The organism is Streptomyces sp. NPDC041713, from assembly GCF_055591085.1.
Genome location: NZ_JBVIZY010000011.1, coordinates 1 through 56,550, shown reverse-complemented (window position 1 = coordinate 56,550; position 56,550 = coordinate 1). Strand labels below are relative to the sequence as shown.

At 70.0% G+C, this 56,550-nt stretch carries 53 protein-coding genes and 3 pseudogenes (1 of these 56 only partly in view); 21 read left to right on the top strand and 35 right to left on the bottom strand.

Annotated elements, in window-relative coordinates; translation table 11 throughout:
* A protein-coding gene (locus ACZ6CV_RS28740; protein WP_469253638.1) for a hypothetical protein crosses the window boundary here: on the top strand, positions 1–138 show its final stretch. The gene continues 243 nt to the left of window position 1, outside the view; 138 of the gene's 381 nt are visible here — the last part of the coding sequence; its start codon lies beyond the left edge, outside the window; it ends in the stop codon at positions 136–138.
* A gap of 57 nt (positions 139–195) precedes the next feature.
* Here the strand turns inward: ACZ6CV_RS28740 and amaB are convergent, their stop codons facing one another.
* The 4 genes from amaB to ACZ6CV_RS28720 all read right to left on the bottom strand — a co-directional run bounded on the left by amaB (position 196) and on the right by ACZ6CV_RS28720 (position 6,097).
* Positions 196–1,722 carry an L-piperidine-6-carboxylate dehydrogenase gene (gene amaB, locus ACZ6CV_RS28735; protein WP_469253637.1) on the bottom strand — a complete coding sequence of 509 codons (1,527 nt, stop codon included), beginning with the start codon at positions 1,720–1,722 and terminating at the stop codon, positions 196–198.
* A 19-nt stretch (positions 1,723–1,741) separates the two neighbouring features.
* On the bottom strand, positions 1,742–3,151 hold the full coding sequence (hglS, locus tag ACZ6CV_RS28730; protein ID WP_469253943.1) for a 2-oxoadipate dioxygenase/decarboxylase: 1,410 nt from the start codon (positions 3,149–3,151) through the stop codon (positions 1,742–1,744).
* A 78-nt stretch (positions 3,152–3,229) separates the two neighbouring features.
* Positions 3,230–4,390: an NAD(P)/FAD-dependent oxidoreductase gene (locus ACZ6CV_RS28725; RefSeq protein ID WP_469253635.1), complete on the bottom strand. Its 1,161-nt coding sequence runs from the start codon at positions 4,388–4,390 to the stop codon at positions 3,230–3,232.
* A 246-nt stretch (positions 4,391–4,636) separates the two neighbouring features.
* On the bottom strand, positions 4,637–6,097 hold the full coding sequence (locus ACZ6CV_RS28720; RefSeq protein ID WP_469253633.1) for a helix-turn-helix domain-containing protein: 1,461 nt from the start codon (positions 6,095–6,097) through the stop codon (positions 4,637–4,639).
* Positions 6,098–6,522: 425 nt separating this feature from the next.
* Between ACZ6CV_RS28720 and ACZ6CV_RS28715 the strand changes: the two genes are divergently transcribed.
* Positions 6,523–7,647 carry a M64 family metallopeptidase gene (locus ACZ6CV_RS28715; protein ID WP_469253631.1) on the top strand — a complete coding sequence of 375 codons (1,125 nt, stop codon included), beginning with the start codon at positions 6,523–6,525 and terminating at the stop codon, positions 7,645–7,647.
* Positions 7,648–7,712: 65 nt separating this feature from the next.
* Here the strand turns inward: ACZ6CV_RS28715 and ACZ6CV_RS28710 are convergent, their stop codons facing one another.
* Complete coding sequence (locus ACZ6CV_RS28710; RefSeq protein ID WP_469253629.1) at positions 7,713–8,246, bottom strand: DinB family protein; 534 nt, start codon at positions 8,244–8,246, stop codon at positions 7,713–7,715.
* A 104-nt stretch (positions 8,247–8,350) separates the two neighbouring features.
* Positions 8,351–9,439 carry a LacI family DNA-binding transcriptional regulator gene (locus ACZ6CV_RS28705; protein ID WP_469253628.1) on the bottom strand — a complete coding sequence of 363 codons (1,089 nt, stop codon included), beginning with the start codon at positions 9,437–9,439 and terminating at the stop codon, positions 8,351–8,353.
* Positions 9,440–9,731: 292 nt separating this feature from the next.
* Here ACZ6CV_RS28705 and uriH point away from each other — a divergent pair, with 292 nt between their 5' ends.
* Positions 9,732–10,679, top strand: a complete 948-nt coding sequence (uriH, locus tag ACZ6CV_RS28700; protein WP_362362567.1) for a uridine-preferring nucleoside hydrolase UriH — start codon at positions 9,732–9,734, stop codon at positions 10,677–10,679.
* Positions 10,676–12,127 (top strand): uridine transporter UriT, encoded by a 1,452-nt coding sequence (uriT, locus tag ACZ6CV_RS28695; protein WP_469253625.1) that lies wholly within the window; start codon positions 10,676–10,678, stop codon positions 12,125–12,127. Before uriH ends, uriT begins: the two co-directional genes overlap by 4 nt.
* A 28-nt stretch (positions 12,128–12,155) precedes the next feature.
* Here uriT and ACZ6CV_RS28690 read toward each other — a convergent pair whose 3' ends face one another.
* Entirely contained in the window at positions 12,156–13,082 is a 927-nt protein-coding gene (locus ACZ6CV_RS28690; protein WP_469253624.1) for an SMP-30/gluconolactonase/LRE family protein, read from the bottom strand.
* A gap of 85 nt (positions 13,083–13,167) precedes the next feature.
* Here ACZ6CV_RS28690 and ACZ6CV_RS28685 point away from each other — a divergent pair, with 85 nt between their 5' ends.
* Positions 13,168–13,611 carry an Lrp/AsnC family transcriptional regulator gene (locus ACZ6CV_RS28685; RefSeq protein ID WP_362362938.1) on the top strand — a complete coding sequence of 148 codons (444 nt, stop codon included), beginning with the start codon at positions 13,168–13,170 and terminating at the stop codon, positions 13,609–13,611.
* Positions 13,612–13,639: 28 nt separating this feature from the next.
* Here the strand turns inward: ACZ6CV_RS28685 and ACZ6CV_RS28680 are convergent, their stop codons facing one another.
* Positions 13,640–14,224: a dihydrofolate reductase family protein gene (locus tag ACZ6CV_RS28680; protein ID WP_469253622.1), complete on the bottom strand. Its 585-nt coding sequence runs from the start codon at positions 14,222–14,224 to the stop codon at positions 13,640–13,642.
* A 287-nt stretch (positions 14,225–14,511) separates the two neighbouring features.
* Between ACZ6CV_RS28680 and ACZ6CV_RS28675 the strand changes: the two genes are divergently transcribed.
* Positions 14,512–15,546: a hypothetical protein gene (locus ACZ6CV_RS28675; protein WP_469253620.1), complete on the top strand. Its 1,035-nt coding sequence runs from the start codon at positions 14,512–14,514 to the stop codon at positions 15,544–15,546.
* Positions 15,547–15,572: 26 nt separating this feature from the next.
* Here ACZ6CV_RS28675 and ACZ6CV_RS28670 read toward each other — a convergent pair whose 3' ends face one another.
* The 3 genes from ACZ6CV_RS28670 to ACZ6CV_RS28660 all read right to left on the bottom strand — a co-directional run bounded on the left by ACZ6CV_RS28670 (position 15,573) and on the right by ACZ6CV_RS28660 (position 17,113).
* On the bottom strand, positions 15,573–16,070 hold the full coding sequence (locus ACZ6CV_RS28670; RefSeq protein WP_469253618.1) for a cupin domain-containing protein: 498 nt from the start codon (positions 16,068–16,070) through the stop codon (positions 15,573–15,575).
* Between the two features lie 117 nt (positions 16,071–16,187).
* The gene (locus ACZ6CV_RS28665; protein WP_469253616.1) at positions 16,188–16,559 is read right to left on the bottom strand and encodes a peptidase inhibitor family I36 protein; all 372 of its coding nucleotides are present in this window, start codon (positions 16,557–16,559) and stop codon (positions 16,188–16,190) included.
* Positions 16,560–16,579: 20 nt separating this feature from the next.
* Positions 16,580–17,113: a hypothetical protein gene (locus tag ACZ6CV_RS28660; protein ID WP_469253614.1), complete on the bottom strand. Its 534-nt coding sequence runs from the start codon at positions 17,111–17,113 to the stop codon at positions 16,580–16,582.
* 398 nt (positions 17,114–17,511) lie between these two features.
* On the opposite strand from ACZ6CV_RS28660, the gene ACZ6CV_RS28655 reads away from it, so the two are divergent.
* The 4 genes from ACZ6CV_RS28655 (at position 17,512) to ACZ6CV_RS28640 (ending at position 21,014) form a co-directional block, all read left to right on the top strand.
* The gene (locus tag ACZ6CV_RS28655) at positions 17,512–18,333 is read left to right on the top strand and encodes a class I SAM-dependent methyltransferase (RefSeq protein ID WP_469253613.1); all 822 of its coding nucleotides are present in this window, start codon (positions 17,512–17,514) and stop codon (positions 18,331–18,333) included.
* Positions 18,334–18,425: 92 nt separating this feature from the next.
* The gene (locus ACZ6CV_RS28650) at positions 18,426–18,992 is read left to right on the top strand and encodes a putative immunity protein (RefSeq protein ID WP_469253611.1); all 567 of its coding nucleotides are present in this window, start codon (positions 18,426–18,428) and stop codon (positions 18,990–18,992) included.
* A 104-nt stretch (positions 18,993–19,096) separates the two neighbouring features.
* A complete protein-coding gene (locus ACZ6CV_RS28645; RefSeq protein WP_469253609.1) occupies positions 19,097–20,251 on the top strand; it encodes a serine hydrolase domain-containing protein in 1,155 nt (384 codons plus the stop codon).
* Between the two features lie 136 nt (positions 20,252–20,387).
* On the top strand, positions 20,388–21,014 hold the full coding sequence (locus ACZ6CV_RS28640; RefSeq protein WP_469253607.1) for a TOPRIM nucleotidyl transferase/hydrolase domain-containing protein: 627 nt from the start codon (positions 20,388–20,390) through the stop codon (positions 21,012–21,014).
* 37 nt (positions 21,015–21,051) lie between these two features.
* Here ACZ6CV_RS28640 and ACZ6CV_RS28635 read toward each other — a convergent pair whose 3' ends face one another.
* The 3 genes from ACZ6CV_RS28635 to ACZ6CV_RS28625 all read right to left on the bottom strand — a co-directional run bounded on the left by ACZ6CV_RS28635 (position 21,052) and on the right by ACZ6CV_RS28625 (position 24,068).
* The gene (locus tag ACZ6CV_RS28635; RefSeq protein ID WP_469253605.1) at positions 21,052–21,720 is read right to left on the bottom strand and encodes a hypothetical protein; all 669 of its coding nucleotides are present in this window, start codon (positions 21,718–21,720) and stop codon (positions 21,052–21,054) included.
* A 196-nt stretch (positions 21,721–21,916) separates the two neighbouring features.
* Positions 21,917–22,462 (bottom strand): EF-hand domain-containing protein, encoded by a 546-nt coding sequence (locus tag ACZ6CV_RS28630; protein WP_469253604.1) that lies wholly within the window; start codon positions 22,460–22,462, stop codon positions 21,917–21,919.
* 115 nt (positions 22,463–22,577) lie between these two features.
* A complete protein-coding gene (locus tag ACZ6CV_RS28625) occupies positions 22,578–24,068 on the bottom strand; it encodes an MFS transporter (protein WP_469253602.1) in 1,491 nt (496 codons plus the stop codon).
* Between the two features lie 379 nt (positions 24,069–24,447).
* On the opposite strand from ACZ6CV_RS28625, the gene ACZ6CV_RS28620 reads away from it, so the two are divergent.
* A complete protein-coding gene (locus ACZ6CV_RS28620; RefSeq protein WP_469253942.1) occupies positions 24,448–25,131 on the top strand; it encodes an SMI1/KNR4 family protein in 684 nt (227 codons plus the stop codon).
* 4 nt (positions 25,132–25,135) lie between these two features.
* Here ACZ6CV_RS28620 and ACZ6CV_RS28615 read toward each other — a convergent pair whose 3' ends face one another.
* From ACZ6CV_RS28615 to ACZ6CV_RS28605, 3 genes are all read right to left on the bottom strand, one after another.
* Positions 25,136–25,552: a hypothetical protein gene (locus tag ACZ6CV_RS28615; protein WP_469253600.1), complete on the bottom strand. Its 417-nt coding sequence runs from the start codon at positions 25,550–25,552 to the stop codon at positions 25,136–25,138.
* A gap of 65 nt (positions 25,553–25,617) precedes the next feature.
* Entirely contained in the window at positions 25,618–26,376 is a 759-nt protein-coding gene (locus tag ACZ6CV_RS28610; RefSeq protein WP_469253598.1) for an amidase domain-containing protein, read from the bottom strand.
* 47 nt (positions 26,377–26,423) lie between these two features.
* Positions 26,424–29,750: a DNRLRE domain-containing protein gene (locus ACZ6CV_RS28605; protein ID WP_469253597.1), complete on the bottom strand. Its 3,327-nt coding sequence runs from the start codon at positions 29,748–29,750 to the stop codon at positions 26,424–26,426.
* Between the two features lie 350 nt (positions 29,751–30,100).
* On the opposite strand from ACZ6CV_RS28605, the gene ACZ6CV_RS28600 reads away from it, so the two are divergent.
* Positions 30,101–30,526 (top strand): hypothetical protein, encoded by a 426-nt coding sequence (locus ACZ6CV_RS28600; protein ID WP_469253595.1) that lies wholly within the window; start codon positions 30,101–30,103, stop codon positions 30,524–30,526.
* 188 nt (positions 30,527–30,714) lie between these two features.
* On the opposite strand, the gene ACZ6CV_RS28595 is transcribed toward ACZ6CV_RS28600, so the two are convergent.
* Positions 30,715–31,644, bottom strand: a complete 930-nt coding sequence (locus ACZ6CV_RS28595; RefSeq protein WP_469253940.1) for an NADP-dependent oxidoreductase — start codon at positions 31,642–31,644, stop codon at positions 30,715–30,717.
* A 98-nt stretch (positions 31,645–31,742) separates the two neighbouring features.
* On the opposite strand from ACZ6CV_RS28595, the gene ACZ6CV_RS28590 reads away from it, so the two are divergent.
* Positions 31,743–32,123, top strand: coding sequence for a winged helix-turn-helix transcriptional regulator (locus tag ACZ6CV_RS28590; RefSeq protein WP_469253594.1), 381 nt, complete (start codon positions 31,743–31,745; stop codon positions 32,121–32,123).
* Positions 32,124–32,221: 98 nt separating this feature from the next.
* On the opposite strand, the gene ACZ6CV_RS28585 is transcribed toward ACZ6CV_RS28590, so the two are convergent.
* The 6 genes from ACZ6CV_RS28585 to ACZ6CV_RS28560 form a co-directional block, all read right to left on the bottom strand.
* Positions 32,222–32,746, bottom strand: coding sequence for a DinB family protein (locus ACZ6CV_RS28585; protein ID WP_469253592.1), 525 nt, complete (start codon positions 32,744–32,746; stop codon positions 32,222–32,224).
* Positions 32,747–32,913: 167 nt separating this feature from the next.
* A complete protein-coding gene (locus tag ACZ6CV_RS28580; RefSeq protein ID WP_469253590.1) occupies positions 32,914–33,819 on the bottom strand; it encodes an IS5 family transposase in 906 nt (301 codons plus the stop codon).
* A 12-nt stretch (positions 33,820–33,831) separates the two neighbouring features.
* Entirely contained in the window at positions 33,832–34,152 is a 321-nt protein-coding gene (locus tag ACZ6CV_RS28575; protein WP_469253588.1) for a hypothetical protein, read from the bottom strand.
* A gap of 92 nt (positions 34,153–34,244) precedes the next feature.
* On the bottom strand, positions 34,245–34,616 hold the full coding sequence (locus ACZ6CV_RS28570) for a DUF6192 family protein (RefSeq protein ID WP_469253586.1): 372 nt from the start codon (positions 34,614–34,616) through the stop codon (positions 34,245–34,247).
* 10 nt (positions 34,617–34,626) lie between these two features.
* Positions 34,627–35,139 (bottom strand): DUF6192 family protein, encoded by a 513-nt coding sequence (locus tag ACZ6CV_RS28565; RefSeq protein WP_469253584.1) that lies wholly within the window; start codon positions 35,137–35,139, stop codon positions 34,627–34,629.
* A gap of 940 nt (positions 35,140–36,079) precedes the next feature.
* A complete protein-coding gene (locus ACZ6CV_RS28560) occupies positions 36,080–36,508 on the bottom strand; it encodes a MarR family transcriptional regulator (protein ID WP_469253938.1) in 429 nt (142 codons plus the stop codon).
* A gap of 92 nt (positions 36,509–36,600) precedes the next feature.
* Here ACZ6CV_RS28560 and ACZ6CV_RS28555 point away from each other — a divergent pair, with 92 nt between their 5' ends.
* On the top strand, positions 36,601–37,428 hold the full coding sequence (locus tag ACZ6CV_RS28555; protein WP_469253582.1) for an alpha/beta fold hydrolase: 828 nt from the start codon (positions 36,601–36,603) through the stop codon (positions 37,426–37,428).
* A gap of 1,336 nt (positions 37,429–38,764) precedes the next feature.
* Here the strand turns inward: ACZ6CV_RS28555 and ACZ6CV_RS28550 are convergent.
* Both ACZ6CV_RS28550 and ACZ6CV_RS28545 read right to left on the bottom strand, forming a co-directional pair.
* Positions 38,765–39,403, bottom strand: a complete 639-nt coding sequence (locus tag ACZ6CV_RS28550) for a response regulator (RefSeq protein WP_469253580.1) — start codon at positions 39,401–39,403, stop codon at positions 38,765–38,767.
* Positions 39,400–40,635 carry a sensor histidine kinase gene (locus ACZ6CV_RS28545; protein WP_469253937.1) on the bottom strand — a complete coding sequence of 412 codons (1,236 nt, stop codon included), beginning with the start codon at positions 40,633–40,635 and terminating at the stop codon, positions 39,400–39,402. The genes ACZ6CV_RS28550 and ACZ6CV_RS28545 overlap by 4 nt, the downstream gene beginning before the upstream one ends.
* A gap of 201 nt (positions 40,636–40,836) precedes the next feature.
* Between ACZ6CV_RS28545 and ACZ6CV_RS28540 the strand changes: the two genes are divergently transcribed.
* Positions 40,837–41,943 carry an ABC transporter permease gene (locus ACZ6CV_RS28540; protein WP_469253579.1) on the top strand — a complete coding sequence of 369 codons (1,107 nt, stop codon included), beginning with the start codon at positions 40,837–40,839 and terminating at the stop codon, positions 41,941–41,943.
* Positions 41,940–42,623 (top strand): ABC transporter ATP-binding protein, encoded by a 684-nt coding sequence (locus ACZ6CV_RS28535; RefSeq protein WP_469253578.1) that lies wholly within the window; start codon positions 41,940–41,942, stop codon positions 42,621–42,623. Before ACZ6CV_RS28540 ends, ACZ6CV_RS28535 begins: the two co-directional genes overlap by 4 nt.
* A gap of 69 nt (positions 42,624–42,692) precedes the next feature.
* On the opposite strand, the pseudogene ACZ6CV_RS28530 reads toward ACZ6CV_RS28535, so the two are convergent.
* Positions 42,693–43,130 (bottom strand): annotated as a pseudogene (locus tag ACZ6CV_RS28530) (RDD family protein); the annotation flags it as partial.
* A gap of 528 nt (positions 43,131–43,658) precedes the next feature.
* On the opposite strand from ACZ6CV_RS28530, the gene ACZ6CV_RS28525 reads away from it, so the two are divergent.
* On the top strand, positions 43,659–44,543 hold the full coding sequence (locus tag ACZ6CV_RS28525) for an immunity 49 family protein (RefSeq protein ID WP_469253577.1): 885 nt from the start codon (positions 43,659–43,661) through the stop codon (positions 44,541–44,543).
* Between the two features lie 345 nt (positions 44,544–44,888).
* On the opposite strand, the pseudogene ACZ6CV_RS28520 reads toward ACZ6CV_RS28525, so the two are convergent.
* The 6 genes and pseudogenes from ACZ6CV_RS28520 to ACZ6CV_RS28495 all read right to left on the bottom strand — a co-directional run.
* Positions 44,889–45,296, bottom strand: a pseudogene (locus ACZ6CV_RS28520) (glutamine amidotransferase-related protein); the annotation flags it as partial.
* Positions 45,297–45,308: 12 nt separating this feature from the next.
* A pseudogene (locus ACZ6CV_RS28515) lies at positions 45,309–46,004 on the bottom strand (amino acid kinase family protein); the annotation flags it as partial.
* Positions 46,005–46,059: 55 nt separating this feature from the next.
* Positions 46,060–47,274 carry an alanine--tRNA ligase-related protein gene (locus ACZ6CV_RS28510; protein WP_469253575.1) on the bottom strand — a complete coding sequence of 405 codons (1,215 nt, stop codon included), beginning with the start codon at positions 47,272–47,274 and terminating at the stop codon, positions 46,060–46,062.
* Between the two features lie 366 nt (positions 47,275–47,640).
* A complete protein-coding gene (locus ACZ6CV_RS28505; protein WP_469253573.1) occupies positions 47,641–47,913 on the bottom strand; it encodes a hypothetical protein in 273 nt (90 codons plus the stop codon).
* Between the two features lie 329 nt (positions 47,914–48,242).
* A complete protein-coding gene (locus tag ACZ6CV_RS28500) occupies positions 48,243–48,851 on the bottom strand; it encodes an HPP family protein (RefSeq protein WP_469253572.1) in 609 nt (202 codons plus the stop codon).
* A gap of 270 nt (positions 48,852–49,121) precedes the next feature.
* Positions 49,122–49,673: an NUDIX hydrolase gene (locus ACZ6CV_RS28495; protein WP_469253570.1), complete on the bottom strand. Its 552-nt coding sequence runs from the start codon at positions 49,671–49,673 to the stop codon at positions 49,122–49,124.
* Between the two features lie 114 nt (positions 49,674–49,787).
* Here ACZ6CV_RS28495 and ACZ6CV_RS28490 point away from each other — a divergent pair, with 114 nt between their 5' ends.
* From ACZ6CV_RS28490 to ACZ6CV_RS28480, 3 genes are all read left to right on the top strand, one after another.
* Entirely contained in the window at positions 49,788–50,747 is a 960-nt protein-coding gene (locus tag ACZ6CV_RS28490; RefSeq protein WP_469253935.1) for a BtrH N-terminal domain-containing protein, read from the top strand.
* Between the two features lie 311 nt (positions 50,748–51,058).
* The gene (locus ACZ6CV_RS28485) at positions 51,059–52,627 is read left to right on the top strand and encodes an acyl-CoA carboxylase subunit beta (protein WP_469253569.1); all 1,569 of its coding nucleotides are present in this window, start codon (positions 51,059–51,061) and stop codon (positions 52,625–52,627) included.
* A 118-nt stretch (positions 52,628–52,745) separates the two neighbouring features.
* On the top strand, positions 52,746–53,354 hold the full coding sequence (locus tag ACZ6CV_RS28480) for a ScbR family autoregulator-binding transcription factor (protein ID WP_469253567.1): 609 nt from the start codon (positions 52,746–52,748) through the stop codon (positions 53,352–53,354).
* Between the two features lie 58 nt (positions 53,355–53,412).
* On the opposite strand, the gene ACZ6CV_RS28475 is transcribed toward ACZ6CV_RS28480, so the two are convergent.
* Both ACZ6CV_RS28475 and ACZ6CV_RS28470 read right to left on the bottom strand, forming a co-directional pair.
* Entirely contained in the window at positions 53,413–53,721 is a 309-nt protein-coding gene (locus ACZ6CV_RS28475; RefSeq protein ID WP_469253566.1) for a hypothetical protein, read from the bottom strand.
* A gap of 177 nt (positions 53,722–53,898) precedes the next feature.
* Positions 53,899–54,711, bottom strand: coding sequence for a class I SAM-dependent methyltransferase (locus tag ACZ6CV_RS28470; RefSeq protein ID WP_469253934.1), 813 nt, complete (start codon positions 54,709–54,711; stop codon positions 53,899–53,901).
* A gap of 404 nt (positions 54,712–55,115) precedes the next feature.
* Here ACZ6CV_RS28470 and ACZ6CV_RS28465 point away from each other — a divergent pair, with 404 nt between their 5' ends.
* Entirely contained in the window at positions 55,116–56,024 is a 909-nt protein-coding gene (locus ACZ6CV_RS28465; RefSeq protein WP_469253564.1) for an AfsR/SARP family transcriptional regulator, read from the top strand.
* The last annotated feature ends 526 nt before the right edge of the window (positions 56,025–56,550 follow it).

Genomic DNA, 56,550 nt, shown 5'->3' with positions numbered 1-56,550 from the left:
GAGGGCACCGCGGAGTGGGGCGAGGACCTGACGGGCCGGGTCATCGGCCACCTCGCAGCCCGGATGAACGCACTCGCCGCCGCCGAGCCGACCACCGACGAACACCTCACCATCACCGTGCCCGTCGTCCTGACGTAGCGCGGTCGAGCGGGTGGTCCGGGTAGCTGGCCCAACTGCCGCCAGAGGCGCGGTCGTTCAGAGAAAGCTGACGTTCTGGGCGAGGGAGAGGTGGCTCGAATAGTTGACCGTGTTCGTCGCCGAGCGCATGTACGCCCGCCACGCGTCGGACCCCGACTCGCGGCCGCCGCCGGTCTCCTTCTCGCCGCCGAACGCGCCCCCGATCTCCGCCCCCGACGTCCCGATGTTCACGTTGGCGATGCCGCAGTCGGAGCCCTCAGACGACAGGAACCGCTCGGCCTCCTGCTGGTCGCGCGTGAAGATGCTCGACGACAGACCCTGGGGCACGTCGTTGTGCAGGGCTATCGCCTCCTCGAACGTGTCGTACGTCAGGACGTACAGGAGCGGCGCGAAGGTCTCCTCGCGGACGGTGTCGCTCTGCCGGGGGACGCGCACCACGGCCGGCTCGACGTACGCGGCGTGCGGGGCGGCCGGGACCGATCGGCGGGCGCCGCCCGCGAGGAGTTCGCCGCCCTCGCCGCGCACCCGGTCGAGCGCAGCCTGCATGGCGTCCAGCGCCCGCGTGGAGATCAGCGGCCCGACCAGCGTGCCGTCGTCGAAGGGATCGCCGACGGGCAGCTTGCGGTACGCGGCCGTGAGGCGCTCGGTGAGGGTGTCGGCGATGTCGCGGTGCACGATGAGCCGCCGCAGTGTCGTGCAGCGCTGCCCCGCGGTGCCGACCGCGGCGAACACGATGCCTTGCACGGCGAGTTCGAGGTCGGCGGACGGCGCGACGACCGCCGCGTTGTTGCCGCCGAGTTCCAGCAGACAGCGGCCGAACCGGGCGGCCACGCGCGGCCCGACCTCGCGCCCCATGCGGGTCGAACCGGTGGCGCTGACCAGCGCGACGCGCGGATCGTCCACCAGCCGTTCGCCGACGGCCCGGTCGCCTAGCAGCAGCCGGTGCACGTCGCGGGGCGCCCCGACGTCCTCGGCGGCCCGGGCGAGCAGGCGGTCGCAGGCCAGGGAGATGAGCGGGGTCAGTTCCGAGGGCTTCCACACCACGGTGTCGCCGCAGACCAGAGCGACCGCGGTGTTCCACGACCAGACGGCGGCCGGGAAGTTGAACGCGGAGATGACACCGACGACGCCGAGCGGATGCCAGCTCTCCGCCAGCCGGTGCCCCGGACGTTCCGAGGCGATGGTGCGGCCGTAGAGCTGCCGGGACAGGCCCACGGCGAAGTCACAGATGTCGATCATCTCCTGCACCTCGCCGAGCGCCTCGGAGCGGATCTTGCCCGCTTCGACGCCGATCAGATCGGCCAGGTCCTCCTGGTGCTCGCGCAACAACTCACCGAGCCGCCGCACCAGTTCGCCCCGGCGCGGGGCAGGCGTGGTCCGCCAGGTGAGGAACGCGTCGCGGGCGGTGGCGAGCGCCGCCTCGGTCCCGGCCGCGTCCGGCACGGCAAGACCGAAGAGCTCCTCGCCGGTGATCGGGGTACGGGCCCGGAGCGCGTCGCCCTCGGGGAGAGCGACGCCGACACGGTCGAGTGCGGCGCGGGCACGGGTGCGCAGCGCGTCGGTGGCGGGCACGACGATGGTCATGAGACTCCCTGGACTGTGGTCATGAGACGGCCTGGGGGCGCAGGGCGCGCGGTAGTTGGGCAAGGGAGCGGTCGCGTTGCCGCTCGTACAGCGTGTAGGGGTCGAGGACGTCCCGGCCCATCGCCTCGGAGAGCCGGCAGGCGTCGTACGCACTGCCTTCCTGTCCGCTGTGCCGGGACCCCGCATCGCCAAGGTTGGACCGGAAGATGCCGGCGGCCGACCGGGGCAGGAAGTCCTCGTACACGATCGGCTCGGCCCGCAGCCAGCCCTGGTCCAGGAGCCCGCCGAGATCGGCCGGCGGGAGGCTGCCGGCCGCAGGGCGGTCGGGCACGGCGGTGTGGTCGGGCACGGCGGGGTGGTAGGTGAAGAACCCCAACCCCTGTGTCGCCAGGCCGTGTTCCGTCGCGGGCAGGTGCTCGGTCCATACGGCGCGGGCGACCTCGGAGCGTTCGGCCGCGGTCCGGCCTGCGGCCCGCTCGTCGACGAGGGCGAGCAATCGGTCGTACAGCGCGCGTCCCTCGCGGGTCAGGGCGATGCCGCGGGCCTCGACCTCGCCGAACCGCACCCGCAGCGCGCCCTGGGTCACGCTGCCGTCCGCGGCGCGCAGGGCCCGTGGCTCGGCGAGCGCCCGGAAGGACGTCTGCCGCAACAGGACGTCCGGCCCGTCCCAGCGCGGCGGCCCCTGGATGGTGTCGATCATCTCGACGCCCAGCCCGGTCATGCGCCGGTAGAGCTCGTCGATGTCCAGGACGCGCGGGGTGAGGTGGTTGATGTGGGTGCTGCGCACGCCGCCGATGTCCGCGGCCACGGCGGAGACCCGATCCAGTGCCGCGTACCAGTCCGCGTCGATGGGCTCGGTGGACAACTCGAAGGCTGACACGGCCAGTTCGAGGAAACGCTCGGCATCCGGGGCGGGCAGCTCCTGTTCCGCCTCCGCCCGGTCGGCCAGGGCAAGGAGTTCCGCCCCGAACAGCTCACGTCCGGCGAGGAACGCGGTCAGCCGCGAACGCAGCTCCGGGTCGAAGAAGCGGGCGTCCGACACGGTGAGCATGGAGGTGAAGACGCGGAACGGATTACGGGCCAACTCGTCGTCGGCGACGGGCCGGAACGCCGTCGACACCACGGGCAGCGTACTGCCGGGGGTGTCGCGCAGGTCGTAGAAGCCCACCGGGCGCATGCCGAGGGCGCCGAACACGCGCGCCACCTGCCCCAGTTCCTGCGGGGTGCCGACCCGGATGGCGCCGTGCCGCTCGGCGGTGACACGGGCGATGGCCCCGAGACGCTCGGCGTCCGCTCCCCGCGTGCGCAGCACGTCCTCGTTGACCTCGCGCGAGACGTCCACCAGCGTGGTGTACGCGGGGACTTCGCGCCCGTACATGTGCGAGAGCCGCGCGGCGAACGCGGCGCGCAGCTGCCACTGCTCGACCATCGGCACGGAGACCGTCCTTTCGGTTTGGGGCCCAACCCGCATCGCACGCCACACACCGCACGCTTTACGCCGCTCGTCTCACACCACGTGGGCCTCCGGGCGGCTCAGGGTCCCGGTGCGGAACCGGTCGGCGCCCAGTGGTGTGACGTCGACGCAGGGCGGCCTGCCCAGATACAGATCGCGCACAATCTCGCCCACCGCGGGCGCCTGGAGGAACCCGTGGCCGGAGAACCCGGTCGCGTAGAGGAAGTTGACCGGTGAGGTGCTGCGGCCGATCAGGGCGTTGTGGTCCGGAGTCACCTCGTAGAGGCCCGCCCAGCCCCCGGCGGTCGCCAGCTCCGCGAGGGCGGGCGCCCGGCGCCGCGCCACCGCCCGGAACAGGTCGAGCCACTCCGGGGTCCACGTGGTGTCGAAGCCCTCGCTCTGCGCGGGGTCGGCGAGTCCGAACAGCAGCCCGTCGTCGCTGTTGTGGAAGTACGCCGATGACGTGAAGTCGATCGTGAAGGGGATGCGCGGTGCGGTGGGCAACAGCGGCACCGTGAAGGCGAGTTGGCGGCGCAGCGGCCGCACCGGCAGCTCGACGCCGACCATGGAGCCGATCCGCGCGGACCAGGCGCCGGCCGCACAGACCACCGCCGAGCAGGCCACCGAGCCGCGGTCGGTATGGACGACGGTGACGCGGTCCCCGACGGTGTCCATGCCCACGACGGACGTGTGCGTGGCGATCACGGCACCGGCCCGCGCCGCGGCACGCGCGTACCCGCGGACGACATGTGCGGGCCGCGCGTGCCCGTCGTCGGGCGAGTACGCGGCGGCCACCAGGCCCTCGGTGCTGAGATAGGGGCAGAGGCTCCGGGCCTCGGCAGGGCCGATCATGCAGCTCGGGACGCCGAGGCTGTTCTGCGTCCGCACGCTGTCCGCGAACTCCGCGGCCTGGCCGGCGGTGGTCAGCAGGAAGAGATAGCCGACGGTCCGCAGCCCGATGTCCGCGCCGGGACGAGCAGGGAAGTCGCGGAACGCCTGCAGACTCCGCCGGCCCAACTCGATGTTGAGGGGATCGGAGAACTGCGCCCGCACACCGCCGATCGGCTTCCCCGAGCTGCCGCCGGCCAGTTCGCCGCGCTCGACGACGACGATGCGGCGTACGCCCGCCTCGGCGAGGTGAAAGGCGATGCTCGCGCCCATCACACCACCACCGATGATCACGACGTCGGCGGTGGCGGGGAGGGCGCGGTACACGCCGGTAGCGGGGGAGGGGGGCAGTGAATGCGACGAGGACGGTGACGGCGTGGGCTGCGGTGCGGGGGCCGGCGAGGCCAAGAGGCCGCTCCCTTCCAGGCGTTGGCCTGGGCTGTCAGGGCGTGACGCGGGACGCTGAACAGCTGCTGCCCGCCATGGTGCAGCACATCGCCCGTCGGCGTCCATGAGCGGTCACCGCATCCGGCCCCACCGCGTCCGGTTTCCGACCGGGCTTCTGCGGGCGACTCACATCGGGGGAGCGGCGGGCGCGGGCCCCAGCGTCGTGGTACCCGGCGCGGCCCGGTGACCGAGCCCCGTGCGGTACGCGTCCATCGCGGCCTCCACCCGCCCGGTGCGCCGCAGCAAGTCGCCGAGGAGGCGACAGAGGTCGGCCAGGTCGCCCACCGCACTGGAGCGTTCGAGGAGGGAGAGCGCGGCGCAGTAGTGCTCCTCGGCGCGTTCCGTGTCGCCGCGTTCCTCGGCGATCAGCCCGAGCAGCCGGTGCGCACCACCCGCGTGCACCGCCCCGCGCCGGGCACCGAGCGTTCCCGCACCGGTCTCATTCCCGTCGGCCTCAACCGCGCCGGCCTCTCCCGTTCCCGCCCCCTCCGTGTCGTCGGCACCCGAGGTGAGCAGCGGTCGCAGGAGGGTCTCCGCCTCGTCTATCTTGCCGCGGCGCCGCAGCACGTCGGCCAGCTCGACCTCCACCTGTTCGGTGAAGAGCGCGGCCCGCTTGGAGGCGAGAATCTCGCGGGCCGTGCGCAGTTCGTTCTCGGCGTGCTCCAAGTCGCCGTCCTGCGCGTGGACGTAGCCGCGCATCCAGTGGCAGTGCGCGAGCTCGGTACGGATGTGCAGATGGCGGTAGAGCTCCTGCGCCTTGGTGAGCGAGGCGTCAGCCTCGGCGATGCGGCCCTCGGCGATGAGCGTGCGAGCCACCCCGCGGTGCATGCCCGCGACCAGCGCCGGGTCGTCGACGCGGGGCGCCAGCGCGAGGGCCAGCTCGGCGGCGTGCGCGGCCCGGGCGTGGGCGCCCATGTCCATGTAGGGGGCGATGGACGCCGTGTAGAGGAGGAGCAGCGCCTCAGGGTCGTGCAGCCCGGCGGCGTTCAGCTCGTCGAGGGTGCTCTCCAAGAGGTAGCAGGCGTACCGGAGTTCGCCGGTGAGGAGATGGGCGGTGGCGCGGCCCCGGATGGCGGCCACGCGGCGCGGCAGCGGCTCATCGGCGAGGAGGTGTTCCGCGGCGGCGAAACGGTCGCGGGCGTCGGCGAGTTCACCGGCTTCCAGGAGGCAGTCACCGAGGCCCAGGAGCGCGGCGGCCTGCTCTTGGGGGAGCGCGTGGGTGACGGCCTCCTCGTACAGGACGCGGTAGAGCTCGGCGGCGTCCTCAGGTGCGCCGGTGGCCAGGGCGCGCCGGGCGTCGGTGAGCCGTAGGCGCAGCCCGGCGGCCAGATGCGCGGGGCGGCCGGTGGCCAGCTCCTCGTAGCCGACGCCGAGGCGCTCGGCGAGATGGCGCAGCGCGGCCTCGGAGGGCCGCACCTTGCCCGCCTCCAGGGTGGAGACGTACGCGGGCGTGTAGGCGGGCTCGGCCAACTGCCGCTGGGTGAGGCCGCGTTCACCGCGCAGCCGCAGGACGCGCCGCCCGATCTCGGCCGGGTCGTCGGGTCGTACGCCCTCGGGGGGTCCCTCCTGGGGAACGTTCTGAGCCACCGCTGCCTCTCCGTACGTACGTCACTTCGTTGACCCCACGGGCAACTTGACGCACATCCATTGCCTGGCGCCTCGGAAGCCTCTACGTTGATCCGCGCCTTAACCCCGCTTAACCCGCCATTTATATCGCGGACTTCGGAAGGACGCCCATGCCCCCCACACACCGAATACCCGGAGCGCCAGGAGCGCCAGGAGCGCCAGGAGCGCCCGGAGGACCCGGCATGCCGGGCACACCTGGCCGTGCCAGACGCAATCCGCTGCGCATCGCCCTGGCCACGAGCATCGCGCTCGCGGCGGCGGCCGTCGCCATGGGCCCCGCGGGCACCGCCACCGCCGCGGATCCGGAACCGAACGCATCGCAGCAGACCCAGCGTGTCGAGTACTTCACCGGCCCCGACACCCACCCCCGGCACACCCAAGTCGCCGTGCCCCGGGCGCTGTCCGCGAAGCAGCGCGCGAAGATCAAGGGCGACGGAGACGTCGTCCCGATCGTGCAGGCCGGGCCGACCGCCGACAAGCTCGACGTCGTCTTCATCGGCGACGGCTACACCGCCTCCCAGCAGGAGGACTTCCACGCCGACGTGCGCGCCAAGTGGGCGAAGATCTCCGCCGTCGAGCCGTACGCCTCGTACAAGAGCCTGTTCAACGTGTGGGCGGTCGACGCGGTCTCCCGGCAGTCCGGCGTATCCGGCGACCCGACGAGCGACGTCGTCAGGGACACCGCCCTAGGGTCGGCCTTCTTCTGCGACGGCATCGAACGCCTGCTGTGCGTGGACACCAACAAGGTCGAGTCGTACGCGAAGAAGGCCGCGGACCCCGACCTGGTCATCGTCCTCGGCAACTCCACCAAGTACGGCGGCGCCGGCTACAACGACATCACCTCGCCGTCCGGCTACGACGGCATCGCCACGGCCTCCTCGGACAACGCACAGTCCGACCAGGTCGCCGTCCACGAGACCGGCCACTCGCTGGGCAAGCTGGCCGACGAGTACTGGTACGACGAGTACGGCACGTACACGGGCGCCGAGCCCTGGGAGGCCAACACCAGCAAGCTGACGGCCGATGAACTCACCGCGCAGCAGAAGAAGTGGTACCGGTGGATCGGCCAGACCTCGCCGGACGGCGGCACGGTCGGCGCGTACCAGGGCGGCGGCTACTACCCGCGCGGTCTCTACCGCCCGACGGAGGACTCGATCATGCGGACGCTCGGCCGCGAGTTCAACCTGCCCGGCCGTGAGGCCATGATCGCGGGCTTCCACCGGCACGCGTCCGTGGTCACCGCGCAGACCCGCACGGACCGTGCGGTGCGGCGTGCCGACAAGGTCCGGGTGCGGGCGGCGGACGGCATCCAGCTGCGCTGGAGCGTGGACGGCCGCGAGGCCAGGAAGGCGAGAGGTGACACCACGGTGACGCCCCGCTCCCTGGGCACACCGGCCGACGGCCGCCCCCATACCCTGTCGCTCCGCGCCACGGACCCGACCAAGGCGGTCCGCGACCCGGCACTGCGCACCCTGCTGACGAACACACTGACGTGGAAGGTGCGCCGCTGACGGACTGAAGCGCGGGGCGACCCACCGGGCCGTCCCGCGCTGGGCCGCGCGGTGCTGCTGACGACTCACTCGCCGGTCTGGCCGTCGACGAGTTCGCGCGCGATGTCGAGGTGCCCGACGTGCCGGGCGTATTCCTGGAGCAGGTGGAAGAGGATCCTGCCGAGGGAGGGCGCTTGGTCGGGCGTCTTGAAGCGGCCTCCCAGGCGAGCCTTGTCGGTCAACACGGCGCCGGCGATCAGGGAGTTCGCCATGGTCACCTCTGCTTCGTAGGCGGCGATGACCTGTGCGGCGGACGTGTCAGGCGCGATCGTCCACTCCTCGGCGTCTTCGCTGCCGGGGTAGGCAACGACGTCCTGGGCGTCGAACCCCCACCGCATCCACCGGCGTTCGACCCAGCCGAGATGCTGGACCAGGCCGAGCGGCGACCAGCCCAGCGGTTCCACCGGCGCACGGAGCTGGTCGTCGGACAGGCCGGCGAGCTTTCGCATCAGGGCCTCGCGGTACCAGTCCAGATAGCCGAGGAGGAGTTCGCGGGCGTCGGAGACGTCCACGGCCGGTCCTTCGAGAGGAGTGGGAACCTTTTCCGGGGGCTGCTGCATCCCGTGAACGTAGCGCGGCCACGAAGCCGAGCGCACGCACCTCCGACGCCGAGAGGCAGACTCCAGGCAGCACTACCTCCGCAGTCCTCCCTACGCCGCGCCACCTAGGGGGCAGACACTCGCTGCCGACCCACACCCCCGCGTACGAGAGCCGCACCGCCGCACTCGCTCGACTCCCGCACGACGAGCTCGGGCGCCAGCCGAATCGCATGCCGCGCCCCGGCACCGACGCCGGCCCCCGCACCGATACCCACACCGGCCGCACCGACGCCGGCCCCCGCCCCCGAGCCCCCGCCGAGACGCCGCCCCAGCAGCCGTGCCGCCTCCGCTGCCAGCTCGGCCACCGGCTGGCGGACCGTCGTGATGCCCGGCGCGGAGAGCGCCGCCATCGGGATGTCGTCGAAACCGGTGACCGCGACCTCGCCCGGCACATCGGCGCCGAGCTGCTGCAGGCGCTGCAGCGCTCCGATCGCGATCAGGTCGTTGGCGCAGACCAGCGCGTCGGGCCGCGCGGGCCACACCTCGTCGACCGCGGCCCTGCCCCACTCCACGGAGAAGTCACCGAGGGCCACCTGCTCCGGGGCGCCGGGATCGAGCGCGCCCGCCCCCGCCGCATAGGCCGCGCGCCGCTCCGCCGCGGCCGAAGCCGTCCCGGTGGCACCGAGGAAACAGACCCGGCGGCGGCCCGTCGCCGCCAGGTGGTCGAGGACCAGAGCCATGCCCGCGGCGTTGTCGACCGCCACGGAGTCGGCGACCGCCGGCCCGCAGCCCCGGTCCATGAGGACGAGCGGGACCCGTTCCGCCGCCGCCGTCACGGCCTCCCTGCTGCGCTCCTCGTGCGCCGGAATCACCAGGAGCGCGTCGACCCGCCGACCCAGGAGGTCGGCGATGTACTCCGCCTCCGCCGCCGGGTCGTCGTCGCAGTCGGCCAGCAGCACGGCCCGCCCCTCGGCGTGCAGGGCGTGCGTCAACTCCCGTACCAGCGTGGGGTAGAAGGGGTTCGTGATCTGCGGCAGGACCAGGCCGACCGTGCCGGTCGAGCGGCTGCGCAGCGCGCGGGCGGCGTGGTTGGGACGGTATCCGAGCGCTTCGGCGGCCTCGCGCACGCGGCGGGCGGTCTCGGCGCCGACGGGGCGCGTGCCGGCCAGGACCCGGGAGACCGTGGCGACGGAGCAGCCTGAGGCCCGGGCCACATCTCTCAGCGTTACATCGGCCACGCCGCGCCCACTCTCCGATAGGTTTCGGCAAACGTTATCAGCGGCCCACCGCCGTCACCAGACCCGATTTTCCGGGCGTATTCTCCCGGTTGACCCATTTCCATGTGTGTCGGCGTACCCCGGACCGCTGTCCGTTCCGGGCGAGTTTGCCAGGGTGTGTCGTTGACCATTGACAGAATTCGCGCCGGTGCACAAAGTCTTGGGAGAACGTTTTCCCGAGCGTCGCCGCACGTGCGGCGACCGCTCAGCCGAACAAAGAGGTTCCGCGATGCCCCGAAAGATCATCCTGGACTGCGACCCCGGACATGACGACGCGATCGCCATGCTCCTGGCGCACGGCAACCCGGATGTCGAGCTGGTCGCCGTCACCACCGTGGTGGGCAACCAGACCCTGGAGAAGGTCACCCGCAACGCCCTCTCGGTGGCCCGCATCGCGAACATCACCGGCGTCCCCTTCGCCGCGGGCTGCCCCCGTCCCCTCGTACGCGACGTCGAGACCGCCCCGGACATCCACGGCGAGAGCGGCATCGACGGCCCCGTGATGCCCGAGCCGACCCTGGCCCTCGACGAGCGGCACGCCGTGGACCTCATCATCGACACGGTCATGGCGCACGAGCCCGGCGAGATCACCATCGTGCCCACCGCAGGCCTGACCAACATCGCCCTGGCCGCCCGCAAGGAGCCCCGCATCGTCGAGCGGGTCCGCGAGGTCGTGCTGATGGGCGGCGGCTACCACACGGGCAACTGGAGCCCGGTCGCCGAGTTCAACATCAAGATCGACCCCGAGGCCGCGCACATCGTCTTCAACGAGAGCTGGCCGGTCACCATGGTCGGCCTGGACCTCACTCACCAGGCCCTCGCCACCCCCGAGGTCGTCGAGCGCATCGGCAAGGTCGGCACCGCCCCCGCCCTCTTCGTCAACGAGCTCCTCGACTTCTTCGGCGCCATGTACCTGGAGGCCCAGGGCTTCGACGCCCCGCCCGTCCACGACCCGTGCGCCGTCGCCTACGTCATCGACCCCGGCGTCATGACGGTCCGCAAGGCCCCCGTGGACATCGAGCTCACCGGTACCCTCACGCTCGGCATGACCGTGACGGACCTGCGCGCCATCGCCCCCGAGGACTGCCACACCCAGGTCGCCGTCGACCTGGACCACCAGCGCTTCTGGGACCTCGTCGTGGACGCGCTCGAGCGGATCGGCGACGTGCGCGCATGAACGCCTCCCTCACCGAACCCGCCGCCGCGCCCGGCGGCCCCCGCGCCTCCCGACCGGTGCGCATCGGGGTCCTGGTCGCCGCGCTCCTCGCGGCCTGCTTCGCCTTCCAGCTCAACGCGAGCATGCTCAGCCCCGCCCTGAAGAACATCGAGGACTCCCTCGGGGCGACCTCCGCCGAGGTCGGCCTGACCCAGACCGCGTTCTTCACCTCGGCCGCGCTCTTCTCGCTCTTCCTGCCGCGCCTCGGCGACCTCGTCGGCCGCCGCAAGGTGCTCGCCGGGATGCTGGCGCTCATGGTGGTCGGCTGCGTGGTCGCCGCCCTCGCCGAGAGCGTGCCGATGCTCTTCGCGGGCCGCGTCATCCAGGGCGTCTCGGGACCCACCGTGCCGCTCTGCCTCATCATGCTCCGCAACGAGGTCCACGAGCCGAAGAAGTACGGCACCCTGCTCGGCGTCATCACCGCCGTCAACGGCGGCATCGCCGGTCTCGACTCCCTCGCGGGCGGCTTCCTGTCCGACCACTACGGCTTCGGGGCGGTGTTCTGGGCGATGGCCGGCGTGGCCGCGATCGCCGCGCTCCTCGTCGCCACCCTCACCCCCGAGTCCAAGGCCGCCGGCGCCACCGACACCCGCATGGACTGGCCCGGAGTCACCCTCCTGGTCATCTCCGTCGGCGCGGCCCTGATCGCCCTCAATGAGGCGGGCAAGCTCGGCGCCGCGAACTGGATCCTCGTCGTCGCCCTGTTCGTCGTCACGGCCATCGCCTTCGCCCTGTTCTGGCGAACCGAGGACCGCAGCAGCCACCCCCTGGTCGCCACCCGGCACCTGCGCCGGCGCTCCACCTGGGCGCTGCTGCTCACCACGGTCCTCACCATGACCGGCGTCTTCGCCGTGATGAACGGCATGATCCCCGCCTTCGCCCAGGACGCCCAGGCAGGCTTCGGCATGGGCGCCGAGCAGTCCGCCTGGTGGACCCTGACGCCGTACGCCCTCGCGGGCCTGGCCATGGGACCGCTCGCCGGACGCCTCGCCGCCACGTACGGCTACGGCCGCATCCTGCGCCTCGGGCTCATCGGCTCGGCGGTGACGGTCGCCCTGATGCTGTTCACGCTGCACGCCGACTCGCGGCTGCTGCTCCTGCTCGCCTCGGTCCTCATCGGCGTCACCTACGCGGGCGTGGGCAACATCGTCCTCAACGGCCTCGGCATCGTGCTCTCCCCGAAGGAGAACCCGGGCTTCCTGCCGGGGCTGAACGCGGGCGCCTTCAACCTGGGCGCCGGGCTCAGCTTCGCCGTCCTGTACGCCGTGCAGACCGCGGCGGAACCTGCGGACAAGACCTCGCCCGCCGGATACACGGCAGGCATGATCGCCGGAGTCGTCCTCATCGCGGCGGCCTTCGCGACGTCCTTCCTCATCCCCAAGCCGGTGGAGGCGGAAGCCACGGAGTGAGCGTGCGCGCCGGCCGCCGGGCGGCCGGTCAGGCGTGCACCCTCGGCAGCCCGGTCACGGCCATCACCAGCGAGTAGAGCGAGGTGGTGGCCGTGATGAAGAGCCGGTTGTTCTTCGGCCCGCCGAAGGCGATGTTGGACACCGGCTCGGGCACCCGCAGCCGCCCGATGAGGGTGCCGTCGGGGTCGTAGCAGTGCACGCCTCCCTCGATGGCGGCGGCCCACAACCGGTCGCCGTCGTCGAAGCGGATGTTGTCGAACCGGCTGACGCCGTCCTTCGCCTCGGCGAAGACCTTCCCGTCGGACAGCGTGCCGTCCTCGCGCACGTCGAAGACCCGGATGCAGCCGCCCCGCGTGTCGGACACGTACAACTGCCGTTCGTCCGGCGAGAAGACGAGGCCGTTCGGCGCCCCGAAGCCGTCCGCGACCAGCCGCACCTCGCCGGTGGACGGATCGATCCGGTACACGTTGAGGCCGTCGATCTCGGGCTCGGCGCGGAAACCCTCGTAGTCGCTGGTGATCCCGAAGTCCGGGTCCGAGAACCACACCGAGCCGTCGGAGCGGACGACCGCGTCGTTCGGGCTGTTCAGCCGCTTGCCGTCGTACCGGTCGGCGAGCACGGTGATCCGGCCGTCGGGTTCGGTGCGGGTGACCCGGCGATTGCCCTGCTCACAGCTGATCAGCCGGCCCTCGCGGTCGATCGTGTTGCCGTTGACGTGCCCGGCGGGGGAGCGGAAGACCGTGACGCCGCCGGTCGTCTCGTCCCAGCGCAGCAGCCGGTCGTTCGGGATGTCGCTCCAGATCAGCTGACGCCAGGCGGGCAGGTACAGCGGCCCCTCGGCCCACCGGCAGTCCCCGTACAGCTTCTCGAGCCGGTCGTCCCCGTTCGCGCACCGCCCGGTTCGGAACCGCTCGTCCAGGATCTCGTACGGAGAGGTGCTGTCGTTGCCGGACATGGCTGCCCCTTGTGGGTGTTCGTGTGAATGTCGTTCGGTCGATCATGACTATGCCAGAACGCTGTATGGTTGCGCCATGGTGAATGTGGATGACGTGGACCGCCGGCTGATCGCCCTCCTCCAGGAGGACGCGACCATCTCGTACGCCGCACTCGGCAAGGGCGCCGGTCTCTCCGCGGGCGCCGCCCACGAGCGGGTGCGCAAGCTCCGCGAGCGGGGGGTCATCCGGCGCACCACCGTCGAGGTGGACCCCGCGGCGCTCGACCGAGGGGTGCTGGCCTTCGTGATGGTCGACTCGACGGCGTGGATGGGGGAGTCCGCGGACGCGTTCGCGGCCATCCCCGAGATACAGGAGGCGCACGTCATCGCCGGCAGCGCCTCGATCCTGGTCAAGGTCCGCACCGGGACGACCGCCCAACTCCAGGACGTGCTGCGGCGGTTGTACGCGATCGAGGGGGTCAGCGGCACGCACGCCACGGTCTCCCTCGAGACGTTCTTCGAGCGCCCGGTGTCACCTCTTCCCGGGTGATCCGCGTTCCACGGCACGAAAAGCGTCTTCACGCGGCCTTATCGGGCCGACGCACCCGATAGCGGAGGTGCGTGACGTCGCGGTCCTCGAGTCGACGGACGAGGTCGAGCTCGATGTGGTCGCCGCCCAGGTGGTCGAAGAGCCGCCGGCCCTCGCCGAGGAGGACCGGAACGAGGTGGATCTCCATCTCGTCCATCTGCCCGGCCCGGAGCAGCGCTTGGGCCGCCCCCGCTCCATGGACCATGACGGCCCGGCCCCCTGCGGCAGCGCGAGCCTGCCGGGCACACTCCTCGACATCGGTCACGAAACGCGCGTGGCCGGGGGGTACGTCCGCGTCGTCCACCCGGTGGGTGAGGACGAAGATCGGCACGCCGTCGTGGTGATCCCCCTGCCAGCGCCCGGCGAGTTCGAACGTCCGACGGCCGGAGATCACCGCGCCGGTCGCCAGCGCCTCGCGGTAGATCTGGCCGCTCGGGCCGTCGGACTCCCGGTCGTCGAGCCAGTTGAAGAGGCGTCCCCCATCGCGTCCCAGTTCCTGCCCCGGTCGATCGTCAGGGCCGGCGATGTAGCCGTCGAGCGACATCGACATGTACAGCCGGATCGGGTGGTCCATCCTGGCCTCCGTCTCTCCTCCATGGCGCCGACGTCCGGCGCGCGTCCCTTCACCCGCGGAGAGGGTGAGCCTGCCCATCACCCGCGGAGTGGCTGGTCCTGCCGACCAGGAAGACTCCGGCCGACCGGCAAAATCATCGGGACCGGCCACCGACGAGCCGCCCCCCACGCCGACATGGTCCAGGTGGGCCAATCCGATAGCTCCCGGGGGTGCCCGGGCGGGCGAGAAGGGGCGACTGGTTCCAGCGTGAGCGGAGTACGGGCCGCTCGACGTTGGGAACCGGTGCCATGACCCGCTCTCGCAGCACACGCTCCGCCCTCTTCGTAGCCATGGTGACGGCGGTGACCGCGGGTTGCACCACGACGCAGGCCACCGAGCGCACGGCGGCGCGGTCGGACGTGCCGGCCTCGTTCAGCGAGCTGGCAGCCGACGTGCAGCACGACATCGCCGTCGCCTGGCCGCACATGGCCCAGGTGTGGCCGGGTGCCGATTTCTCCGGGCACAACCTGCTGCTCACGGACGGGACGACCACCTACGCGATGGACCGCGACGGCCGGAGAAAGGTGTCGGCCGAAGACCTCGCACGGGCGAAGGTCGAGGTTCCGGCCGAGGACGCCTTCGACGTCGTCACCTGGGACGACAAGCCGTCACTGATCATCCACGTGCCCAAGGATCTCGGCGCGAGCCAGCAACCGGACCCCACGGGCCTGACGGCGCCGCAGCCCGGCAACACCTTCGCCCTGGCGAGCCACGAGCAGTTCCATCCGTATGTGCAGAGCAAGCCTCAGGAGTGGAAGTCGCTGAAGATCCTCGACGAACGGTCGGGGGGCGACCGTACGGAGTCGTACCCACTGCAGACCGGTCCCCGCGTCGACCGGTCCATGGTCTACAACTCGCTGCTCAAGGGCCTGCGGAATCCCGACGAGGCAGCCGAGCGCCTGTCCGAAGCGGCGTGGTGGGACGCCAGGTGGCGCAGGGACTACCCCGACGGCGCCGACGGGCAGCAGGCCACGGACCTCCTGGAGGGCACGGCCAAGTACTTCGAGCAGTACACGCTCGGCATGACACAGGTCGACGACGCCACCGACGCCGGACAGGTGCGCGAGCACCTCGCGAAGGTGCTGAAGCCCATGACGGTGGCCTCCAAGGGCGTGGAACCCTACGCGATCGGGACGGTCGCCCTGCTGAACGCCGACGCCCAGGGCAAGGACGGCGTCCCCCTGAAAGGCACCGAGCTGACGCTCGACGGGGGCGGGCTCACCGGCCGGCTGAGCGTGAGGAAGGCGACCGAGGACGGCCAGCACTTCCTCTACGCCCGGTAAGGCCGGGGGAGCCGATGCTGGAGCCGCTACTTGGCGGTCTGAAGGGCTTCCTGCCAGACCGGGCTGTCCACGTAGTGGTTGTCGTACAGCTCCGAGGAGTTCTTGATCTCCTCGAAGCCGGCCTCCCCGCGCATCACCCGGCCGAGCAGGCGCAGGTAGTCGAAGCGAGGCATGCCCGGGCTGAAGACGAACAGCACGTCCGCCTCCCGGCCCGGGGCCGCGGCGAAGGCGTGCGGAGTGTGCGGCGGCACCAGCAGGAAGTCACCCTTCTCCAGGACCTTCACCTCGTCGTCGACCAACACCTGGAGGGCGCCGTCGACGACGAAGAACATCTCCGACGCCCTGGTGTGGAAATGCGCCGGAGCGCCGACCGCGCCCTTGGCGAAGGTGGAGCGGTAACTGGTGAGCTCGCTGCCGTCACTGCCGTGGTCCGCGAGCAGGGTCATCACGCTGCTCAGGTCCGCGGTGGTCTCGGCGGTGGCGGCGCGGGTGAGGACGGCCTTGGGCGCGGTCTGCTCGTTCATCACGGGTTCTTCCTCAGCTGTGCGGCTCCGGGCATTCCCGGCTCCTTGTGAGCACAACTCTATGGAGCCAATAGACCTGTGATGAGGTGCATTTGGGGGCGTTGTTCCTGGGTCAATTCAGCAGCCCGAGGTCCAAGTGTGGGAGCTGCCCTTGTCGTTGGCGCCGCCGTTGTAGCCGACCTCCTGGCCGGGGGCCAGGCACAGGGTGACCCTGCCCGTGAGCTCGCGTCCGTCGTAGACCTTGACGTGGTCCTTGACGCCGGGGCCGGAGACCCCGTGATTGGCCCAGGAGGAGTCCTGGTTGGACATGTCGCCCTCCCACCAGCGGTCGTCGCCCGAGTGCTCGATCTTCATGCCGTCGAAGTTCGCGTGGGTCCAGACGCAGAAGTAGCCGCGTCGGCAGTCGGCCGCCTGCGAGGCGGCGGCGGTGGCCAGGACCGCGGCGGTGGAGAGGACGGCGGTGGCGAGCAGAACGGTGAGGCGCTGCATCGAGGGGTGTCTCCTTGCGGTCAGGGGTGGTTGAGCACGGTGGTCGCTTCGGCGAGTGCACGGCTGCGCATGCGCTCCCAGTCCGCGATGTCGGCGCGGTGCCGCTCGCGGACCTCGCGCAGGGTGCGATGGGTGTGGTCGGCCTCGGGTTTGAGGTTGTTGACGATGACCGACACGCGGAACCAGCGGCGCTGATCGCCGTAGAGCTGTCGCTGGGCGGCGCCGAGGCATCCGTCGGTGTGAGCGCGTACGGCATACCCGGTGGGCAGGGTGAGGGACAGTTCCGCAGGGCCGGTGCCGAACAAGGCGGCGGCGATCCGCCGCTCATCTGCCGGGGGCGAGCTTCGCCCGGGACGGGGCGGGGTGATGCCCCGGTGCGTGAGACAGGCGTCCGTGAGCACCTGGGTGGCCGCCTTGATGACCTCGTCCGGTGGCGGTGCCGGTGCCGGTGCCGGCTCGGGCGTGGCGGACGAGCAGCCGGTCAACGGCAAGCAGAGGAGGGGGAGCAGGAGGGCCGCCCGGCGTGGTCCCGCCTTCCTGGAGGCGGGGGCCACGGGCTCGCCCCTCGGGTCCGTCTGCTGGCGCTTCACCTGCGGTGAACGGTGAGAAGGCGGCGCAGGGCACGGCGTATGGCCCGGGATCACCCGTGAGCGTGTCGGGCGTCGAGCTCAGAAAAGATCAAAGACCCCGGCTGGACGGGGGAGACCAGCCGGGGCCGTGAAAGGTGGCACGCGGAGGGCGGTCGCCTCTCGGCGAAAGGCTCCATGGGGCTTCAGCCGAACGATCGTCCCCATGGGCTATAGGTGAGGCCCGGGGACACTGTCCCCTCCGCAGCCACACCTCAAAGAACGACGCCCAGTCCCGGGTTGTTCCGGACCGACCGCCGCATACGGGGTGACCTATGACACACCGGGCAATCGGCGGCCTGCCGCCCCTCTGCCAGAATCGCCCCATGGCTGACCACGACACGGATCACGGGCACCTGGCGGATCAGGGGTACCTGCTGGACAACCGGCAATCTGAGGCGGGAATCCGGTTCGAGGCGCTCAGCGAGCTGTTCGACCCGGTCACCTTCCGGCACATCGACGGGCTCGGCCTCACCGCGGGCATGCGGTGCTGGGAGATCGGCGCCGGCGGCCCGTCCGTACCCCTCGGACTGGCCGAGCGCGTCGGACCCACCGGAGCCGTGGTCGCCACCGACATCGACGTGTCCTGGACCCGCGGCATCGCGGGCGGCGCGATCGAGGTGCTGCGCCACGACGTGGCCGCCGACCCGCCGCCGCCCGGCGGCTTCGACCTCATCCACGCCCGGCTTGTCCTGGTCCACGTGGCCGACCGCGCCGAGGCGCTGCGCAGGATGGTTCAGGCGCTGCGCCCGGGCGGCCGGCTGCTCCTCGAGGACGCCGACCCGGGGCTGCAGCCCCTGCTGTGCCCGGACGAGTCGGGCCCCGAGCAGCGGCTCGCCAATCGGCTGCGGTCCGGCTTCCGCGCGTTGATGGCGGCGCGCGGCGCGGATCTCGCGTACGGGCGGACCCTGCCCCGACTGCTGCGCGAGGCCGGTCTGGACGGCGTGCAGGCCGACGCGTACTTCCCGATCACGTCGCCGGCCTGTGTCGTCCTGGAGGCCGCGACCGTACGACAGATTCGCAGGCTGCTCGTGGCCGAGGGCCTGGCCACCGACGAGGAGATCGGCCGCCACCTGGCGAACGTGGCCACCGGGACGCTCGACCTCGCCACCGCGCCGATGATCTCTGCGTGGGGCCGCAAGCCGTAACGGCGGGGGCACCGGGGCGGTGGCATAAGGGAGCCATGGTGGAGGGGACTCGTGGAGGGGAACCTGTGGTGGAGGCTGAAGGGGAGAGCGGCATGGCGGCGGAAGCCGATGACATCGTCCTGAGCAAGCAGGACCTCCGCGAGGTCACGGCCTTCGCCGCGGCGTGTGCGGAGGCCGTCCTCGACGTATTCGAGGCAGACCGACCGGACGACCCGCGCCCGCGGGACGCGATCGACGCGGCGCGGGCGTTCGCCCGGGGCGGCGAGCGCGGGAAGGCCTTGCGCGACACGGCGTGGGCCGCGCTCAAGGCCGCCAACGACACGGACACGCCGGCCGCACGCGAGGCGGCCCGGGCGGCGATGGCCGCCGCAGGTGCGGCCTACCTGCACCCCCTGGCCAAGGCCACGCAGGTCAAGCACATCCTCGGCGCCGGGGCACACGCGGCCAGAGCGGCCGAACTGGTCGCCGGGGACGACCGGAACGTCGGTGCCGAACACGCGCAGCAAACGGTACGGCGGGCGACCGTCGCCGTGGTCGACGTGCTCGCACGGTTTCCGCTGGCGCCGGGCGGCGGGGGCCGGGTCGGCGAACTGATCCGCATGCTGGACGCGGACCTCCGCGAACGCGGTTCCCTGCGCGACGCCCGCGCCCCTTCGTGACCGTCCGCACCTCCGCCACCGATGACTTTTCGTCTCCGCGGGAGTCGTCCCCATGACGACATGACGACTTCACGACACCTCACGATCGGAAGGCCGGCCGCCCGATGAACGCTCTGCGCGACACCCTGCAGCACTACGTGGACAACGGCACGGTGCCGGGCGCCCTCGGCCTGTTGAGCACCGGCGACGATGTCGACGTGGTCACGGTCGGCTCGGTGGACGTGGCGGGCACCGCCCCGATGGCCAGGGACTCGATCTTCCGCATCGCGTCCATCACCAAACCGATCGCCGCCGCGGCCGTCCTGATGCTGGTGGAAGAGGGGCGGCTCGACCTCGACGCCCCGATCGGGACATGGCTGCCGGAGCTGGCGAAGCCGGACGTGGTGCGCACCCCCGACTCCCCGGTCGAGGACGTCGTCCCGGCGGCCCGGCCGATCACGGTCGAGGACCTGCTCACCTCGCGCACCGGCTGGGGCTTCCCCTCCGACTTCGGGCTCCCGGCGGTGCAGGCCCTGTTCACCGTGCAGAAGGACGGACGCGCCCTGCAGGAGTGGCCGGACCAGGACACCTGGCTGCGGCGGCTCGCCGAGGTGCCGATGCTGCACCAGCCGGGCGCGGCCTGGTTGTACGGGACGTCGTCCGACCTGCAGGGCATTCTGGTCGCCCGCGCCTCGGGCCGCTCGTTCGCCGACTTCCTCGCGGAGCGCGTCTTCGAGCCGCTCGGCATGACGGACACGGCCTTCGACGTACCGGTGGCGAAGCGGCACCGGTTCACCTCCTTCTACACCCCGGCTCCGGAGGGCGGCCTGCGACTGGCGGACGGGCCGGCGGGGGAGTGGAGCAGCGTCCCCCGCTTCCAGTCGGGCGGCGGAGGCCTCGCCTCCACGGCCGACGACTACCTGGCCTTCGCCCGCATGCTGCTGAACGGCGGCGAGAGCGAAGGCCGGCGCCTGCTCACCCCCGCCTCGGTCGCCCGCATGACGACCAATTACCTCACGACCGAACAGCGGGAGAAGGCCACCCTCTTCCTGGAGGGCCAGGGGTGGGGCTACGGGGGTCAGGTCGACGTCACCTCGGCCGATCCCTGGAGCGTTCCGGGCCGTTACGGCTGGGTGGGCGGCACCGGGACGACCGCGTACATCGTCCCGTCCAGGGGCACGGCCGCGATCCTGCTGACGCAGGTGGGCATGGAGAGCCCCACGCCGACACCGCTGATGCGGGCCTTCTGGAGGAGGGCGGAGGAGCTCCAGGTCGGCTGATGGCTGATACCGGAGTTGAGTGCCGCTGGCCGCTGGCCGCTGGCCGCTGACCGCCAGCCGCCGACCGCCTGCCGCCCGCCGCCTCGCGAGCGGAATATTCCGTGCCGTCCCGGCGCCGGAGGTGCAGACTCGCCCCATGGCGGACATGAAGGCGTTCCGGGACGCGGTCGACGCGTGGGCGAGTGGCGGCTTTGACGGCGCCGGCGCAGCGGCGGGTGATCTGGCCGCGCGACTCGGGGTGCGGACCGTGGTGTTGCTGGAGGGGCCGAGCGACTTCGAGGCGGTGGAGGCGCTGGCCGAACGGCGGGGCCGCGACCTGGCCGCCGAGGGCGTGTGCGTGCTGCCGATGGGCGGCGCGATGAGCATCGGCCGCTACGCGTCCCTCCTCGGCCCGCCCGGACTCGGCCTGCGCCTGACGGGCCTGTGCGACGTGAACGAACAGGGCTTCTACGAAAGGGGTTTGGAGCGGGCGGGCGCGCCGCACGACGGCTTCTTCGTGTGTGACGCGGACCTGGAGGAGGAGCTCATCCGCGCGCTGGGCACGGAGTCGGTCGAGGAGATCGTCCGGGTGGAGGGCGACCTGCGGGCGTGGCAGACGTTCGTACGCCAGCCCGCACAACACGGCCGCCCCCGGGAACAGCAGCTGCGGCGCTTCCTGGGCACGAAGAAGGGCCGCAAGATCCGCTACGGCCGCCTCCTGGTGGAGGCACTGGCCCCGGAGCAGGCACCCGCTCCCCTCGACGACCTCCTCACGAGCGTGTGAGGGCGCCGACGAAGTCACGTACCACTCGGTGGTCGCGTTACGGAGCGTCCAGCAGATCGGTGACGAACTTGCGCAGCAGGCCTGCCCGTACGGGCAGCACGCCGTGGATGACCTGGGAGCCGTAGGCGACACCCGTACCCACTGCCGCGTCGGTGATCCAGCGGGTGCGCTGTGCCGCTCGCAGCCAGGCGGGTTCGCTGTCGTGCACGTGCGTGTCCGGAGAGGACGCGTGCGGGAGCCGCTGGGTGAGCGGGGTGCCGGGCAGGAAGCCTTCCGCTTCACCGACCACCTCGCCGGTCCAGACGCTGTTGCTGGAAGTCGTCTCGATGTAGAACTCGCCGCCCAGCTCCGCGTTTTGGAGGACGACGCCGAGGCGTCCCAGACGGCGGGGCGCGGTGCCGGGCGCGGGGATCCCGTCGAGATGGGTGGGCACCGCCGCGCCGGGCGCAAGCTCGGTATAACCCCACGGCGCTGCGGTTCTGATGGAAGGCATCGACTGGCGGATCGCCGGCAGGGCCCGCTCGGTGGCGAATCCGAGGATCTCCTGGGCCGCAGCGGGCGCGGGGAGCACCTCGGCCTGGAATCGCGGGGTCCAACCGGTGTTGCGCTGCTCGACGTCCATGATCTTGCGGAGCTGGGAGAGTTCGTCGGGGGTCAGGAACTCCTCGACGGTCTGCAGAGCCAGGGTCTCACTGATGTGGATCACGGTTGCCTCCGGAGCCTTCGGGAACGGCGCTGCGGGGTGGTCCTCCGTTCACCGTCGAGGAGGCGTCGGGGCCCGTCCAGGGTGCAGGGGGGGGCGGACGGGGCTCGCCTACGGAAGCCGGGCCGGCGCCGGTCGGGCCACCGTGGACACGGCCGTACGCGGAGACGCCCCGGGCCGCACCGCCTGCTGACCGCCCTCAGGCCCGCATGCCCATGATGAGGCTGCCGGGGCCGTCGACCTCCGCGTCCGTGTAGAAGCCGACGACGGCTTCCTGCCACTCGTCCACGGACACGTGCTCGTCCCCGTCACGGTCCAGCGCGTGGAAGGCGGCGGTGGCCGACTCGTCCGACATCCCGACAGCTGCCTGAGATTGCCTGAACTCCTCCAGGCTGACGACACCGTCGCCGTCGCTGTCCACCAGGGCGACATGCGCCTCGACCGACGGCCGCACCAGTTCGTCGAGCACCCCTGCCTCGCGTGCCCGCACGAGGGCGTCGACGAAGTCCTGCTCGGTGATCTTCCCGTGCTCGTCGACACCCGCCAGCTCGGCGAGGCGATCCCAGTACGCCCGTGCCCCTCGCATCACGGCGGTGCCTCGCGGCGAGTCAGGGGTTTCGCCCATGCCGGCCAGCAGTTTCTCGGCCCGGCTGGTCACATCCCGGAGCTCCAGCACTCCATCGCCGTCGGTGTCCTGGGTGGAGAAGCGGTGGGCGTACCTGGTCCGCAGGGTGGCGTCGGTCATCGGCTGCAGCCTCCTGAAGTGCTCGTGGGGTCACTGATCATCCGGAGCGTAGACCGCTCGGTTACTGAACGTCACGAAGGCGCGGCCCAGCCCGGAGACGGGACCAGGGGATGGCTCAGTCGGCCTGCTCGTTCGCCTCCTTGGGCAGGCAGAACATCAGGGCCCACATCAGGGCGAGGAGGCCACCGACCCACCACAGCACCGTGATGAACGCGTCGCGGTTGAGCGCGGCGTCGGGTGAGCCGCCGGTGGTGGCGAAGAACACCACGGCGGTCAGCGCGGTGCCGAGGGCGATGCCCAGATGCATGACGGTGTTGAACAGGCCCGAGGCCGATCCGGCGTCCGCGTGCGGGATCCGGGCCAGCGACATGTCGGCGAGCGGACCGCTGACCATGCCGAGGCCGAACCCGATCAGTACCACCGGAGCGGTCATCGCCAATAGGGTCAACTCCGCCCCACCCGCACCGGCCTGGATCCCGTAGGCAGCCATCGAAGCGAGCGTGACGAGGACTCCGACCTGGGGCAACCGGCGGGCGAAGCGTCCGCCGCTCTTCGCCGTGACCGTCGCGCCGACCAGTTCGCCGAGGGAGAGCAGTACGAAGGCCAGGGCCGCGTGGAAGGGGGTCATGCCCAGTCCGTGCTGGAGGTAGAGCGTCCAGGTCATGAAGAACAGCCCGCACAGCAGGCCGTGCATCAGTTGCGCGGCCATGCCGCCGGAGAACTGCCGACTCCGGAAGGGGGACAGGGCCACGAGGGGCGCGTGGCCCTGCTTGCGCTGTTGCTGACGCAGGAAGGCACCGAGGACGAGAACGCCCGCGGCGAGCATCGCGAAGCACCACAGCGGCCAGTGGCGCAGGTGCCCCTCGGTGAGGGGGAAGACGATCAGGACGATGGCCGGCGCGGACAGCAGCATGCCGATGAGGTCCAGCCGGTCGGCCTTCTGCACGGTCGACTCGGGGATGAATCTGCGGCCCAGGAGAAGGACGGTGAGGCCGACGGGCACGTTGACCAGGAAGATCGGCCGCCACGACTGCCCGAACAGATCCGCCTCGGTCAGCAGGCCGCCCATCACCGGGCCGAGGACGTTGGCGAGGGACATGACGGCTCCGTACAGACCGAAGACCTTGCTGCGGTTCTGCCCCTCGAAGGTGACATGGAGGGTGGCCAGGATCTGCGGAATCATCAAGGCCACGCCCACGCCCTGGACTGCGCGGGCACCGATCAGCACGCCCGGGCCGGCGGCGAGGCCGCACAGCAGCGAGGCCGCGGTGAACACGACGGTGCCGATGAGCAGGATCCTGCGCCGGCCGTAGAGGTCGCCGAGGCGGCCGCCGGTGATGAGCCCGACGGCGATGGGCAGTGAATAGCCGGTGGTCAGCCACTGCACCGCGTCCGGTCCAGCGCCGGTCGACTCCTGGATGGCGGGCAGGGCGGTGAGGACGACCGACTGGTCGATCATGTCCATCAGTTCGGCCCCGAGCAGCACCAGGAGGGCGATCCAGGCAGCCAGGCCCATCTTCGACAAACCAGGCGCTGGGCGGGTTGGGGACTGGGTCGGGCACTGGGTGGTGTGCTGCGGCTCGTGGTCGAGCGCGGAGGAAGACACGACGGGACTCCTGATCCATGGGAGAGAGGAATCGGGAGAGCCCTGCAGACAGCCACACGGGGGCCGGACAACACGAAACCCGGGGCAGACGGCAGAGCTGCACCCGGGAAAAAGACAGAAAACTGCGGGGGGGGGGTGACGCAACTCAGGCCAGCGCGACGTCCGCCCCCGGACGCGTGCGACAACACAGCACGCGGGGAACGCGGACGACTACATGGCCTGGTTAATAGGTCGTCACCTCAAGATCGATACAGAAGGAACAGGAGCCTCGGCCGTCGAGGTCTCCGACGCCGAAGCCTGATTACTCTATGACACCACAAGGCTCCTTCGCACGTCAGAATGCGAAGGACCGCAGCTGGAGGTGCGCGGGGTGGGCGAGATGTGGACCGGCGTGAGGGAACGCGTGCTCGCGCTTCGGTACGCGCCGAACCGGCGAGCGGTGTTCGGCGCGTACTTCAAGGAGTCCGGGCACGAGTTCGAGCTCCGGCCGGTCCTGACCGAGGAGCAGGTGGACGCCGTGGAGCGGCAGCGCGGAGTGCGCTTTCCCGCGGAGTACCGGAGCTTTCTGCTTGAGGTGGGGGCGGGCGGTGCGGGCCCGGACTACGGGCTGTTCCCGATCGAGCCGCCTGAGCCCGGCGAGGCCGCGGCCGCCCCGTCCTCCGCGCCGCCGTTCCGCCCCGAGGCCACGGCTGAGTGGGAGGAGCACCAGGCGGCGGAGCCCTACCGGTCGGCCTACGGCGACTCCGCCGAGGACGATGAGCGGTTCCGCGCCGCCCACGCCGCCTGGGACGAGCGCGACGACGAGCTCCTCGAATCATTGGCCGACGGCGCGCTCTACGTGACCGATCAGGGGTGCGCCTATTACACGCTGCTGGTGTTGACCGGTCCCGAGCGCGGCACGATGTGGCAGGACGTCCGCGCGGCGGCGGAGGGCATGATCCCGTTCCAGTTCCTCGACAGCACGGACCGGGTCACCTTCGCCCGGTGGTACCTCTACTGGCTGACCCGCGCGGAACGGCTGGCGTGGCAGGAGCCGGACAGCGCGGGGAAAACCGGGTCCTAGCCCTTCACCGCTTGTCGTCCTCCTTGCTGGTGACGATTCCGTAGGCCCAGTCGTCGTCGGTGTCCGCTTCGAGGGTGAGGGGCAGGACGCCCCGCACGCCACGGAAGCGGATCTTCACGACGACGTACTTCTTCGGGTCCACGGCGAAGTCGGCGGTCATCGGCCGCTGCGCCGCGTCACCCCACTTCGCCACCCACTTCTCCGCGGCCTTCTCGGCGTCCTCGCCGTCGTACGACAGCTTCGCCAGCCCTTCTTCGTCGTGCCGCTGGATGCGTACGAGGGCCTTCTCGACCAGGGCCAGGGTCTCCGAGGAGGGTTGCCCGGTCACGGAGAGGTCGAGGTCGGCTCTGCCGTCCTTGACGTGCGGGGGCGTGTGGTCGGTCGTGCACGCCCCGAGCAGGAGCGCCGTTGTCGCGACCACGGTGGCACGTGCGACCGCGGCGGCAAGCGGACGGCCCCGCCCCCGCCCGTATCGGCTTCCGCGTCTCAACTGCGCCTCCCGGGCCTGATGATGCTCACGGCCGTGATCTTCTTGGGCTTGAGCCACTGGCTGAGCGTGGTGTGGTTCTTGCTGCCGTGCTGGGTGATGGAGATCTTGCCTCGGCTGCCACCGGTGACGACACCAGCATGATTCCACTGCCGGTCCTTCTTGTAGTACGCGAAGATCACGTCACCAGGACGGACGTCGTAACGGGAGATCTCGCGGCCGCCCCGATGGTTCTTGAGGTGTTGGCGGAGGTTGGCGGCCCCGGCCCAGGTGTAGCTGTCGAGGCGCTTGCGGCCGATGTTGTTGCGGAACCAGCGCGAGAGGTTCTTGCGGCCACCCTTGCGCTGCTTCATCTTGCCGCCGTGGTGCAGGGCCTTGGACACGAAGTTCGTGCAGTCCTGCCCGTACTCCCACTTGATGCCGACGTGGCGCTTGGCCCAGCTCGCGGTGCCGCTGCCCTTGGGGGCGGCGGCGCGCAGCATCGGCGAACCGGTCGCCGGTGCGGACTCCTCGGGCAGCATGCCGTCGGCGTCCAGTTCGACCAGCGGGGCCTCCTGCCCGCCCTCGGTGACCTCGTCGATGCTGTCCTCGGCCGGTGGCGCGACCGTCGCGGACTTCGCGGCGTCGGCGGTCGTGGGCAGCGTCACCTCGACGCCCGCGTCGTCCGCCTCCATGCGCAGGACACCGCGTGTGAAGACGTAGCGGCCCGCGAGTTCGCCCTCCTCCTGCTCCTCGGTGCCGTCCTTGTCGGTCAGCACGCTCTGCTCGGTGAGTCGGCCGCGTACGACGACGGAGCCGTCGGGCCCTACTTCGCTTCGTCGGCCACGGCCACCGGCTTGACGGCGGCGGAGGTGGCGGCGGGGGAGGTGCCGTACTTGGTGGCGGCGGTGAGGGTCACCGTGTGGTCGGCGCCGTTGGTGAGGTCCGGTACGACGAGCCGGGTGTCCTCGGTGGTGGTGCGGGTGACCTCGGTGTCCCCCTTGCGTACGACCACGGTGTACTTCAGCGCCTCGGAAGCGTCGGCCCCGCCGGTCTCGTCGGCCGCCTCGCTCGTGCCGGTCGCGGCGCCGGGGTCGGCCGGGGCGTTCCAGGTGACCAGGAGGCCCCCGTCACCCGGCACGGCACGGACACTGGTGGGTGCGCCGGGTGCCCCGGCGGCGATGTACTTGACCACCAGCTTGGGGCGCTTGGCCGGGTCGGTGGCGCGCGAGGAGTGGTAGCCGACGCCGGGTGCGGCGGTCTTCTCGTCGCCGAGCTGCAGGCTGAGACCGTGATTGTCGTCGGGAGACAGCCAACCGTCCACGAGCGGGGCGATGTTGAGGTCTCCGATCGGTGCCGGAAGCTCGTCGTCGGCCTCGAACACCTCGTCACCGGCCGCCGCCATCAGCGCCTGACCGTCCTGCTCGGGTGACCAGGACTCGGCGAGGTCGCGCGCGGTCGCGGCCGGTTCCTCGCACCCGTCGGCGGCGTCGGTGCCCGCCGGGCAGTCGGCGCGGTGCAGCTCCAGCCGCGCGTCGGTGATCCTCGCGCCGGAGGGAACGGCCGAGAGGTCCGCCTTGAACCAGGCGCGCCAGGCCGTGGAGCCCGGCGTGCCGACCCGCAGCAACTCGTCCTCGACGGCGGCGCAGGCCGCACCGTCGCAGTCCTTGGCACCCACGGGGGCGCCGGCGTCGGAGAGTGCGCCGCCGGAGATCTCGACCGTACGGGTCGCCGGGTCGGGGGCCTCCTTGGGGGCCTTCGCAGTGAAGGACCGCCTCTGCGTCCACTTCGAGCAGGCCTCCACACCGCAGGCACGCATCGCCCAGCGGTAGGTGGAGCCTGCCGTGAGCGTGTCCTCGGGGATCATCGTGGCAACCCGGCTGCCGCTGTCCGCGTCGGCGGGAACCAGCGGTACGTCCGCCATCGCCACCCCCTCCGCGTCGAACAGGGCGAACTCACCGTGCACGCGCTCCTGGGAGGCGGAGGTCAGCACGCCGGAGAGCATCGGCGTGGGCGTGTCCGTCGCGCCTTCCTGCAGTGCTTCGGGGACGTCGGGGACGGGCACGACAGAGGGCTTGGCACCGACGCCGAACTGGAACGCGGCCGTGCCGGAGAGCAGCCCCGCCGAGTCGACGGTGCGGACGTGCAGCGTGTGCCAGCCCTTGGCCACCTTGACCTTCACGGTCTGCGGCTTGCCGCCCGTACCCGCGGAGTCGTCGACGGACTTCGGAGTCCGTGCGTCGTCCAAGCCCCACAGGAAGCCGCGGCCGTCCGAAGAAGCAGTGGTGAAGGTGCACTCGACCTCGCCGGCCGGCTTGTCCGTCCACTGCTCGGCGGCGAATCCTTCACAGCGGACCGCCGGCGTTGCGGGCTTGCTGACGTTGACACGGAACCGCAGATAGCCGCTCCAGGCGCCGTAGGCGGAGCCGTCGTGGGCGCGCGAGCGCACGCGGTAGCCGAAGGAGCCCAGCTTCTTGTCCGCCGGAACGGCCAGCTTGGCGATGCCGCCCGAGGCGACACCGGCACTCGTGCCGGTCCAGAGGTAGTCGCCCGCATCGTCGAACGCCGGGTCGGCGCTGACCTCGAACTGCGCCTTGACCGTACCGCCGTCGGGATCGGCGACCTTGGCCGAGAGAGTCGGGGTGAGCGAGGTGGCGTAGGTGCGCTTGTTGTACGAGTTGTACGCCGAGGGGGACAAGGCCACCGAACTCGGCGCGCTCGGCGGATTGTTGTACGTGACCGAGAGAACGGGCACGTGGGCGGCGGCGTTGCGTGAGGCGAACCGCTTCCAGGCGTAGGAGTCCTTCTCGTCCTGCGCACGCAGGCCCAGCGTGTTCTCGTTGTGCGGGTTGGCCGCCCACGCCTGCGCCAGTGACCTGACGTCGGCGCTCACCCAGCCCTCGGCACAGCCGGCGCCACCCTTGGTCTGGGTCGAAGTGGCCCACTTGCGGTGCCAGGTGGGCTGCGCGGTCCATCGGCTCGCGGTGCCCGCGGCGGAGGTGTCCCACACCTCCCAGGCGGTTTCCTTGCACGACCAGGAGTGGTGGTTCCACAGTTTCAGCGTGGCCGCCTTGATCTCGCGGCCCTTCACCGGCTTGTTGTCGAACCTGAGGAAGGAACGCGCCACCCGGCCCGCGCCGTTGTTGCCGAGCTTGAGTTCCTTGGAGGCCGACTGGTCGGTGTTGTAGCCCTCCTGGACGAACGTGGTGAACGTGGTCAGCAGGTTCACCGACGGGTCGACGGTCACCGGGAACGTCGTCTTCGGGTCGGTGAGGAACGCGGCGTTCGGGGTGAGCGTCAGGTCGACCCGGTCGCCGTCCTGCGCGACCGCCATGGCGACGGGTGCGCGGTGGGTGTGTTCGCCGGAGCGCTCGTCGTACCTGGAGTCCCACATGACCGGGGCCGGCAGCGTCCCCGCGGTCCTTCCTGCCGCGTCGGTGAACGACACCCCTCCGCCGGGCTCCGCCTTGGCGGTCAGCCCCTTGGCGGTGAGCGTCATTCGCAGCGTGCCCGCCTCGGCCACGGCCTTCGGGGAGTTCAGGACCACGGATTGCTCGAAGCCGGTCCTGGTGGTGTCCACGACGAGGTCCGCGTGCGGCAAGGCGTCACGGTAGGTGGCCTTGGTGCCGTCGATGCGCGGCGCGGGCAGCGCGCCGCGCCAGCCCAGCTCGACCCGCTGCCCCTTCTCCGTGGTCAGCGAGACCAGGGACGTCGCGGCGGGGACGGCCTCGGCGGCGCGCAGGCGGCGGGTGGCGGCGGTGTCCTTGCGCTCGGGCGTCGCCCCTGCCAGCGTCAGCCCGAGCGGGTGCGCCTTGGGCCCGACCCGGCCGTTGGCCAGCTTGGCCAGGCCGATGTCCACGGGGGTCCAGTCCCCGTCATCGCCGCGGAACCGCACCGGCCCCGCGGCCTGGTCCTCGGTGAGCGTCCCGTCGGGATTGGCCCACACGGTCCTGGTCTCGGTGCGCTCCCCGACGACCTCGACGCGCTTGTCCGCGAGGCGGGCCCGAAGGATGGCGGCGGTGGCGTCGTCCCCGGCCGCCGGTTGGGCCACGGCGCCCACACGCGCGGTGGCAGCGGCCTTGACGGCGGCGAGACCCGATACGGCGGCCTCCGCGACCAGTAGTCCGGACAGCGCGAGGCATGTGGTCAACACACGCCCGGATCTGCGCTTGCGACGTGTCGTCACAAGTTCCCCTCCCAGTAAAAACAAGATCAAGAGGAGGGAAAGTTAGCCCGAGAGTTTCGTGAATCAGGGGGCCGTAAGCACTGAAACGGACGGGCTGAAGGTCCTGAAGCGGACAGTGGGATGGTGTTGTGCGTCACGGTGAAGGGCCCTGCGCCTTTGGAGCCCGCCATGGAGCGGCACAGCGTGGTCGCGGTGATGTGCAGCCGGAACTCACGGGCCGAGTGGTACCCGCAGAAGTACGGGATGCCCGCGTGGCTGCCCCCATGCCTATCCTCAGTTCGGACAGGTAAAAGCACAGGCGCAGGAGGTATCGCGGCATGTCACCGTCCATACTCACCGTCGGACTTGATCCCACGCTGGTGGCCGACGCGCCCTGGTCGCGGGCGGCATTCCCCGATCTCGACGTCGAAGTGGTCCGGGTCGGGGTGGCCGCCGAGCGGGCCCGGCTCCAGGAGCTCGGCTTCACCGTCGACCTCTGCCTGCTCGACTACGGTCATACGGCCGAGGCGGTCTACCGCGCCGCGCTGTCCGCGAAGGAGTACGACCTCGTGGTGATCGGCGCCGGCATCCGGCTGGACCCGGTGCTGACCCCGCTTCTCGAAGTCCTGGTCGACGCCACCCGCGAACTGGCACCCGACGCCAAGCTCTGTTTCAACGTGAGTCCGACGACGACCGTCGAGGCCGTCCAGCGGTGGTGGCCCGAACGCAGGCCACTGGTCACGGGATCAACGCCTCCTCTGTGACAGGAGATGACAACGCTGCCGCCCGCGCGGATCTCATCAACTGGCATCTGCGCAGGTGACAGAAGCTCAGCTCCAAGGGCAGCCGTCTGACGTGGAGTTTTCGTCAGGCACGGGTCTCAGTGGGGCTTTCTCAGTGGGGCTTCGCTCACGCCATGCCCCACCACGGGATCACATGCCCCACGACGGGATCAGACGGTGAGGACGAGCTTGCCTTGGAGGTGACCGCTCTCGAGCAGCCGGTGCGCGTCGGCGACGCGCTCGAACGGGAAGGTGTCCTGCACGTGGACCCGAAGCCTGCCCTGTTCGACGAGTTCGACGAGACCTCGCAGGCCGACGGGATCGGGGTCGACCGCGATGCCGCTGAAGCGCATGCCGGCCGACTCGAACTTCGTGATGAGCCTCGCATCTTCCTCGGCGACCGCCGTCACCAGGTGACCGCCTGGGCGGAGCACTTCGAGCGACCGCTCGACGGTGTCGCCGCCGATCGTGTCGAGCACGACGTCGATGTCGCGGACCGCCTCGGTGAAGTCGACCGCCGTGTAGTCGATCACCTCGTCGGCGCCGACCCCTTCGACGAACTCCCGCTTGCTCCCACTCGCCGTAGTGACCACGTGCGCGCCGAGCGCTTTCGCGATCTGGATCGCGACGTGGCCGATCCCGCCGCCACCTCCATGGACCAGGACGCGGTCGCCCTTGGTCACGCCGCCGAGGTCGACGAGGCCCTGCCACGCCGTCAGCCCGACGAGCGGCAGCGCCGACGCCTCGACGTGCGAGAGCGACGCCGGCTTGCGCGCCAGGTGCAACGCCGGCGCCGACACGACCTCGGCGTACGCGTTCGCCGCCCGCGGGAACAGCGGCATCCCGAACACCTCGTCGCCGGGCCTGAACCGCCACGTCTGCGGCCCTTCCTCGACCACACCGCTGATGTCCCAGCCGAGGACGAACGGTGGCCGGCCGAGCAGCGGGAACTCGCCGGCGCGCAGGCGCGGTTCCAGCGGGTTCAGCCCGATCGCCTTGACGCGGACGAGAACCTCGGTCGGGAGGGGCTGAGGCTCGGGCGCCTCCACGATGGTGAGCACCTCGGGACAGCCGAGCGTCTGCTGGGTGATGACTCGCATGGCTCGCATGACTCTCCTGGCTCTGGAGGGGGAGAGAAGCCAGGCTATGTTTCCGATAGGAACCATCAGGTACCTGTGGCGCAGGTACCTTCGGCGCCATGAGCGGTTTCGGTCCCGGTGATCCCTTTCTCGCCGACTGCCCGGCGCGTCTGGCGGTGGAGCTGATCGCCGACAAGTGGACGGTGGTCGTGCTCTACGGCCTCAGCAAGGGCCCGGTGCGCCATGGCGATCTGATCGAGCTGATCGGCGGCATCTCCCGCAAGATGCTGACCCAGACGCTCCGACGGCTCGAGGCGCACGGACTCATCCACCGCCACGCCTACGCCGAGGCGCCACCCCGCGTCGAGTACGAGCTCACCCCGCTCGGAGCGACGCTGATCGACCCGATCCACATGCTGACCGAGTGGGCGAGGGCGAACGGCGACGCAGTGCTCGATGCGCTCGACGCCGATCCCGAGCCGGTCGCCCATTGCGACTGAGAAGCCGTGTCACATCTTCGCTGTGAGTAGTTCCTGCTCGTCAGAACGGGCTGCTCCTGAGCTTTCCAAGAATAGCCCGCAGGTTGCCACGTGGTCACTTAGAGATTCGCGTACTCCCGGTGGTCCCCCGCTTCTCCATCGATCAGCTCTCTCACGATGTCTAGGTGCCCCGCGTGTCGGGCCGTCTCTTCCAGCATGTGAATGAGCACCCAGCGCATCGTCACCTGGCGCCCGCCCCAGGCCGTGCCCGTTTCCTCGAGTCCGGTCTCGGCGATCGCATGGTCGGCCGCAGAGCGGGCACGCCTATAGAACGCGACGATGCGCTCGGCGGTCTCGTCATCGGCGACTGTCATGTCTTCCGATTCCGGGTCGAACCACAGTGGTTCTGTCTCGCGTCCGAATGTCTCGCAGAACCAGCCGTACTCCACTGCCGCCAGATGCTTCACCAAGCCGAGAAGGCTCGTTCCTGAGGGGGTCATCGGTCGCCGGGCCTGTTCCTCATCCAGCCCTTCCAGCTTCCACAGGACAACGTCCCGGTGCCGGTGGAGGGCAACGTGCAGGCTTTCCTTCTCGCCTCCTTGCTGAGGGACGTGCCTGGTTGCCGTGCTGACCTCTGGATCCATCCGCGCGCCTCCCTGTCCGAATCTGCTCCTGTCGTGCGGAACGTAACAGCGGCCACTGACAATGCGGCCAGTCGGTCAGCGATCATCACGTCAACAGGGCTGGCAAGTGGTGCAGGCTGGACCTCCGGGACGCGCTGATGCGGAGGCTGGCTGTGTAGTCCGACCGGTCACAGGGGTGCCTGGGCGAGCCGGACGGTCCAGGGATGGAGACGGACCCGTAGGGGTGAGGCCGGTGGGGGTGGCGGGAGCTTAGGCTCACGCCAGGTAGCCACGGGTTTGGTGAGGCGGCGGGTCATCAAGGCCATGAGGCGCCAAGCTAGGTGCGCTTCTGCATGTTGAGGCAGCGTTTCGTAGTCGCGGCAGTTGCAGCGGGATCTCATGATCCACGAAATGGATCTTTCAACCACCCGGCGCTTGGGTAACAAGACGAAGCCTTTGGTCTTGGGCCGGTTGACGGCCTTGAGGGTGAGATGGAGCCGGTCCTTGGCCCAGGTGACGAGCTCACCGCCGTATGCGGAGTCGGCCCAGACGAGGATGACTTCGGAGGGGGCCAGACGAAGTCGGAAGAGGAAGTCGCGGGCCGCATGGGCGTCGTGGACGTTAGTGGGGGTGACCATCATCATCACCGGCAGGCCGCGCGTGTCCACGCACAGGTGGCGCTTCCTGCCCGTCGCCTTCTTCCCCGCGTCGTAACCCGACGTCGTTCTGGGAACGGTGGTGCCGGCCTTACGGGTCTGAGAGTCGACCACCACGGTCACTGACCGTGGATTCTTGCTCTCCCGCAGGCGGACTTGTTCGTGCAGCTCGGTGCAGATCCGGGCGGTGACCCCGGCCGCGTGCCACTTCTGAAACCACCGGTAGGCCGTGCGCCAAGGCACGGCGTAGTCGAAGGGGACCGCACGCCACTGGCAGCCAGTCCGATTGACGTAGCGGATCGCATTGATCACAGCGCGCCGGTTGTGCTTCTCCGGCCTTCCGCCGGTCGGCAGGGTGCAGGATGGTGGCGGGAGCAGGGGCTCGATGAGCAGCCACTCCGCATCACTCATGTCGGACGGATAGCTGTGTTCTCGCACGTCAGTTGAGTCCTATCGTTCCCTGCGGATGAGAACTTCGAGGGTGGCCTTGACCCCGCCGAGCTGTTCCAGGACCAGGCGGACCCACTCGTCCGTCGGCTCGCGCTTGGCGTGCGGGGCGATGATGCCGGTGATGACATTGGTGATCCGGTGGAGTTCGGTGGTGAAGATCGCCCGTTCGTAGGCCACCCAGACCTCCGGGTCCTCCGACAGCTGGAACCCTTCGGAGCGCGAGTGCGTCACCGGCGGGAGTCCTTCCTTGGCGGCGACCTTGCGCAGGAACTTGATACCGGCCCAGACCTGGGAGGGTGTGCGCTTGGCCGATCGGCACAATTGGGCCAGGCTGACCCCCGCCGGCCGGGCCTCTCTCAGCGCCTTGCGTACCGCCTCACCATGGTTATGGGCGGGCATTCCCCGCCCCCTAGCTACTGGCCTCGAAACAGTTGAGCGAGGGCCTCGTCCAAATCAGTGCGGCCGGCTGTGACCGCGGTCTCGATCCAGTCGTCCGTCGCCAGCAGCTTCTCCAGGGTGGTTCCGACCTGCGCGTGCTGGCGCTCGTTGAACTCCTGCCCGCGCAGCTTGGGCACCAGCCGGGCGGCGCCGGCGATGAAGCCCTGGCAGACGGCCAGCAGATCGGCGAACTCCACCTGCCGGTGCCACCCGTGCACGATCGTGGCCGGGTCGTGGAACCCGTTCGTCCTCACCGCCGTCTTCGCCGTCGCGGGGTAGACGTCGCGGAATTCCTCGTCGAGGTCGTCGTCTTCGTCGGCCTGCTCGAACTGGATCTCGTTGACCATGTAGCGGTCGTCAGCGTCCCGGCATGGCCACGAAGGCCACCTCGTGGCGCTTGAGCAGGGCAGCCACAACTTGGCAGGCCGCCGCCTCGTCCTGAACGAGGTCGGCGGCGGCTTCGACCTTCTCCTGCACGGTGATGGGCGTGGAGGTCTTCCAGCCCACCGCGCGTTTCGCGGCGTCGCCGTCCCAGGCCCGGCGCCCGGTGCGCTCGTTCAGCGGCGGGTGCGCGATCACCTTGAACGGGTCCTCGGCCGAGGCAAGGATCTTGTGGACCTCCCAGGAGACCCCGGCCACCCACTGCTCGGCGGGACACTTCGCGGCGGCCCAGCGGTAGGTCCGCACCGTCGCCGCCGACGGACCCACGTCTTCCGCGAAGCACTTCAGGGCTTCCTCCACGCTCTGTCCCTCGTCGGGAACCCGCAGATGACCACCCCAACCGCGCAGCGGTTCGATCTCCAGCGCGGCATCACCGACGGCCCACTGGACGCTGGAGTGGACTTCAACTTGGCGGAGCGAAGAGGCCACCAACTCGTGGTAGCGGCTTACGGCAACGTTCCCGATCTCGGGCACGGCGGATCACCACCCACGGGCGGGACGAAGATGCGGCACATCGCCGACGACACGAACTCCGTCCCGCCATTACTGGCACGGTCCGCTCCAGCTAGTCCAGATCACCAGCAACGACCGGAGAACGCCCCACCGGACACATGATCCGCCTCCCAGGCAACAGTCCGCACCTGCCTCCCCAACGACCGAACCCGACCGATACCTCAACTTCCGTCACTCCAGTGGATGTGACACGGCTTCTGAGGCTCCCGAGAGGGCACTGGGTATCCTCTCGGTCGCTACTCGGTAACGGCCCGGCCGCGCTCGGTCAGCAGGCTCTCGATGCGTTGGGCGTTGGATGATCTGTCACATCGGGGGTCCTGACGACGACCACGAGCGACACGGTGGCGCCGGTGTCGGTGTCCCGGATCCTCGGTCCGCCGGTAGCGGCGACCCCCTCAGTCCTCGGCAGTCGGTTTGTACGCTCCGAGGCTTCGCGGGGACCGTTGGCCTCGGTCTCATGAACGTCCAGGTTGTAGCTGGTCAGAACTGCCATTGCTGTGCCGAACTCTTGCTCAGACAGTGCGCCAGACAGGGCCAGTAGGTGGTCTGCGGGCGGGCCGGCGAGGGGGCCGGAGAGCGAAGTCGGTGACGCCGTAGGTCTCCAGTACGGCATCCATGATCAGCACGCCTCCAGTGGCGCCCTTCCTTTCCGGCGATGGGCACCCAGCGGATCGCGCTGGACTATCGGCAGTGCGGCGGACAGATGTAGCCCACCCCTCGTCACCTTGCTCGCCGCCGACCTAGGGACTGCTCGATGGTCGTGTGAGGCCCGGATTGGCGCTACTGGTCGGCGGCGCAGACGGTAACTCGCTCAACCCTCCCTCCGCACTGCGGAGTCAGCCGAGCTGATGACCCTTCACATGGCTCGCCGTGTGGACTGCAGGACCGCTGTCAGGAAACGCCGCACCGTCTCCAGCTCATCTGCGTCGAAGCCCTCGGCGATGGTGGTCACTTCGCTGATCACCGGCCCGAAGAAGGCCCAGCCGAGTTCATGTGCCTTCTCCTCCACGGTCAGGAGCACGCGGCGCCGGTCGGCGGTATCCCTGGTGCGCCGGATCAGCGCGAGTCGCTCCAGGCGGTCGATGAGGGCGGTGGTTCCGGCGGAGTTGAGGCTCAGTTGCTCGCCGAGCCAGCCGGGGGTGGCGCGGACGCCCTGCCGGGTGGCGTCGAGCAGGTGGATCAGTGCGCGTACGTCGGTGGTGTGCAGGTCATGGCGGGCGGCGAACTCGGTGCCGAGCAGGTCGAATTCCACCGTCACCGCGCGCAGCAGGTGCACTAGCCCCATGGCGGGGTTCTGATCGTCGTTCACGCACACTCCTTGGGTTCCATGCATATTATCTCGCTCAGCAAGATTCTCGTTGAGCGAGGGGAAGGTCTGTGCCGGTGTCCGCTTTCGACCGTGCCTATGAGGACCTGCGCGCCCGGTGGCCCGCCACGACCCAGGAGCGGGATGTCGACACTCTGTACGGACCCACCCGGGTGCACGTGTACGGACCCGAGAACGGCCAGCCCCTGGTGCTGCTGCCCGGTGGATCGGCCACCGGCCTGGTCTGGTTCGCCAACGTGCCCGCCCTCGGCGAGCGCTACCGGGTGTACGCCGTCGACCTCCTGGGGGACGCCGGCCGCACCCGACACCAGGGCGTCGCACTGAGGAGCGCCGCCGACCTGACGGCTTGGCTGGACGCACTCCTGGACCAACTCGGCCTCGACCGCACCCACCTGTGCGGCCACTCCTACGGCGCCTGGTTGGCCGCCACGTACGCCCTGCACGCACCGCAGCGCACCGACCGCCTCGCCCTCATCGACCCCACCCAGGTTTTCGCCGGCTTCCGCCCCGGCTACCTGCTGCGCGCCCTGCCCACCCTCATCCGCCCCAGTGAGTCCCGCGCCCGGGCCTTCTTGGCCTGGGAAACGAGCGGTGCCTCGCTGGACGAGACCTGGCAGCGCCTTTACGCGGCGGCCGGCACCGTCCCCGGCCGCAAAATCGTCACTGGCGGTCGCCCCAACACCGCCCACCTGCGCATGCCGGTGCTGGTTCTGCTCGCTCAGCTCAGCCGCACCCACCACGCCGACCGGGTGGCGGCCAGGGCCCGCCGCGAACTCCCACAGGCCGAGGTGCACGTGCTCGGCGGCGCCACCCACCACTCCCTGCCTTCCACCGCACCGGACGAGTTGAACTCCCGGTTGCTGACCTTCCTGCAGTGACGAAAAGGCCGCCGACCCATCCGGGCAGAGTCCCAGCCGAGGGCTCACTAGACCGCACAGCTAAACAATCCGGCCCGCCTCCAAGACGAGAGACGGGCCGGGCAACAGGGCCCGCAGCCAGGGTGCGTCGTAGGTAGAAAGACACCACAGGGAGCGTTCCTGAGGAGTTGTGCGCCGAGTGCGCGGAGCTGAGTGCGAGCGGCCGGAACTGGGGCAGCCCCGGGGGTCGCCGAGTTGCTGCTTGGGCACGGCAAGCGCAGGAGGGAACCGAGATCTCACCTGCCCGTCGCGTATACACGTGACCACGTGCAGCGTCCGCGGGCAGCACGGCCCATGCGTGGGGTGCCGGTGGCCGCCGCCGGTCATGCAACGGAGCGGCGCAGACCGGTCTGCAGGGAGGGAAGGACACGTGGACGAGGAGCAGATACGCGCGAAATTCGACGGCCGGGGCCGCATCGACTTCGTCGTGCATCGCCCATCGCAACATCAGCGAGACAGGATCGAGGAGATCGCACACGCACTCGGCTACCGGCTGCGCGGGACACAGAACCTGGGTTACGGCCGGGTCCGGTTCGACGCCGAACGTGATGACGGCCCGCAGGCTCGTCGCCGCGCCGACCTGTCAATGGAGCGGTTGCGCGCGGGAGGGCCGCTGCTGCCGGCCACGCAGCCGCCCGCGCCGCCACCGCCGGGTGAACCGCCCGCTACCCCGATGCCACGGCCTGCCCGACATCCACAGCGCCTGCCCTCAAAACCTCCACCCCCACCTCCACTGGCCCGTCCAGCCGTCCCCAGGACGCCACCACGACCGCACTACCCTCCAGCGCCGCCGCTGCCTCCGGTCGCCCCAGCGGCACCGGAGAATCCCCGTGACACGCGCCCCCAGAACTGAAGGGAGGGCCGGCCTCCGCGTGACCCCTCGGCGCCGCTCCGTTTGGTCCTGGGGCTGACCTCCCCGGCCCATTTATTGGTTCTCGCCTCGATCGTGATCACGGCCGGTGGCAGTCCGAGTTCTCCGACAGCGACGGTGAGCACGACCATTACGTGCAGGTCCACTGCGAGCTCAGATACGGACTCGCACCCACCCTGTAGGCCCTCGGCAGCTTCGACTCGTGGTTCTTCCACGATGCCGGAGACGATCTCGGAGAGTGGGCTCAAGAACTGACCGAGCGAGCAGCTTGGGTAACGATCCACCAACTCAAACCGACCGACATCGGGGACGGGTGCCCAGTCCCACGTAGCCCCACAACGCCTCGCTCCGGACGACTGGCTGCAGTGAGTGAGACGCGATGGTGCCCCACCCCTCCCGGGCGGCTCAAGGTGGCGTGCGCCCCGCTCAACGCCGGATGAGACCGAGGGCCGTGGCCGTGGCGACGGCGGCGGTGCGGGAGTCGACGTCTAGTTTCGCGTACATGCGGGCGAGGTGGGATTTGACCGTGCCCTCGGTCAGGTGGAGGCGTGCGCCGATGGCCTGGTTGGACAGGCCCTCGGCGACCAGGGTGAGAACTTCGGTCTCGCGCCGAGTCAGGGCGGCGCCGGGAGAGCGGAGCCGGTTCATCAGCCGGTCGGCGACGGTGGGCGCGAGGGTGGTGCGGCCTGCCGCCGCCGTACGTACGGCAGCGGCCAGTTCCTCGGGCGGGGCGTCCTTGAGGAGATAACCCGTGGCGCCGGCCTCGATGGAGGGCAGGGTGTCGGCATCGGAGTCGTAAGTCGTGACGATCAGTACGCGGGGGGCTCCGGGCCGCGCGGTGATCCGGGCGGTGGCCTCGGCGCCGCCCATGCCCTTGCCGAACTGCAGGTCCATCAGGACGACGTCGATGTCACCTTCGGCGGCGCGGCTGACGGCGTCCTCGGCGGTGGCGGCTTCGGCCACGACGACGAGGCCGGGCTCGGTTTCCAGCACGGCGCGCAGTCCGGCCCGTACGACCGGGTGGTCGTCGGCCAGGAGCAGACGGATGGGTGCGTCGTCGGTCACGGGCGCTCCTCGGGCTCGGTGCCGGCCTGGGGGGTGCAGGGCAACTGGACGGCCAGGGCGGTGCCGTGGCCGGGGTCGGACTCGACGGTGAGGGTGCCGCCGAGGGCCTGGGCGCGGGCGCGCATCGCGGCCAGCCCGAAGCCGCCGGTCTCGGGGTCGGGGGTGGGCAGGAGGGCCGGGTCGAAGCCTCGTCCGTCGTCGACGACATCGAGGGCGACGTACTCGTCGAGACAGCCGAGAGTGACTGCGACGGCGGTGGCCCCTGCGTGCTGGACGGTGTTCGCCAGGGCGGACTGGGCGATGCGCAGCAGTGCGACCTCGTGCGCTGTGGGGAGCGGGGCGGGGGCGCCGGTGAGACGGAAGCGTGCGGTGATCCCGTGCCGGGCGGACGTGGTGGAGCACAGGCGCTCCAGGGCGCGGGCCAGGGTGGTGCCTTCCAGCGTGGGCGGGGTGAGGGCGGCGACGAAGCGGCGGGCCTCGGCGAGGTTGTCGACGGCGGCCTGCCGGGCCTGGCCGACGTAGCGGGCCGCGTTCTCCGGGGCGTGGGGCAGTGCTCGATCGGCGGCGCGCAGCAGCAACTGGATGCTGGCCAGGCCCTGCGCGGTGGTGTCGTGGATTTCGCGCGCCAGACGGTCGCGTTCGGCCAGTACGCCCGCGGTGTGCTGGGCGGCGGCCAGGTCGGCGCGGGTGGCGGTGAGTTCCTCGATCAGTCGGCGGCGGTGTTCGCTCTCCCGGTACAGGGCCTGATAGCCCCACACCACCGCGACGGCCACGGCGGCGCCGAGGGCGGGGCCGATGGCCATGGCGGGGCTGAAGGAGTGCTGGTGGGCGGCGAAGCCCGCGATGGCCGCGGCGGCGGTGACGGCCACGGCTGCCAGTGCGGTGCGGCGGGGCAGCAGGTGCAGCTGGAGGAAGTAGAGCGGGAAGGCCACCCACACCGCGTCGGGGGACAGGGCCAGCAGCACCAGCCAGCAGGCGCCCACCATGCCCAGCCACAGTCCGGCGGCCCGCTGTGAGCGGCGTACGGGCGGCAGCGTGGGCCCGGCCGCGTACACCAGAACGCACACGGCTGCCGTGGCGATGATCCATCCGGCGTGGGGGTGGTCGTCGGCCCCGGCTTGGCCGGTGGCCACGGTTTGGTCGGCTGCCGGGGCTCGGGCGACGGCCAGGGCCAGCAGGCCGATGATCAGCAGGTGCAGGCACCAGGCCAGGGTCCGCGTGGTCGGGGTCAGGGCGGGGCGGCGTTGTTCACAGTGCGTCCCAGGTTACGAAAGCCGACGCCGGCGGCGCCTCCATCGAAAGTTAGCAACCGGGTTCCGCCCTTCGGCCCGCCAAGAGCTCTCCTGCGCCAGACGCGCGCACGCGGGGCCGGCGGCGACGGTGGAGGCATACCGCTCACCGCTTCCCACCGCCGGAAAGGACAGGCCGAGGCCGTGTTCGTCGCCTGGAGAGACCTGAAGTTCGCCAAGGGGCGCTTCGCCCTGATGGGGGCCGTCATCGTGCTGATCACCCTGTTGGTCGGGCTGCTGTCCGGGCTGACGGCCGGACTGGGCCGGCAGAACATCTCCGCGATCACGTCCCTGCCCGCCGACAAGATCGCCTTCCAGGATCCTGGCGGCGGTCAGGACCTGTCGTACTCCCGTTCCACCGTCACGCAGGCGCAGTGGAGGAAGTGGTCCGAAGCGCCCGGTGTCGAAAGCGCTGAACCACTGGGGATCACCACGACCAGGGCCACCGCGACGGACACGAGCATCGGGGTCTCGGTCTTCGGCGTCGAGCCCGGCTCCCGCCTCGCCCCGGACAGCGACAGGATCACCAACGGTACGGCGGTGCTGTCCACCACGGCCGCCGACGACCTCGGCGTACAGGCCGGAGACTCCCTCACCCTGGCGGGCCGGCGACTGACGGTGGCCGCCGTCCGGGGCGATGCCCACTACAGCCACACCCCGGTGATCTGGACCAGTCTGGACACCTGGCGCGAGACCGCCCCACCCGTCGGCAACGACGACGGTCCGACCGCGACCGCGACCGCGACCGCGACCGTCATCGCCTTGAGCACCACCTCCGAAGCCGATACGGCGGTCACTGACCACCGGGCCGGCACCAAGACGGTCTCCATCGACGACTCGCTGTCCGCGATCGGCTCCTACGCCTCCGAGAACGGCTCCCTGCAACTGATGCGCGGCTTCCTCTTCGCCATCTCCGCCCTGGTCATCGGGGCGTTCTTCACCGTCTGGACCATTCAGCGCAGCGGTGACGTCGCCGTCCTCAAGGCCCTCGGCGCCTCTACCGCCAACTTGCTTGCGGACGCGCTCGGCCAGGCGGTCGTCCTGCTCGTCGGCGGCACCCTGATCGGCACGGGCATCGCCGCGGCTTTCGGCGCACTCGTATCCGGCTCCGCAGTGCCGTTCCTCCTGACCCCCGCCACCGTCCTGGTCCCGGCCGCGGTGATCATCCTTCTCGGCGCGCTCGGGGCCGCCCTGTCCATCCGTCGCATCACCTCCGTCGACCCGCTGACCGCTCTGGGGAGCGCCCGATGAGCCTGAACCTGACCGGCATCACCCTCACCTACCCCGACGGCGAAACCCGTCTGACCGCTCTCGACCAGGTCACTCTGGAGGTTGCCAAGGGCAGCCTGACGGCTGTGGTGGGCCCCTCCGGTTCCGGAAAGTCCAGCCTCCTCGCGGTGGCCGCCACCCTGATCAGCCCCGACACCGGCACCGTCACCATCGACGGTCAGCGCACCACCGGGCTCGCCCGCGGCGAACTGACCGAGCTGCGCCGCCACAAGATCGGCATCGTCTTCCAGCAGCCCAACCTGCTTCCCTCCCTCACCGCCGCCGAACAACTTCAGGTCATGGCCCAGATCGACGGCCGTAAACCCCGCTCCGCCCGCACCCGCGCGATGGAACTCCTGGACGCGGTCGGCCTCGCCGATCAGGCCCATCGCCGCCCCCACCAGCTCTCCGGCGGCCAGCGCCAGCGCGTCAACATCGCTCGCGCTCTGATGAACGACCCCACCGTCCTCCTGATCGACGAGCCCACCAGCGCCCTCGACCACGAACGCGGCGCCGCGGTCCTGGACCTCATCACCCGCCTGACCCGCCAGCGGGCCACCGCAACGGTCCTGGTCACCCACGACCGCGCCCACCTCACGGCGGTCGACCAGGTCGCGGAGGTCCATGACGGACGGTTGGGCATTCCGTCCAGGAACGGGTGAGGGCCCGCTCGCGGTGGCCGGCACGCCCGTGAGATCAGCCGGTGGCCGCCCCCGCTCTCCCCGGAGCTCTCACCAACCGGCGGCAGCAGGATGCGGTGCGACTGCGGCGTCGGCGCTGATGACCACGGCGCCAGTGAGCTTGTCGGCGAATGTCTGCGCCTTGGGGTCCCAGCTCGCCCACAGCCAACCCAGGCACAGCGCCGGGAAGTTGAGGAACTGGCAGAGTCGGCGGGCGAAGGCCAGGGGCCCGCCGGGCGGGTGCCCGTCAGACGCTCGGACAACGACAATGCCGAGGACTGTTTTGCCCGCACTCTGCCCGGTACGGCCCTCACGGACCGCTTGCACGATGCAGGCGCCGATCATGTAGGCGATGCCCAACCAGCTCACGTAAAGGGCCGGGCCCTCACCGGTGTTGCCATCTCCGATCTCGTCAGCGGCCTGCATGAGCAGCCACAGCGGCCCGAAGTTGATCACGCAGTCCAGGAGGAACGCTCCTGCCCGCTGACCCCACCCCGCGTAAGGCGTGTACCCCGGGTCCTGTGAGTACGGGTACTGCGGGTAGGGCGTGTGCTGGGGGTGAGGAGACTGAGGGTAGGGATACTGCGGGTACTGCGGGTGCTGCCCCTGGGGGTACTGGGGATGTTGCGGGTACTGCGGGTTGTGGTGCTGCTGCGAAGCCTCAGGTATCGGCTGTGCTGCGGGATAGCCATACGGCCCCTGGGGCGTACTTTCCGGGGGTGGCGGATACGGGTAGGTCACTTCATAACTCCTGGCCAGCATGCACGTGTGACACAACGTCACCTTCCGGTCACACGCTACACAGGTGCTCGCCGGGGTGCTCCAGGGGGGAGCAGGCGACTGCACATTCTGACAGCCCTTCAGGCCCGAGGTGCGTCTGCCGTGGCCCGGCCCGCACGTAGCCGGGCCACGTGTACCAGGTCCCCATCGCTGGTCATGGTGGAGCCTCGGAGAACCGAGGCACCTATGCCGGTGCGAAGCTGGAGTACTTCGGCATTTGATAGGAGAAGAGAACCTGTGGTGACGCGCATTCCCCGCCATGGCTACCCGTCGAGCATCGACGTCGAGACCGATATCAACGTAGCCGCGGGCCTGAAGGCCATTACTGGGACCGCTAACCGGATGCTGGAGCGCATCGAGCGGTCGGAGCTCTCCCGCGAAGAGGCGTTGGACGTGACGCTCACCGTCGCCGAGGCTCGCTGCGAGGTCGACCCGGACGCCGAGGAGTTCGAGACCTGGGAAGCGTGGGTCACCGCCATGCAGCTGGGTTCCGCCCAGTTCGCCATGGCCACCGCGCCTGCGGGCAGCACCGTGACGTGCAGGATCAAGGAGAAGGAATGGCATCTTCCCGCCACCGGCCCTCAGCCGCATGTGAACGCCCATTCCTGGGTTCAGGCCTTCTACCTTGCGATGATCTGCCGTGAGAACGAGCGGCTGACCAAACTCGCTCGCGTGCCGGTCTCTCTGCTGCGTGAGTCGGGTGCGACGTTCGACGCGTACATCTACTTCTGGGTCGAGACTCTCCAGCGCTTCTGGCTGGGTCAGGAGGATGTGAGCACCCACTTGGCCGCCGCCGCGGACGGCACCGGCTCGGACTCGGCACGGTGCGTCGACCAGGAACAGATGTCGATGGTCCTCTATCCGCCGGTCATTCTCTTCCACCGCTACTTGCGCGGGGACCACGCTCAATTCAACGAGGCGCTCACGGACGCGATCAGGTGGCACAAGTCCTACTGGAGCGGGGACGACGACCGTGCCATGAGCAGCGAAGGCTACGTGGCTCTCGGCCCGCTGGCCATCGCCTGCCTGGCGCGGGACAAGGGCTTCCCCATCGAGGTCGACTCCGAATACCTGCCGAAGGCGGTGCTGAATTACGCCTGGGTGGACGAGATCGACACCTGATCCGGACGCGTGGCACCACCGCACTTCCGGCCTTGACCCCACCAAAGGCGTCGGCAAGATCGCTGTCGGAACGGCCAAAGCGCAACCGTGCCCTCGTGTGCAGGCATGCCGAGGCCGCGCAGAGGGCTTGATCGGTACCGGGACGGGCGCTGTTCTTCGGCGCCCGTCCCGGTACCTGTAATTCACCGAAAGAAGTCCGTGAACCCCCGCAGGATCTCCCGGCCATGGGGGCGGAATTCCAGGTGGGACTGGGAGCCCATGACGCGGCCGTTGCGAACGCAGAAATTCCACGGGCGCTTGCGCGGACCGGCCGATCACCCGGAACCGCTGCGGGGCCTCGCGCAAGTAGAGGGTGGGCCGTTGGAAGAGTGGGACGGTCGGGCGTACGTGGGCGAAGAGCGGTTCGTCGGTGTCGACTTGGACGTCGCTGCGCCCGACCCGCTGCGGCCCAGGGCAGAGACGGCCACCGGCGGCGACGGCGAGGAGTTGCATGCCTCCGCAGATTCCGAGGACCGGGACGTCCGTGTTCGCGAGGGAGTCGAGGAGGTCGAGGAGGCGCATGTAGTGGCCGAGGTCGTGGGCGCGTACCTTCGTTCCGCTGAGTACGACGGCCTGGGGGCGGCCCGCGAGCCGGGACGGCACGGATGCCGTATCGACAGCCGTCGTGCTGGCCCCCAAGTCGTCCAGCAGCGCGCAGAGTTGAGGAAGCGACAACGTACCGTTGTCGACGACCAGGACGTGCGGCCGTGGCACGTGTCCGCCTCCTCAGGCTCTGGTGACGAGGGTTCCCGTACGGGTGGCGAGCAGCGCCGTGACCGTGTCGTTGCCGATGACGACGCGTGGGACGCGCCGATCCAGCGCTTCGCTCGCGGCACGCAGCTTCTTCCTCATCCCGCCCGTGGCGACGGTGTCCCGAAGACGGATCGCGGCCTCTCGGGTGATGTGCCGCACCGGGCTGCCATCGACACGCAGATGGGGGACGTCGGTGAGGAGTACCAGGACCTGTGCGCCGACCGCCCCGGCGATGGCAGCCGCCGCCCGGTCGGCATCGGTATTGACCTCTCGACCGACCGTGTTGCGCGCCAGCGGGGTGACGACACAGACGTGGCCCGGACGCGCCCGCTCCAGGAGACCCGTGTTCACGCCCGTCGGTGGACCGACGAGGTTCTCCCTCTCCACGAGCCGGTTCCCCTGCCACCACAGACGTTCGCCCGGCCCGGCGCTGATCAGCCCGTCGCTGCCGAGCAGATGGTCCGCGGTCACCTCGCGTTTCGTGAGCCGCGCGAGGATGTCCGCACCCAGCGCCGAGCTGACGGTGTTGATGTCGTTGAGGACCTCGGGCGTGGTCCAACGGCTCTGGTTGCCATAGCGGTCGCGCAACATCGCGCCCGGGCTTTCGTGCCGGGGATCAAGTCGCCGCAGCGGACGGGACCAACCGTGGACGAGGATCAGCGGACGCCGTCTCGCGTGCCCGGCGAGAGCGTCCCACCAGAGTTCATCGAGGGTATTTGTTTCCTCACTCCGGTCGAAGGCTCAGGACGAGGTCGCGCGGCAGGCCATGCGTGTCGTGGAGGTAGTGCAAGTCCTCCTCGTCGAACGGGCCTTGGAACCGGGGGCGGGTCAGGATCTGGCGGCCGCGTTCCAGGAGCCGACGGAACCGCTGCTCTTCCTCGAGCAGGATCTCGCGTACGGCCATGGGGTCCATGCCCTGCCGGAAGTGATCGAGGGTGCGCCGGATCAACTGATCCGGCAGGTCTCCGACGGTGCGGGTGGGGTCCTCGCGCCACAGGACGGTGAGAAGTCGCCGCATCAGCCGACGCAGCACGTAGCCACGACCTGTGTTGCCCGGACGGACCCCGTCACCGATCACGACGACGGCCGACCGCAGGTGATCGGAGACGATCCGCTGCGACGTGTCGTCCACCTCCCACAGTCCCGGTACGAGCAGACGCCAGAGGGCGAAGACGTCGGACTCGAACACCGACGACGTGCCCTGGATCAGCGAGACCAGCCGCTCCAGACCCATGCCGGTGTCGACGTTGCGCTGTGGCAGCGGTACGAGCGAACCGTCGTCGAGCCTGCGGAAGCGCATGGTCACGTGGTTCCAGACCTCCACCCAACGGTCGTCCTGGGTGGGCGTCGACCGCGGCGGAGTGTCGCCTGTCCACAGAAAGATCTCCGAATCAGGACCGCACGGTCCCGTCGGGCCGTTGTCCCACCAGTTGTCCTCGACGGTCAGCTCCACCGGAACCCCGACCTCTCCCCAGACCTCCAGGGAGGAGGTGTCAGGGCCGACCCGGTCGTCACCGCCGAAGACCGTGGCGTGGATCATCCGTGGATCGACGCCGAAGCCGTCCGTGAGGAGGTCGTAGCCCCAGCGAAGGCTCTGCGGCCCCTCGTAGTCGCCCAACGACCAGCTGCCGAGCATCTCGAAGACGGTGAGATGGGTGGGGTCGCCTACTTCCTCCAGGTCGGTGGTACGGAGACAGCGCTGCACGTTGACCAGCCGCCGGCCGAGCGGGTGCGGTCGTCCCTCCAAGTACGGGGTGAGGGGGTGCATGCCCGAGGTGGTGAAGAGCACGGAGTCGTCGCCGGACGGTGGCATCAGGGTGGACCCGGTGATGCGCCGATGCCCGCGCTCCTCGAAGTACTCGACGAACGTGCGGACGACGTCCTCGGTGCTCACGGTGGGTGTGGTGCCCACGGTGGGCACGGTGGGGTCGGTGTTCATGGTGTGGCTCCTTCACGCATACGAGCGGGGAAGGCGCCGGACAACGGTCCGCACGAACAGGAAATCGCGGCAGGTGAGGGGCCACGGGATCATCGGCGGGCCGTTTCCGGTCGCCGATGGAGAGAGAAAGACGTCAGGCGGCGGCAACCGGCGAGCTGGTCGCTCGCGCGGCTGCGGTGAAGCGGGTGAGCCTCCACGGGAGGCGTCGGCCGATGACGTTCATGCCTCCGACGGTAACGCGCTCGGTCCACCGAGTCACATGATTTTCTGGAGGGGGAGGGGGAGGGGGAGGGGGAGCGGGAGCGGGGACCTGAGGAGGGGCGGGGCCGGACGCTCTGTACCGCCCCCCCCAACACCCAATCGGGCCTAGCGGGCGAGTTCCGCCGGCACGTTCAGACGCGTCAGCAGCTTGCCTGGGTTCGACACCGCATAGATCCGGGTGACCCGCCCGTTCTCATCCACGAGGCTCACCGCGGCCACCCGGCCGTCGAACTCGGTTCGCCCCGCAGGCGCGCCGTTGAGCGCGACGAGTGACACGGTCCGGCCGGGGCGGGCGAGGGACGCCGCCACCACCTCGGCCCCGCGGACCGGCACCAGAGCGGCGTGCGCGAGCCCGCCACCGTCGGCGACCAGGACCACTCAGGTGCCATGACCTCCATGAGCTCCTGTATCTGCCCGGTGCGCAGCGCGGCCATGAGGCGTTCGACCACGGCCCGCTGTTCCGACGGGCTCACCACACCAGCTGCAACCCACCTGGGTCGCGACGGCCATGCGCGCGAACGTCTTGAGACCCTCGTCCACCGTGTTCCACGTGACCATCTCGCCGGCGAACTCCGAGGTGGCGGTGGCGACGGCATGAGGGTGCCATGCGACCTCGACGGGCCCAGGCACGGCACCGAACCGCTCGGTCATCGTCTTGCCGCGCTCGGCGGGTGGGGCAGCCGCCTTCTCACCACCAGTGGACCTCGTCACCACCAGTAGACGGGGTAGCGCGGTGCGCCGGGGCGCGCGCAGGACGCGGCCCAGCCCGCGAGGACGAGCAGCACGCTGGAGCCCACGAGCAGGGGGACGAAGGTCGCGGGGTGCGGAGTATTGAGGACGATGACGACCGAGGTCGCGCAGGCGGGCGAGTGCGGGGTACGCGCCACGGTCATCACGGCGAGGCTGATCCCGGCGGCCATCGCGGCGGCCCAGGACGTACTGCCGGAGACGGCGAGAACCGCGTACCCGACGGCGGCACACAGCAGATGTCCGACGATCACGCTGCGCGGCTGGGCCAGCGGCAACCTCGGCGCGCCGTGAATGATCGCGGCGGACGCGGCGAGCGGAGGTATTAGCACGGGCTCGTGAATGAAGGAGCCTATGGCGACGAGGGCCAGCAGGACGGCGGTGGCCGCGCTGATGTTGTGCGCGACGGCGCCCGGCGAGGGAGGAGCGGGCGCGCGACCGGCGAGGCGGGTGCGGATCCGGGGGCGGGTGTGGATAGGGGAGGGGGCCGAGGGGAGGGGATGGGGGCCGGTGAGGACGCGGGAGCCGGTGGGTGAGGCCGGGGTCTCGGTGATTTCGTCGGTGCTCAAGACAGTGGTTCCAGGGCAGGGCCGACGGGAGACCCGGACGGCGAAGGCGGGGGGGACAGGATTCGGCCCGGCTTCCCTCGCGGTCGGCAGGGAACGTGGGCATCGGCGGCGGTCCGGGGGTCGGGATATCCGCGTACTCGCCACCAATTCTAGGAGATGCCCTTGAGTCGCTGCAGGTCAGGGTCTTGCTGCGCTCCGAAGGTGGGGTTCCGGCCGAGGTTCGAAGCGGCCTGAGAACCTCAACCGTCGGCGTGGCGCTGGCGTTTCAGATCAGCGGCGCCGGTGGCCGTCCGATGCGGGACTGTCCGGTGCGGGACCGCCGGACGCCAGGGACCGCCTGGTGCCAGGGCCTGCGGGGCGCCAGGGACCGTCCGGCACCAAGGTGTCGAGCACGGTCAGCAACTGCGGCGGCTCCACCGGGTCCGGCAGGGAGCCGAGTTCCGGCCACACGACCCAGGCGTACGTGTCCAGGCTGGCCAGCTCGTCAGGGAGCAACCCGGTCCGCGTAAGGGGCGGCTGCTCCTCGGCGAACCGAGCGACGAAGAAGTGTTCTGTCCCGATATGCCGCTTGCCGTTCCACCGCAGGTCGCGGTCGACGAGGACCGACCGATCCAGTACGGCGTCGGGATCAAGCCCGGTCTCCTCGGCCAGTTCACGCCGCGCCGCCACCAGCGGCGTCTCGCCGGGCTCGATGCCGCCACCGGGCGGTTCCCAGACCCACGTCCCGTCGAACGGGTCCCGCCAGCGCAGCAGAAGCAGGCGGTGGGCGGCGTCCAGGCAGATGACCCGGGCGGCGGGGCGGTGCGGTTGCGTTGTCTCCACCGTTCTGACGCTATGCGTTCCTCGATATATCGCTCAAGAGATCAAGAGATCAAGAAAGGAGCAGTTGCTCGATGTGTGACGGCACCGCATCGGGAGGAAGGAAGAATGAACGGCATGGCCATGGTGAAGGACCTCGATGTCCGCGGCATGCAGCACTGTGAGACGACAGCGCTGGGCGTGTTGTTGCGACATGAGGGCATCGACTTGTCCGAGCCCATGCTGTTCGGACTCGGCTCAGGGCTGTCCTTCATCTACTGGGACAGCAAGGCGATGGACTTCCCGTTCCTGGGAGGCCGGGTCAAGCCGTTCGAGCTCACCAGGAACCTGGCGGCCGAACTCGGGCTCGACCTGGTGGTCGCGGAGACGATGTCCGCGCGGAAGGCGTGGCAGAACGTGGTGGCGCCCATCGACGCCGGTCGACCGGTCGGCCTGCAGCTCGACAGCTACTACTTGGACTACTTCAGCACCAAGGTGCACTTCGCCGGCCATGTCGTGGCCATGTACGGCTACGACGACCAGGACGCCTACCTGGTGGACACCGCCCCGCAGGGCGGAGCCGTCTCGACCAGCCTGGGCGCCCTGGCCAGTGCGAGGGCGGAGCGCGGCCCCATGGCGGCAAGGCACCGTTCGTTCACCATCGCGGTGCCCGGCACCCTGACGTCACCGCAGGAACGGATCATTCCCGCCATCAAGTCCTGCGCCGAGGCCTTCCTGAATCCGCCTATCGCGAATCTGGGATACAGGGGAATCGAGAAGGCGGCCAAACAAGTTCCGAAGTGGTTGGAGCGGAGCGGCAATCCGGCGGAGGATTTGCCGCGGGCCGCTGTCCTGATGGAGAAGGCGGGCACGGGCGGGGCCCTGTTCCGGAACCTCTATCGGGACTTTCTCGCGGAGTGCGGGCAGTTGGTGGACAGCAGTCATCTGCGTACTGGCCACAGGCAGTACGCGGAGGCCGCCGACCTGTGGACGCAGGTCGCGGAACACATCGTGGTGGACTTGGCGCAGGCGGGATCTCTCCTCCGTGAACTCTCGCGTATCGAACGCGATGCGATGCGGGCGCTCTGCAGGCTCTGAGCGAGCGAGCTGATGGCCTCATTGTCAGCCGTCGGCCGTCGGCCGTCGGCCGTCGGCCGTTATCGGCGCCGGGGAGGCGCTTCAGCACCCAAGTCCGGCTGGCCCTGGCCGGTCGTTTCCGGTGCCGAGGTGAAGGAGAGGACCGGGGGCTTATGAAACCGGCGTGCCGGTTTTGAAGGATGCGTATCGCTGGACCCGTTCGATAGGGGATTCAAGCTCCCGTTTCTGCGGGGGTTCCAGGGGCATCCGAGTCTCTTTTTAGGTAGGCGGCCGATGGTTGGCGTACGAATCGGCTGGGCTAGGGGGACGCTGTGGCGGGGGCTGAGTTGGGTGGGGTGCGGGGGCGGGTGGCGGAACTGGTCGCCGTCCGGGCGCGAGCGGTAGCAGGGCCGGGGGAGGAGGCGACTCGGGCGCAGCGCGCCAAGGGCAAGTTGACGGTGCGCGAGCGGATCGAGTTGCTGCTGGATCCGGGGTCGTTCAACGAGGTGGGGCAGTTGCGCCGGCACCGGGCGACCGGTTTCGGATTGGAGGCGAGGCGGCCGCACACGGATGGGGTGGTCACCGGGTGGGGGACGGTGGAGGGCCGTACGGTCTTCGTCTACGCCCACGACTTCCGTATCTTCGGCGGCGCGCTCGGCGAGGCCCACGCCGAGAAGATCCACAAGGTGATGGACATGGCCATCGCGGCCGGTGCGCCGCTGGTCTCCCTCAACGACGGGGCGGGCGCCCGTATCCAGGAGGGTGTCAGCGCGCTGGCCGGGTACGGCGGGATCTTCCAGCGCAACACCAGGGCCTCGGGGGTCATCCCGCAGATCAGCGTGATGCTCGGCCCGTGCGCGGGCGGGGCCGCCTATTCGCCGGCGCTGACGGACTTCGTGTTCATGGTCCGGGACACCTCGCAGATGTTCATCACCGGGCCCGATGTGGTCCGCGCGGTGACCGGTGAGGAGATCAGCCAGAACGGGCTCGGCGGCGCGGATGTGCACGCCGAGACGTCGGGCGTGTGCCACTTCGCGTACGACGACGAGGAGACCTGCCTGGCCGAGGTCCGTTATCTGCTCTCGATGTTGCCGGCCAACAACCGGGAGAACCCGCCGGCCGTCCCGGCCGAGGACCTGGCGGACCGTGCCACAGGGGCGCTGCTCAACCTGGTCCCGGCGGACGGCAACCGGCCGTACGACATGCACCGGGTGATCGAGGAGATCGTCGACGACGGCGAGGTCCTGGAGGTCCATGAACGCTGGGCGCGCAACATCATCTGTGCGCTCGCACGGCTGGACGGGCAGACCGTGGGGATCGTGGCCAGTCAGCCGGCCGTGCTCGCCGGTGTGCTGGACATCGAGGCCTCCGAAAAGGCAGCCCGTTTCGTGCAGTTCTGCGATGCCTTCAACATTCCCCTGCTCACGCTGCTGGACGTGCCGGGATTCTTGCCGGGGGTCGATCAGGAACACGGCGGCATCATTCGACACGGTGCGAAGTTGCTGTACGCGTACTGCAACGCGAGCGTGCCGCGGATCTCACTGGTGCTGCGCAAAGCCTACGGCGGCGCGTACATCGTGATGGACAGTCAGTCGATCGGTGCCGATCTGACCTTCGCGTGGCCGACGAACGAGATCGCCGTGATGGGCGCGGAGGGGGCCGCGAACGTCATCTTCCGCAAGCAGATAGCGGCCGCCGACGATCCGGAGGCGGTGCGCGCGCGGGTGGCGAAGGAGTACCGGGCGGAGCTGATGCACCCCTATTACGCGGCTGAGCGCGGGCTGGTCGACGATGTCATCGATCCTGCCGCGACGCGTGAGGTGCTCGTCCGGTCGTTGGCGATGTTGCGTACGAAGCATGCGGATTTGCCGGCTCGTAAACACGGCAATCCGCCGCAGTAGTTCTCCGAGGAAGTTCTACGGCTGGGTGTGGCAGGACCGCGGTGCCCGCCTCGGGTTGCGCTCCTGCCCAGCGAAGCGGACCGAGCGGACCAGAGCGAAGGCGGACGGGCAGGGAGGGGTGTGGGTGTCGAGGGCGGAACGGGCTGCGCGTACCCGGGAGTTAGTGATGCGCGCGGGGGCGGAGGTGTTCGCCGAGGAAGGGTTCGTGTCGGCACGGGTCGGTGTCATCAGCAAGCGGGCGGGAGTGACGCCTGGAGCATTCCACTTCCATTTCGCGAACAAGCAGACTCTGGCGCGTGCGGTGGAGGCGGCGGCGCTGGTCGCTCTGCATCGGATCACGCGGGAGGCCGGGGAAGAGTACGAAGGCGCGTTGCGGCAACTTGTGGGGGCGGGGCACGGTCTGATGCGAGCCCTGGAGGAGGACGTGGTGGTGAGGGCGGGGTTCCAACTGGTGGGCCCGGCTCCGTGGCGGACCGAACCATTGGATCTGCGTGGTGCTTGGCAGGGCTGGGTGGAGGCACTGCTGGGCACGGCGCGGCGCGAGGGGACGCTGGCCGACGGGGTCTCGCCTGCCGGAGCTTCATCCGCTGTCGTAGCTGCCACGGTCGGTCTCGCGGCGCTGGGCATGAAGGAGTCCCAGTGGCTCTCGCAGGACGCGCTGTCCCAGTACTGGGACGTGATGCTCCCTTGCCTCGCCCCTTACCCCGAGGAACCCGCGGTTTCCTGACGCACGCGGCCACACTCCCCTCCGGGGCTGATCGCAAGACACCTCGCCTTGTTATGCGTCAACTTCGCGGGATGAGCCCTGCGCGTACGGCTCGGTCGTAGAGCAGCTGATGCCACTCGTTGGCGTCCGGTCCTGGGTGGGTGGTCAGCACGGGATTCGGGCCGGTTTCGATGAGGTGCAGGAGCGTCCAGGCGGCGCCGTAGCAGTCGTCCGGACCGAAGCAGGAGGCGAGTGCCTCGGCTTCCTCTCCCGTGACCGGCTTGGGGATCGCGTCGAGCTGCTGGACGCGCCTTTCGATTTCTCCATCGTTCGCGTCCCAGTCGGGGAGCGGGCCGCAAGCGATGAATGTCTGTACGTCAGGTCGCATGGGCGAAATGATCGGCTGGCGTCGCCACGGTGAGCAAGGCGACGTCACTGCTCACGAATCCGTCGCCGGGGGCGCGGGCGAGAGAGCGTTCTACTGAGGTGAGAGGGAATGTCGGTGCGCAGGAGCGGAGCGTTCCGGTCCGCAGCAGGGCAACGAGTACCCCGCGCCCGGAGGTGGTTATCGGCGGATCGCCGAGATCAGGCCGCCGGGCCGCTCTTCGCCCTGGGGCGGGCTGCTGAACGGACGGCCGTAGGCGGCAGCGCGCTCGCGCAAAGTGTGGCTCTCGGCCTCCCAGCCGTGCCCGGCCAGCCAGCTCACCGGGTCGTCGGGCATCTCCGAGACCCACATGGAGGCGGCCGACCCCGGCGCGGCGTCCGTACCGAAGCGTTCGATCGCGCCGCGCGAGCCCAATGTGAGACCCATGCGGCTGTCTGGCGCCGACTGCGCGCTGATCCGGGCCAGCAGTAGCTCCACCGCGTCCTCGGGCAGGTAGATCAGCAGTCCTTCGGCGATCCACGCAGTCGGCTCGGTTGGGTCGTGCCCCGCGGCGGCGAGCGCGGCCGGCCAGTCCTCGCGCAGGTCCACCGCGACGGCGATCCGCTCACAGCGGGCGACGGCGCGCTCCTGGCGCAGCACGGAAGCCTTGAAGTCGAGTGGTGCGGCGGTGTCGACCTCGAACAGCCGTGTGCCGTCGGGCCAGTCGATGCGAAAGGCCCGGCTGTCCATACCGGCGCCGAGCAGCACGACCTGCCGGACTCCGGCCGCGGAGGCCTGCTGCAACAGGTCGTCGAGGAACTTCGTCCTGATGACGATGGAGTACGAGACGGCCAGCCGGCGGCGCCGTGCTGCCTCGTCGTCGGGGGCCGGGGAGGAAGGCCACAGGCCGCCGGCGGCGGCGAAGGCCTGGGCCAGTGGGTCGCGGAACAGTGCGTCCTGCCGCTCGGTCTCGAGCGCCCGCACCCTGGCCACCCCTACGGCTGTCGCCCACACTCCGGAGGGCTGCGCCTGCTCCTGTTCACCTTCCTGCTCACCCTGCTGATCACCAGTCACCGCGCCAGCCTAGGTGATCGATTCCGAGGGGATCGGATGAGGGCCAGGGGTGTGCGTGACCAGCCAAAGGGGTGTGCGTGGCCAGCCAGTGGCCGCCATGTGTCCGGCTTGTGTGCTCTTGCGGTCCATTGGGTTCCCCGAGCAGAAACAGCGAAAGGTGGCTGTTTTAGTGGGCAGTTGGGCTGGTGCGTGGGTGGTGTGATGGTCGGTTGCGGGTGGGGACTGGGTAGAAACCAGCTGTGCGGTTTTCTATTGACAGGGGGTGGGGGGATCCAATTGACTTTGGGTGCGGTTGGGCGTGGTTTTGTGGTCGGGTTTTTTGATCTTTGTTTTTGGGGGTTGTTGTGGATATTGGGGTGCTGGGCGGGCTGGTGGTGCGGGTAGAAGGCAAATCGGTGGTGCCGTCGGCGCCGAAGCCGCGGCAGGTGTTGGCGGTGTTGGCGCTGCGGGTGGGGCAGTTGGTGCCGGTGTCGGTTCTGGTGGAGGAGCTGTGGGGCTCGGCGCCGCCGCGGAGTGCGCGGACGACGTTGCAGACGTATGTGTTGCAGTTGCGGGAGTTGATCGCGGGGGCGTTGGAGGGTGAGGCCGGCGGTTCGTCGCCTTCGGGGTCGGGGGTGGGGCGGCGTCGGGCGAAGGATGTGCTGGTGACGGTGCCGGGTGGCTACGTGTTGGCGGCCGGTACGGGCGCGGCAGTTGGTACGGGGGCTGGTGCAGGCGGAAGCGCCGGTGAGGGTGCCGAGGTTGGTGCGGTGTGTGATGTGGGGGTGTTCGAGGAGTGGGCGGGTTTGGGGTACCGGGCTTTGGACGGGGGTGACTTCGCAGGCGCGGCGGGCTGGCTGCGGCGGGCGTTGGGGCTGTGGTCGGGCGCGGCGTTTGCCGATGTGTCGCGTGGGCCGGTGTTGGAGGTGGAGGCGAAGCGGTTGGAGGAGAGCCGGTTGTGTGCGTTGGACCGGCGGATCGAGGCGGACTTGCGGCTGGGCCGTCATCGGGAGTTGTTGGCGGAGTTGACGGTGTTGGTGAACGGCTATCGCACGCATGAAAGTTTGCATGCGCAGTTCATGCTGGCGTTGCACCGGTCGGGGCGACGTGGCGAGGCGCTGGATGTGTACGAGCGGTTGCGGGCGAGGTTGGTGGACGATCTGGGACTGGAGCCTTCGGTCCGGTTGCGGCGGTTGCAGCGGTCCATCCTGATGGCCGGGCGAGAGGGGGCCGTGGTGGGGCGAGGCGGGGGGTCGTTGGCTGCTGCGGGGTAGTGCGGGGTTGGTGCTTTTGGCGCTTTTAGGGTTCCTGGTGCGGCTGGTGCGGGCGCTCTTCGGTCTGTTGAGGGGCTTCTCCTTTTGTGGTCTTGCTGGGGGCGGGTTGTGCTGCCCTGCCTCCTGCTCTTTGTGCGTTCCGACTTGTTGTGTGCTTAGTGGCCCGCGCGCCGACCGGGCGGTGTGGTTGGGGGGCAATGTTTCCCTGGTGGTCGTGTAGTCGTCGTTTGAGGCTGTTTGTTCCTGGTGTCGCGTGTCTAACGTGCTGGCGTGCAGGGCGTGGTGACGGTTTGTTAGCTGAGCCGGGTCTGTCTCGTGCCTGGCGCGGGTTGGGGGAGGGGGCTGGGTTTGGGGGTGGACGGCGTTTCGAATGCGGGGCGGATGGCCGGCGTCAGGGTTCTGGTGCGGGGCGGTGCTGTCGATGTGCCTTTAGACGCCATTTCATTTGGCGATTCGGCGGTGGCATATGAGGGTTGCCGAGATGGCGGTGAAGGCGAGGAAGTGTTCGGGCTTGCGTTCGTAGCGG

Bases quoted from the DNA above. Each gene is read 5' to 3' on its own strand.
- ACZ6CV_RS28690 (WP_469253624.1), bottom strand. From the start codon at position 13,082: ATGTCCGGCAACGACAGCACCTCTCCGTACGAGATCCTGGACGAGCGG.
- ACZ6CV_RS28655 (WP_469253613.1), top strand. From the start codon at position 17,512: ATGGCTGACCACGACACGGATCACGGGCACCTGGCGGATCAGGGGTAC.
- ACZ6CV_RS28670 (WP_469253618.1), bottom strand. From the start codon at position 16,070: ATGAACGAGCAGACCGCGCCCAAGGCCGTCCTCACCCGCGCCGCCACC.
- ACZ6CV_RS28640 (WP_469253607.1), top strand. From the start codon at position 20,388: ATGGCGGACATGAAGGCGTTCCGGGACGCGGTCGACGCGTGGGCGAGT.
- ACZ6CV_RS28630 (WP_469253604.1), bottom strand. From the start codon at position 22,462: ATGACCGACGCCACCCTGCGGACCAGGTACGCCCACCGCTTCTCCACC.
- ACZ6CV_RS28620 (WP_469253942.1), top strand. From the start codon at position 24,448: ATGTGGACCGGCGTGAGGGAACGCGTGCTCGCGCTTCGGTACGCGCCG.
- ACZ6CV_RS28650 (WP_469253611.1), top strand. From the start codon at position 18,426: ATGGCGGCGGAAGCCGATGACATCGTCCTGAGCAAGCAGGACCTCCGC.
- ACZ6CV_RS28535 (WP_469253578.1), top strand. From the start codon at position 41,940: ATGAGCCTGAACCTGACCGGCATCACCCTCACCTACCCCGACGGCGAA.
- amaB (WP_469253637.1), bottom strand. From the start codon at position 1,722: ATGACCATCGTCGTGCCCGCCACCGACGCGCTGCGCACCCGTGCCCGC.
- ACZ6CV_RS28595 (WP_469253940.1), bottom strand. From the start codon at position 31,644: ATGCGAGTCATCACCCAGCAGACGCTCGGCTGTCCCGAGGTGCTCACC.
- uriH (WP_362362567.1), top strand. From the start codon at position 9,732: ATGCCCCGAAAGATCATCCTGGACTGCGACCCCGGACATGACGACGCG.
- ACZ6CV_RS28680 (WP_469253622.1), bottom strand. From the start codon at position 14,224: ATGGACCACCCGATCCGGCTGTACATGTCGATGTCGCTCGACGGCTAC.
- ACZ6CV_RS28675 (WP_469253620.1), top strand. From the start codon at position 14,512: ATGACCCGCTCTCGCAGCACACGCTCCGCCCTCTTCGTAGCCATGGTG.
- ACZ6CV_RS28710 (WP_469253629.1), bottom strand. From the start codon at position 8,246: ATGCAGCAGCCCCCGGAAAAGGTTCCCACTCCTCTCGAAGGACCGGCC.
- ACZ6CV_RS28665 (WP_469253616.1), bottom strand. From the start codon at position 16,559: ATGCAGCGCCTCACCGTTCTGCTCGCCACCGCCGTCCTCTCCACCGCC.
- ACZ6CV_RS28560 (WP_469253938.1), bottom strand. From the start codon at position 36,508: ATGGGGCTAGTGCACCTGCTGCGCGCGGTGACGGTGGAATTCGACCTG.
- ACZ6CV_RS28490 (WP_469253935.1), top strand. From the start codon at position 49,788: ATGGCCATGGTGAAGGACCTCGATGTCCGCGGCATGCAGCACTGTGAG.
- ACZ6CV_RS28600 (WP_469253595.1), top strand. From the start codon at position 30,101: ATGTCACCGTCCATACTCACCGTCGGACTTGATCCCACGCTGGTGGCC.
- ACZ6CV_RS28590 (WP_469253594.1), top strand. From the start codon at position 31,743: ATGAGCGGTTTCGGTCCCGGTGATCCCTTTCTCGCCGACTGCCCGGCG.
- uriT (WP_469253625.1), top strand. From the start codon at position 10,676: ATGAACGCCTCCCTCACCGAACCCGCCGCCGCGCCCGGCGGCCCCCGC.
- ACZ6CV_RS28570 (WP_469253586.1), bottom strand. From the start codon at position 34,616: ATGGTCAACGAGATCCAGTTCGAGCAGGCCGACGAAGACGACGACCTC.
- ACZ6CV_RS28475 (WP_469253566.1), bottom strand. From the start codon at position 53,721: ATGCGACCTGACGTACAGACATTCATCGCTTGCGGCCCGCTCCCCGAC.
- ACZ6CV_RS28510 (WP_469253575.1), bottom strand. From the start codon at position 47,274: ATGAACACCGACCCCACCGTGCCCACCGTGGGCACCACACCCACCGTG.
- ACZ6CV_RS28645 (WP_469253609.1), top strand. From the start codon at position 19,097: ATGAACGCTCTGCGCGACACCCTGCAGCACTACGTGGACAACGGCACG.
- ACZ6CV_RS28585 (WP_469253592.1), bottom strand. From the start codon at position 32,746: ATGGATCCAGAGGTCAGCACGGCAACCAGGCACGTCCCTCAGCAAGGA.
- hglS (WP_469253943.1), bottom strand. From the start codon at position 3,151: ATGGTCGAGCAGTGGCAGCTGCGCGCCGCGTTCGCCGCGCGGCTCTCG.